The sequence below is a fragment of the Microscilla marina ATCC 23134 genome (assembly GCF_000169175.1).
GTDB classification, from domain to species: domain Bacteria; phylum Bacteroidota; class Bacteroidia; order Cytophagales; family Microscillaceae; genus Microscilla; species Microscilla marina.
This window is the reverse complement of record NZ_AAWS01000058.1, coordinates 1-57,212: the sequence shown is the minus strand read 5'-3', so window position 1 is coordinate 57,212 and position 57,212 is coordinate 1. Positions and strand designations below refer to the sequence as shown.

Annotated in this window: 43 protein-coding genes; 27 read left to right on the top strand and 16 right to left on the bottom strand. The window is 41.8% G+C overall.

Annotated features, from left to right (window positions below; translation table 11 throughout):
- Nucleotides 1-424: 424 nt before the first annotated feature.
- From M23134_RS32120 to M23134_RS32100, 6 genes are all read right to left on the bottom strand, one after another.
- Nucleotides 425-2,653, bottom strand: coding sequence for a DUF5916 domain-containing protein (locus M23134_RS32120; RefSeq protein WP_002703889.1), 2,229 nt, complete (start codon nt 2,651-2,653; stop codon nt 425-427).
- A gap of 783 nt (nt 2,654-3,436) precedes the next feature.
- Nucleotides 3,437-4,453, bottom strand: a complete 1,017-nt coding sequence (locus M23134_RS32115; RefSeq protein ID WP_002703881.1) for an MvdD family ATP-grasp ribosomal peptide maturase — start codon at nt 4,451-4,453, stop codon at nt 3,437-3,439.
- Nucleotides 4,450-5,442 carry an MvdC family ATP-grasp ribosomal peptide maturase gene (locus M23134_RS32110; RefSeq protein ID WP_002703880.1) on the bottom strand — a complete coding sequence of 331 codons (993 nt, stop codon included), beginning with the start codon at nt 5,440-5,442 and terminating at the stop codon, nt 4,450-4,452. Before M23134_RS32110 ends, M23134_RS32115 begins: the two co-directional genes overlap by 4 nt.
- Before the next feature lie 167 nt (nt 5,443-5,609).
- Nucleotides 5,610-5,816, bottom strand: coding sequence for a microviridin/marinostatin family tricyclic proteinase inhibitor (locus M23134_RS32105; protein WP_002703879.1), 207 nt, complete (start codon nt 5,814-5,816; stop codon nt 5,610-5,612).
- A gap of 383 nt (nt 5,817-6,199) precedes the next feature.
- Nucleotides 6,200-6,370, bottom strand: a complete 171-nt coding sequence (locus tag M23134_RS40185) for a microviridin/marinostatin family tricyclic proteinase inhibitor (protein WP_002703878.1) — start codon at nt 6,368-6,370, stop codon at nt 6,200-6,202.
- A 733-nt stretch (nt 6,371-7,103) separates the two neighbouring features.
- Entirely contained in the window at nt 7,104-9,083 is a 1,980-nt protein-coding gene (locus M23134_RS32100) for a WG repeat-containing protein (protein WP_002703877.1), read from the bottom strand.
- A 279-nt stretch (nt 9,084-9,362) separates the two neighbouring features.
- Between M23134_RS32100 and M23134_RS32095 the strand changes: the two genes are divergently transcribed.
- From M23134_RS32095 to M23134_RS32065, 6 genes are all read left to right on the top strand, one after another.
- On the top strand, nt 9,363-11,129 hold the full coding sequence (locus tag M23134_RS32095) for an ABC transporter ATP-binding protein (protein ID WP_002703876.1): 1,767 nt from the start codon (nt 9,363-9,365) through the stop codon (nt 11,127-11,129).
- Between the two features lie 251 nt (nt 11,130-11,380).
- The gene (locus M23134_RS32090) at nt 11,381-11,776 is read left to right on the top strand and encodes a DUF1987 domain-containing protein (protein ID WP_002703875.1); all 396 of its coding nucleotides are present in this window, start codon (nt 11,381-11,383) and stop codon (nt 11,774-11,776) included.
- Nucleotides 11,777-12,386: 610 nt separating this feature from the next.
- The gene (locus M23134_RS32080) at nt 12,387-12,782 is read left to right on the top strand and encodes a DUF1987 domain-containing protein (protein WP_002703873.1); all 396 of its coding nucleotides are present in this window, start codon (nt 12,387-12,389) and stop codon (nt 12,780-12,782) included.
- 376 nt (nt 12,783-13,158) lie between these two features.
- On the top strand, nt 13,159-16,059 hold the full coding sequence (locus tag M23134_RS32075) for a leucine-rich repeat domain-containing protein (RefSeq protein ID WP_002703871.1): 2,901 nt from the start codon (nt 13,159-13,161) through the stop codon (nt 16,057-16,059).
- A gap of 519 nt (nt 16,060-16,578) precedes the next feature.
- Nucleotides 16,579-17,349, top strand: coding sequence for a GIN domain-containing protein (locus M23134_RS32070; RefSeq protein WP_045114765.1), 771 nt, complete (start codon nt 16,579-16,581; stop codon nt 17,347-17,349).
- A complete protein-coding gene (locus M23134_RS32065; protein ID WP_002703869.1) occupies nt 17,346-18,449 on the top strand; it encodes an acyloxyacyl hydrolase in 1,104 nt (367 codons plus the stop codon). Before M23134_RS32070 ends, M23134_RS32065 begins: the two co-directional genes overlap by 4 nt.
- 1,827 nt (nt 18,450-20,276) lie before the next feature.
- Here M23134_RS32065 and M23134_RS32055 read toward each other — a convergent pair.
- From M23134_RS32055 to M23134_RS32040, 4 genes are all read right to left on the bottom strand, one after another.
- Nucleotides 20,277-22,595 (bottom strand): preprotein translocase subunit SecA, encoded by a 2,319-nt coding sequence (locus tag M23134_RS32055; RefSeq protein ID WP_002703868.1) that lies wholly within the window; start codon nt 22,593-22,595, stop codon nt 20,277-20,279.
- A 370-nt stretch (nt 22,596-22,965) separates the two neighbouring features.
- Nucleotides 22,966-23,349, bottom strand: a complete 384-nt coding sequence (locus M23134_RS32050; protein WP_157558755.1) for a hypothetical protein — start codon at nt 23,347-23,349, stop codon at nt 22,966-22,968.
- A 380-nt stretch (nt 23,350-23,729) separates the two neighbouring features.
- On the bottom strand, nt 23,730-25,679 hold the full coding sequence (locus tag M23134_RS32045) for an AAA domain-containing protein (RefSeq protein WP_002703866.1): 1,950 nt from the start codon (nt 25,677-25,679) through the stop codon (nt 23,730-23,732).
- Nucleotides 25,680-25,809: 130 nt separating this feature from the next.
- Entirely contained in the window at nt 25,810-27,051 is a 1,242-nt protein-coding gene (locus M23134_RS32040) for a sialidase family protein (protein ID WP_053337433.1), read from the bottom strand.
- Nucleotides 27,052-27,458: 407 nt separating this feature from the next.
- On the opposite strand from M23134_RS32040, the gene M23134_RS32035 reads away from it, so the two are divergent.
- The 5 genes from M23134_RS32035 to M23134_RS32015 all read left to right on the top strand — a co-directional run bounded on the left by M23134_RS32035 (nt 27,459) and on the right by M23134_RS32015 (nt 32,524).
- The gene (locus M23134_RS32035; RefSeq protein ID WP_002703860.1) at nt 27,459-28,010 is read left to right on the top strand and encodes a sigma-70 family RNA polymerase sigma factor; all 552 of its coding nucleotides are present in this window, start codon (nt 27,459-27,461) and stop codon (nt 28,008-28,010) included.
- Between the two features lie 248 nt (nt 28,011-28,258).
- Nucleotides 28,259-29,632 carry a toxin-antitoxin system YwqK family antitoxin gene (locus tag M23134_RS32030; protein WP_002703859.1) on the top strand — a complete coding sequence of 458 codons (1,374 nt, stop codon included), beginning with the start codon at nt 28,259-28,261 and terminating at the stop codon, nt 29,630-29,632.
- Nucleotides 29,633-29,992: 360 nt separating this feature from the next.
- Nucleotides 29,993-30,955, top strand: coding sequence for a phosphoribosylaminoimidazolesuccinocarboxamide synthase (locus M23134_RS32025; RefSeq protein WP_232296852.1), 963 nt, complete (start codon nt 29,993-29,995; stop codon nt 30,953-30,955).
- A 33-nt stretch (nt 30,956-30,988) separates the two neighbouring features.
- The gene (locus M23134_RS32020; protein WP_045114763.1) at nt 30,989-31,372 is read left to right on the top strand and encodes an STAS domain-containing protein; all 384 of its coding nucleotides are present in this window, start codon (nt 30,989-30,991) and stop codon (nt 31,370-31,372) included.
- A gap of 204 nt (nt 31,373-31,576) precedes the next feature.
- Nucleotides 31,577-32,524 carry a ribonuclease Z gene (locus M23134_RS32015; protein WP_002703853.1) on the top strand — a complete coding sequence of 316 codons (948 nt, stop codon included), beginning with the start codon at nt 31,577-31,579 and terminating at the stop codon, nt 32,522-32,524.
- Nucleotides 32,525-32,616: 92 nt separating this feature from the next.
- Here M23134_RS32015 and M23134_RS32010 read toward each other — a convergent pair whose 3' ends face one another.
- Nucleotides 32,617-33,840 (bottom strand): hypothetical protein, encoded by a 1,224-nt coding sequence (locus M23134_RS32010; RefSeq protein ID WP_157558754.1) that lies wholly within the window; start codon nt 33,838-33,840, stop codon nt 32,617-32,619.
- 395 nt (nt 33,841-34,235) lie between these two features.
- On the opposite strand from M23134_RS32010, the gene M23134_RS32005 reads away from it, so the two are divergent.
- From M23134_RS32005 to M23134_RS31990, 4 genes are all read left to right on the top strand, one after another.
- Nucleotides 34,236-36,050 (top strand): acyl-CoA dehydrogenase, encoded by a 1,815-nt coding sequence (locus M23134_RS32005; RefSeq protein ID WP_002703850.1) that lies wholly within the window; start codon nt 34,236-34,238, stop codon nt 36,048-36,050.
- A gap of 157 nt (nt 36,051-36,207) precedes the next feature.
- Entirely contained in the window at nt 36,208-37,077 is an 870-nt protein-coding gene (locus M23134_RS32000) for an RNA polymerase sigma factor (RefSeq protein WP_002703849.1), read from the top strand.
- A 165-nt stretch (nt 37,078-37,242) separates the two neighbouring features.
- Entirely contained in the window at nt 37,243-37,746 is a 504-nt protein-coding gene (locus M23134_RS31995; RefSeq protein ID WP_002703839.1) for an SRPBCC family protein, read from the top strand.
- Nucleotides 37,747-37,895: 149 nt separating this feature from the next.
- Nucleotides 37,896-38,627 carry an SOS response-associated peptidase gene (locus M23134_RS31990; protein ID WP_002703831.1) on the top strand — a complete coding sequence of 244 codons (732 nt, stop codon included), beginning with the start codon at nt 37,896-37,898 and terminating at the stop codon, nt 38,625-38,627.
- Here the strand turns inward: M23134_RS31990 and M23134_RS31985 are convergent.
- A complete protein-coding gene (locus M23134_RS31985) occupies nt 38,624-39,331 on the bottom strand; it encodes a metallophosphoesterase (protein WP_002703829.1) in 708 nt (235 codons plus the stop codon). The genes M23134_RS31990 and M23134_RS31985 overlap by 4 nt on opposite strands.
- A 364-nt stretch (nt 39,332-39,695) precedes the next feature.
- On the opposite strand from M23134_RS31985, the gene M23134_RS31975 reads away from it, so the two are divergent.
- Nucleotides 39,696-40,325 (top strand): rhomboid family intramembrane serine protease, encoded by a 630-nt coding sequence (locus M23134_RS31975; protein WP_002703825.1) that lies wholly within the window; start codon nt 39,696-39,698, stop codon nt 40,323-40,325.
- Between the two features lie 95 nt (nt 40,326-40,420).
- On the opposite strand, the gene ytxJ is transcribed toward M23134_RS31975, so the two are convergent.
- Entirely contained in the window at nt 40,421-40,816 is a 396-nt protein-coding gene (gene ytxJ, locus M23134_RS31970; RefSeq protein ID WP_002703822.1) for a bacillithiol system redox-active protein YtxJ, read from the bottom strand.
- 364 nt (nt 40,817-41,180) lie between these two features.
- On the opposite strand from ytxJ, the gene M23134_RS31965 reads away from it, so the two are divergent.
- Both M23134_RS31965 and M23134_RS31960 read left to right on the top strand, forming a co-directional pair.
- Nucleotides 41,181-41,930 carry an MBL fold metallo-hydrolase gene (locus M23134_RS31965; RefSeq protein WP_002703820.1) on the top strand — a complete coding sequence of 250 codons (750 nt, stop codon included), beginning with the start codon at nt 41,181-41,183 and terminating at the stop codon, nt 41,928-41,930.
- A 90-nt stretch (nt 41,931-42,020) separates the two neighbouring features.
- Nucleotides 42,021-42,596: a DinB family protein gene (locus M23134_RS31960; protein ID WP_002703819.1), complete on the top strand. Its 576-nt coding sequence runs from the start codon at nt 42,021-42,023 to the stop codon at nt 42,594-42,596.
- Between the two features lie 138 nt (nt 42,597-42,734).
- Here M23134_RS31960 and corA read toward each other — a convergent pair whose 3' ends face one another.
- Nucleotides 42,735-43,721: a magnesium/cobalt transporter CorA gene (gene corA / locus M23134_RS31955; RefSeq protein ID WP_002703818.1), complete on the bottom strand. Its 987-nt coding sequence runs from the start codon at nt 43,719-43,721 to the stop codon at nt 42,735-42,737.
- A gap of 274 nt (nt 43,722-43,995) precedes the next feature.
- On the opposite strand from corA, the gene M23134_RS31950 reads away from it, so the two are divergent.
- Entirely contained in the window at nt 43,996-44,757 is a 762-nt protein-coding gene (locus M23134_RS31950; RefSeq protein ID WP_002703816.1) for a CDK-activating kinase assembly factor MAT1, read from the top strand.
- A 166-nt stretch (nt 44,758-44,923) separates the two neighbouring features.
- Nucleotides 44,924-45,274 carry a hypothetical protein gene (locus M23134_RS31945; protein WP_045114761.1) on the top strand — a complete coding sequence of 117 codons (351 nt, stop codon included), beginning with the start codon at nt 44,924-44,926 and terminating at the stop codon, nt 45,272-45,274.
- A gap of 63 nt (nt 45,275-45,337) precedes the next feature.
- On the opposite strand, the gene M23134_RS31940 is transcribed toward M23134_RS31945, so the two are convergent.
- A complete protein-coding gene (locus M23134_RS31940; protein ID WP_157558753.1) occupies nt 45,338-46,024 on the bottom strand; it encodes a class I SAM-dependent methyltransferase in 687 nt (228 codons plus the stop codon).
- A gap of 195 nt (nt 46,025-46,219) precedes the next feature.
- Between M23134_RS31940 and M23134_RS31935 the strand changes: the two genes are divergently transcribed.
- Complete coding sequence (locus M23134_RS31935; RefSeq protein ID WP_157558752.1) at nt 46,220-47,269, top strand: leucine-rich repeat domain-containing protein; 1,050 nt, start codon at nt 46,220-46,222, stop codon at nt 47,267-47,269.
- Between the two features lie 230 nt (nt 47,270-47,499).
- Here M23134_RS31935 and M23134_RS31930 read toward each other — a convergent pair whose 3' ends face one another.
- Nucleotides 47,500-47,823 carry a DUF3276 family protein gene (locus tag M23134_RS31930; protein WP_002703808.1) on the bottom strand — a complete coding sequence of 108 codons (324 nt, stop codon included), beginning with the start codon at nt 47,821-47,823 and terminating at the stop codon, nt 47,500-47,502.
- Nucleotides 47,824-48,281: 458 nt separating this feature from the next.
- Between M23134_RS31930 and M23134_RS39250 the strand changes: the two genes are divergently transcribed.
- From M23134_RS39250 to M23134_RS31900, 6 genes are all read left to right on the top strand, one after another.
- Nucleotides 48,282-49,112, top strand: a complete 831-nt coding sequence (locus M23134_RS39250; RefSeq protein ID WP_082226751.1) for a septal ring lytic transglycosylase RlpA family protein — start codon at nt 48,282-48,284, stop codon at nt 49,110-49,112.
- Between the two features lie 163 nt (nt 49,113-49,275).
- The gene (locus tag M23134_RS31920) at nt 49,276-50,202 is read left to right on the top strand and encodes a DUF58 domain-containing protein (protein WP_002703804.1); all 927 of its coding nucleotides are present in this window, start codon (nt 49,276-49,278) and stop codon (nt 50,200-50,202) included.
- Between the two features lie 4 nt (nt 50,203-50,206).
- Complete coding sequence (locus M23134_RS31915) at nt 50,207-51,148, top strand: CPBP family intramembrane glutamic endopeptidase (protein ID WP_002703793.1); 942 nt, start codon at nt 50,207-50,209, stop codon at nt 51,146-51,148.
- 527 nt (nt 51,149-51,675) lie between these two features.
- On the top strand, nt 51,676-52,278 hold the full coding sequence (locus tag M23134_RS31910) for a penicillin-binding protein activator LpoB (RefSeq protein WP_002703786.1): 603 nt from the start codon (nt 51,676-51,678) through the stop codon (nt 52,276-52,278).
- Between the two features lie 71 nt (nt 52,279-52,349).
- Nucleotides 52,350-53,858, top strand: a complete 1,509-nt coding sequence (locus M23134_RS31905) for a COG3014 family protein (protein WP_232296851.1) — start codon at nt 52,350-52,352, stop codon at nt 53,856-53,858.
- Between the two features lie 647 nt (nt 53,859-54,505).
- The coding region (locus M23134_RS31900) for a hypothetical protein (protein WP_002703783.1) at nt 54,506-57,212 on the top strand (2,707 nt) is incomplete at its 3' end.

Genomic DNA, 57,212 nt, shown 5'->3' with positions numbered 1-57,212 from the left:
AACATTGCTGACTATGGACTATCGACTAAATTACGAACCGACCAAAGGGAGCATGGGCGCGATGCGACTACGGTCTACCGACTCCCAACTCCGGACTAAATTACGAATTGTTCAATTACGAACCGACCAAAGGGAGCGTTGCTTTAGCTAATGGGCGCGATGCAACTACGGTCTACCGACTCCTAACTATTCAACATATTTGTCATATATGCAAAATTGATAAAAACAATATTACTGACCATTGACTTTTAACTACTATTTTTATAAGTTACTGAAAATCAACGTAATAGAAAAGTGTAGTTACCTGTGAACCGAATCTACAGCAATTTGCTGTGATGAGCTCAACGCAGTTAAACAGGGTGTAACTTGCGACTTGTCGCTTGAAGCTTGCCCCCTGTCGGGGCTATCGGCTACCGACTCTTCACTAAAGATTCAACCAATAGCTCAGTTTAATGACCAGCGCCCGATTTTTCACCTTAAAAGCCTCGGCAAAATAGTTGTCGGTATATACAATAAACAAGTCGGACATGGGGCGGAAACGCCACTGAAAGCGACTGTTGATATTGAAATTGTCGGCTTGAGTATTGTACTGCAAAAAAGTTGTCCAAAACATCGTGTTAGAAAAAGAAATTTCTATAGTAGGGCTCACCAGGGTAAGGTTTGCTGTGCCATAACTACCAGGCAATTCTATATAGTTTTGGCTTACATTTACCCTAAAATTGCCCCAAGGCTGCGCCCTGAAATTAATCCCCCCTCCATAAGACAAACGGGTGCCATTATAAAAAGTGCCATATTGCACAAAAGTGCCCACCGAAAATGGCTGACGGCTGTCTGAGTTATATTCTGCCCTGCCCCAGTTATAGGCATAAAATGTGGCGGGTAAATATTCATCTCCACCAATCAGGTCGAGGTCAAAAGGCAATTGCACTTCGCTGTAGCGGGCGCTTAGGCTTAAGTTGCTGCTATTGGTAAAGTTGAGGTCATAGTTAAACCCCATGCTGCGTTCTTGAAACTGCCCCGTTACGTCGTTATTGTATAACACATGCCAATGGTTAAAGCGGTGGTTGTTGATGACTCCTCCCTTAGAAAAAACAGTATAACTGCCCCACACTGCCCAGCGGGTAAACCCAATATTTACAGTTCGGTCGTTTACTACATCGTAGTTTTGCAAACGAGGCGTAAAACCCAACTCGGCAATGAAGTTTTCCTGAAATTGTTCATAAGACACCCCTGCGTTGAACTTGCGGTTACGGTATTCGGCAAAGCCTCCATACGTAAGGCTTCGATCCAGGTGGTCGGGCGTAAAAGACTTAAAGCCCCTTAAGTTTCCGCGCAGGTCACCGTTATTAGACAAATACCTGAACTCCATTCCGGCTACCCGGTTAAAATCATTGGCAAGCATATTGGTACCATCAAACGCCTGTCGGTTTACCAAGATGGCGTTGATGCTGGAACGCCCCCAAATCTGCTGTTGTACAGTGGCCACAAACTGGTTTTGTCCCAACGAGTCGGCTTCGTTGTTGCCTTGGGTCTGAACGTCTAAAATGCCCACCCGCATAGATTTGGTAATATTGCCCGATAAGCGTGCGCCTGCCAAAATGGGCACAGGTTCGCCATTTTTGAGCCCTACTTTGCGCGAAAAAAACGGTTGCGCCCGTCCTGAACCAAAGTTGGCAAATAAGTCTCGGTTTTCTAAAAAGAAATTGCGCCTTTCGGGAAAAAACAGCGAAAAACGGCTCAAATTGGTTACTTGTTGGTCTACGTCTACCTGCGAAAAGTCAGGGTTAATGGTGAGGTCCAGGTTGAGGTTAGACGTAATGGCTATTTTGGCGTCCAGCCCGGCATTGCCTCTTCTTTCCAGCCCACTGGTTTCCTCAAAGTTTTCTGACAGTCCTCCTATCATATAAGGAATCAACACTACATTGCCTTTGACCTTTTTTGGGGGTGAGTCCCAACGCAAAGCCCCCGTGTAGCCCAAGTCGGTACCATCGTAAGGAATAGGCACGTGCGCCCAGGTAGAGTAAGCGTTGCGCTGCATGTCGTTTCTTATAAAGTTGATCCCCCACTTGTCAATGGTTTCGCTGTAGCGCAATGACTTAAAAGGAATGGCCATTTCTACCACCCAGCGATCGTGGTGTAGTTTTACCCTAGAGTACCACTTGGCGTCCCATTCCATAGAGTTTTGCCCACCCACGGTCAATCCCTCCATTTGGGCACCTCCGGCGTTTACCCCAAACAAAAAACCGTTGCTGTGCTGGTTCATAGGGTCCATTAATATAGCAAAGCCATCGCTGTTCCAATGTCCTGCGTCTCGCCTAAGCGTCTGAATCACTGGTTTTTTGTCAATAAAGCATACTGCACTGATATACAAAAAATGATCGTCGTATAATAATCGTACTTCGGTTTGGGCTTCAGCCTGCCCTTTGTCGGTAGGCCACTTTCGGAGAAAATTGCGGGCAGCATGGGTAGATTTCCAGGCTTCTTCGTTGATGTTGCCGTCGATTTTTATCTTGGCAGCAGTTCTTACAATGTTTACCTTATAGGTTTGTTGGTTTCGGGTAGGGTTGGGTTTGGCATAAGAGGTGAGAGAACAGGCAAAAAGCCAACAGACCAGCAGGCAAAGCCTCTGATAGTTTGATAGTTGTTTTTTCATGGGTATTGGTTTATGGTACCTTTATCGGGCGGTTATTATGATGATAAATAACGGGATAGCTGTTTAGACAAGACGTTAATGAGTTGTTAATAACCTGATTGGCAGACAGACAACCAGTTGTGCCCGATGAAAAACCACTTGAACAATGACTGGATACTTTGGTAGGTAAAATAGCTACTTTGGAGGATGTAAAAGGGGCATTGGTCGAGGATTACGAATCATTCAATTACGAATGGGCGCAAGGCTTATTAATTACGAATTGGTCAATTACGAACCGACCGGAGGGAGCTCTGCTTTAGCTAATTACGAATGGGCGCAAAGCGCTACTGACTAAATGACGAATGGGTTTGAAGTGACTATGGTCTACCAACTAAATGACGAATTTTCACTACGACCGACTGGAGAGCTCTGCGAAGCTAATTACGAATGGTCGCAAAGCGAGGCTAAAAACTATGGTCTACCAACTAAATGACGAATTTTTCAATTACGAACCGACTGGAAGGAGCTCTGCGAAGCTAATTACGAATGGTCGCAAAGCGAGGCTAAAAACTATGGTCTACCGACTACCGACTCTGGACTAAATTACGAATGGTCGCAAAGCGAGGCTAAAAACTATGGTCTACCGACTACCGACTCTGGACTAAATTACGAATGGCTTCGCCCAATTCGTAATTCGTAATTCTCAAATTCGTAATTCCTAATGGGACACATAAAAAAACGACAAACCACCAAGTGTTTTATCACTTGTGACTTGTCGCTTGTTGCCGATCGCCTATCGCAGGTTTAAGCCTCTGCCAACATTTGTATATTGTTAGTGCGGCGGGGAGCTTTGTCAAGCAGTACATTGGCCAATGCCTCCGAAATTTGCCTGTCAAACAATTTGTCTAACCAGAAAAACTCACCTGCGGGGTTCACCTCCAGAAAAACATAACGCTCATCGTGGGTAACAATCACGTCGGCAGCCCCATAGTTGAGCCCTAGCTCATCCATGAGCTTGAGTAGCTTGGCTTCTACCTCGGGTGGCAAGTTGTAAGGTTTCCAGGCGTTTTCCAACCCCACTCCGTCGCGTCTCCAGTCGGTTTTAGAAAGTTCAGACACACTGGAATCTACCGCTGCAGCAAACACCTGGTCGCCAACAATGGTAATACGAAGCTCGACCTTTTTGTCAACTTTTTCCTGAAAAGTCATTGGGCAAACATCCAACCCTTCCAGATCTTCGAGATGTTCCTCAGTAATTTCGTTGGTAAATACCACATTTTCGCGCCCTTCCTTGTCGTACACCGCAAACGAATGTTGCATTTTGGTAATCAAAGGAGCTTTTACACGGTGGTAAAACTCTTTGACCGCTTCGGCATCGTTGGTAAACAAAGTGCGGGGAATATCAAGCCCCAGTTCGGCGGCTATTTGTAGCTGTAGCTGTTTGTTTTCGGTATGTCTTACCTTGTGGTAAGGGTCCAGCGTAAATTTTTTCATACTGCCCAACATTCCGGCAAAAGTCTTTTTAGACTCTTCTACCGAAGCCATGTACAGCTGCTTGTTGATCTCTTGCGGAATCTCTTGTCCTATTCTAAGCCTGCGGTACCAAATCGCGTCAATGTCTTGGGCAAGGTCAAGGTCCATTTGTTCACCCTTGAGGCGCAAAGTTCTCTTGTTGCCCTCGTACCCAGCCGACATCATCAGTTGAGTAGGGTAAAGATCAGTGTCAAATCGGTAGGCTTTTCCTCCTTTAGCTTCTATAGCTTTGGTTACCAGTGCCACGCTCTCATTGTCGCCGCTCCAGCTAATAATTAATACATTCATGCGGTAGTAGTGTGTTGTTTAGTTTTTATCTGTTTATATAGTGTATGAGCAATTGCTTTAGAAATAGGCAAATCAAGGTCACGCTCCAGCATACCCCATTCGCCCAGTGGGTTTACCTCCAAAAATACATACTCATCATTGGGAGTATGAATAAGGTCTAAAGCCCCAAACGACAGGTGGAGTTCGTCCATAAAACTGACCAGTTTTGCCCGTACATCTGCTGGCAGGCTAAAGTGAGTCCACTCGGCTTCGTTAATTTCGCTACGGCGCCAATCGGTGCCTCCCTGGGCAGATTGGCTGGTATCAATGGCTCCGGTAAAAAACTCCCCTCCTACGTATACTACCCGTAACTCACAGGCTTTTTTGATTTCTTTCTGAAAAGTCATTGGACAATATTGCAGCGATTCAAACTCTTCTACATGCTCAGGGGTTACCTTGTAGGTGTTCATTTGCATAGCCGAACGCCCCATCCCATAATCAGTTTGGTCGTGCATTTTGGTAATAATGTCTTGCTTATTTTCATAAAAGCTCAACGCTTGTGCTGCCTCATTGGTAATCAGCGTGGCAGGCACCTGTAACCCGTGCTTTACGGCAAGTTTTAGTTGGTACAACTTATTAGACGCCCGCGAGATATGCTCTAATGGGTCTAACCACACCGCGTGGTCGAGCAACAAAAGCGAATTGCGTAAAACAGTTTGAGATTCGCCCAGGCAAATATTCCTAAAGTCACCTTGAATTTCTTTGTCCAGGCGAGGTTTCCATATTCGGCGCATCCACACCCCTTCTACCTCATCAGTGTCTATAGTGCCCTGGGGGGTTTCAATAAAAACCTTGGGAGTGCCTGCCTCTAGGTGAAAGTTCACTTTGATTTCTTCGGGATATAAATCAGTATTGATTCTGATGGGGTGGGTACCTATTGCTTCTAAAGCTTGCTGTACCCGGTCTATGGTAAAAAAATCACCACTGTGGGTCAATAACAATATCTTCATTCGGGGGGTTGCTTTATGAGAAAAACCGGATGGGTTAGGGAACAAAACAAATGTTGCACAAACTACTTGTCTAAAATATAAACAAGCAGTTTGTAAATAGCTAGACTTTTAGCTTTTAAGCCAACAGCTTAAAATCAAAAGCCTGTTATAATGAACAATGGCTGTGTCTACCATTCGTCACTGTCAGAAGGATACTTCATTGTAAAATCTTCGTCAGCGTCCGAAGGGTACTTCATAGTTTGTTCTATTTTGATCTTCTTCTTTTTGTCAGAAGCAGCAGCAGCACTTGCCCCTCCTTTGGTGTTGGTTAGTTTTTCGTCGGCAATTTGATTTTCTAAAAATTGAGCAAAAAATGGTTTTTTTACCTTTTTCATAAGATGAATAATGTTTTATAATAATTAAAAAATTAGGTACCTGATGTAGTAACTCGCCCAAAGCGAGCAGCTCCTACTCATTGCCACAAAGTTAAGCACTTTGTATAAAACAAATCGTCCTAATTTACCAACGGTAAGTTTTTAACCATCAACAGAGGAGATGAGTTTATAAAGGATTGGTTTTGCTATGAGCGTATGTTCAAGGGTGTATATTTTAAGCAACAAACATTCGCTTATGCTTTTGGGTTACCCCAAAAAACAGCTATTTTTTGCTCATTGTACCAACATCACACATACGCTCTTTTAGAGAGCACACAATTCAACAAAGCATTTTATTGAGTAATACACTATCGCTTGAGTGCTCTCTGATGATAGCTTACTCTCTAAAACTCATCATTGTCAGAAGGGTACTTCATAGTAACATACTCGTCACTGTCAGAAGGGTACTTTCTGGTCTGAATACAAGTTCCGCCTTTTGCGTTAGTCAAGCTTTCTTCTTTTACCTGGTTTTCTAAAAATTTGGCAAAAAATGGTTTTTTAACGTTCTTTTTCATGAGATTTATTATGTTGTAATTAGTTGAATAATAAGTACTTGTATGTGTGATATTAAAAGTCAAGGCATGCGCATGCTCGCTTTTTTATTATGTGTGCAATCTCTATGTTTTGAGATTATTCTCCAAAAATCTAAAGAATAATATTTGGTTTGCAGCTTTTTTTGATCTCAACTTATTTGAATAACAAGTAATTATATAATTTTTCAAAGAGTATCTCTTTAACTGTTACTCATTCAGCACTCCAGGAAAAGCTCTGACAAGAGTGCTTTTCCTGGAACGTTGTTCAAGGTGGTTTTTAAAAAACAGAGGACTTTTGCAAGTATTCAAAAAAAGCAAAACAATATTCTTTTCATGACCACAATGAATAATACAATCAACTGACTAATAACCATTTGACTTATTATGAACAACCATATAATTACTAACTGTCAGTTGGCTATACTAGAGAAAACCCGCCTATTAAAGTTAGTTTCCTGTGTAGGTTATTTTACCTTACTTGGGGTGCTGTAAATGGACTCTAAACTTGCTTTAAAAACATTTCTTTAAATTAAAAAATAGTACTAAATAAACATCAAAGCATCTAAAAAGCACTTTGTAGCAAGGTAGATATAAATTTGAAAAGAAAAGTAACTGCTGTAAAAGTCCTCAGGCAGTTTTTTTCATGAACAAACCCCTCCAAAGTAGCTCTACGCCACCCTGAAGGGGTTTATACACGTATCAATTGCCTCCATTTTTAATCACCTACTTTTGCCAGCCCCTCTCGAAACTTGCCAATACTGCCATATTTTGGAGCAACTACTATTTGGGTCTTTTTATTGATCAGTCCCCACCGCTTGCCTTTTTTTATTTGGGAAAGCCCTTCTCGAAACGGCTTGATCAAGTCTAGTTTAGTAGTCAGCATTGGCTTACCGTTGCGGTTATACACCATTACCTGTTTGTGTTGGTTGGCGTTGGTGGTAGTTACACAAAAGAACTCATCTTCTAAACTCTCCGAAAAGCCCCTGAACTTGTATTTGCCCCACGAAAACAACGCCTTGCCCTGCTCGTTTATTAAGGCAGTTTTACCTTCATTGTACAACACAAAAAAACCTTTTAAAAACCAATTGAGGTGTTGTAGTTTTGCTGTAAACAATAGCTGCCCCTGGGCATTGTACATACTTGTAGAGCCTTTGGTTTCTGCCTGCCAAAACACCTTCTCTTCGCTTTCATAAAAACGATATATACGCAAGTACTTTGTAGGAATCACCGTTTTGCCCTGCAAGTTCAACAACCCTTTTTTGTTGTTTTTTTCTATAGACAAAAGTAAGTTATTTCTTAATACTACCTTATCGGCTTGTATGGCAATGGGCAGCACTACTTTACCAGTAGAGTCAATCAAGCCCCACTTGCCTCCTTTTTTTACCACCGATAGTGAATAATTGAAGCGATTGGCTTTGTCATATATCAGAGGAATCACCACCTTGCCAGTAGTATCCATAAATCCGTATTTTTGATTTTTTTCTACCAATGCCAACCCTCTTTGAAAATACCCCAGGTAATCGTACTCCAGAGGAATGACCAATTGGCCTTTTGTGTTGATAAAGCCCCACTTGCCTTGTTTTTTTACCGACGCAAGCCCTTTATGAAAAACACTGACCTTATCATATACTATAGGCAGCATTACCTTTCCTGCTGTATCTACGATGCCCTTCTTGCCACCTTGTTTTACAATGAGCAAAGCCTTGCTGGCCAGCTGGATACTTTGGTACTTGAGCGGAAGCAACTGTTTGCCCTGCTGATTGACCAACTTCCACTGTTTGTCTTTTCTTACTATGATCAAATGCTTATTCAACACACTTACCCGGTCAGCCCCGATGGGTACCAATAACCCACCTTTTGTGGTAAACGCTCCCCACTTCACCCCTTGCTTTACCAAAATAAAATCGCTGTTGGCATAATAGTACAAGTATGTAAACTCTAGAGGAATAATTACTTTACTAGTACTATCTACCATTCCCCACTGACCGTTTTTCTTTACCTTGATATAGCCACGCTTGGCTGTACTCCTCACCTTGTCGAAAATGGGGTCGATCACCACTTTTCCCTGTTGGTTCACCAAGCCCCAGTAATCCCCCTTTTTTACCCTTGCTACTCCCTGGTAAAAGTCTGTGACCTTGTCAAACTCAATGGGTACGATCACTTTGCCATCTTGTCCAATGAGTCCCCACTTGTTGTTTATTTTTACCCGATAAAAACCCTCTTTGGCGTAGCTGTCTATATGGTCATATTTTGATTCAATCACAGTTTTACCTTCTTGATCAATAAACCCCCATTTGCCTTCCTCCTTTACCTTGGCACGCCCTCGCAAAAACCAGCCAACCTCTTCATACTGAAACTCAATCACTACTTTGCCTTTTTTATTAATAAACCCCCACTTGTCTTCTTTCTTTACTCTTGCCAATCCATTAGAAAAAGGGCGGGCATCTTCGTACCTAAACCTGATCACTACTTTGCCTTTTTTATTAATAAACCCCCACTTTTTTCTTTTTTGTACTGCTATGAGCCCCTCCGAACAATCGCGGGCATTGCTATATTTAAGAGAAATCACCACTTTGCCAGCGCGGTTGATAAACCCATACTTTTGGGAGGGCTGCTCTTTTTTGGGAACAGGTAGCTGTGCATGTGCCAATAGTTGCCCAAAGCAAAGCAGCAATAATAGATTAAGGTATTTCATAAAAGTGTTTCTTTTTTTATTTAGTGATCTGGAAAAAATAAGATGTGCCAATTTAAGAAAATATATTGTTCTCAGACGATTCAAAAAAAACGGTGCATAGCCAAAGCTATGAGGCTTTTTTTTTGAGAAGAATGAGGGCAATAGATACACTTTAATGGCTCAAATTATTTATGAAAGATCACTTAAAGTATAAAAACTGGTGTTTTTTACAGACATTGGATAATAGTGCACGCATGTCAAAAAGTGCCCGTTGCCAAATTAAATCATATTCACACAAAAATGCCAGTAAAAGAAAAAGCTACCTCGCAAAGAAAAAAACTCCACTGGAAAATTTACCACCGTTTGGTTGAGTTTGTCGCCCCTTATCGAGCCTATTTTTACCTGCTGCTTTTCCTGGCCATCATCACTGCTGTCTTTCGCCCTTCGCAGGCCATTTTAGTACAACTGGCTGTAGACAATTACATACTCAAAAATAACTACGCAGGTTTGGTGACCATATCGTGGTGGATGGTGGCTGTAGTGCTGGGGCAGGTATTGCTCACGTATGCTCATACCTATTTGGCTGCTTGGTTGGGGCAAACCGTAGTCAGAGACATTAGAATGCATGTATACCGACACCTACTAAGCCTGCGGCTGAGGTATTATGACCAAACCCCCATTGGCGAACTCATGACCCGCAATATTACCGATGTACAAACGCTATCGGGTATTCTTTCGGCGGGCATTGCGGCACTCATTGCCGACATTTTTTTTACCATTACTATTTTTACCATTATGCTTTACACTCATTGGCAACTTACCATGGTAAGCATCTCACTGTTGCCTTTGTTTATGTGGAGCTCGTTTGTGTTTAAAGAGAAAATGAAAGTAGTGGTGACTGAAGTACGAGACATTGTAGCCGAACTCAATGCTTTTGTTCAGGAACGAATAAGTGGCATGCGCATTATTCAACTGTTTGGCGCACAACAAAACGAACAGGCAAAGTTTCGGGAGGTAAGCCACCGTTTCAAAAAAATATACCTCAAATCAGTTTGGTACGAGTCGGTATACCTGCCCGTTACCGAAGCACTCACCGCAGGAGGTACTGGCTTGCTGGTATGGTATGGAGCACGTAGTGTATTAAAGAATGAAATATCGCTGGGAGTATTAATAGCTTTTATCATGTATATCCGCATGGTGTTTAGTCCGGTGCGTAACCTTGCCCAACGCCTCAATGTGTTACAAGCGGGTTTGGTAAGCCTGCACCATATTTTGGGAATGATAGATGTGCAAGAGCAAATTCCTGACAGGGGCACTTACACTCCCCCACAGGTACAAGGGCACATTAGGTTTGATAAGGTGTGGTTTGCCTATCACCAGGGAGAGCCTGTACTAAAAGACATATCGTTTGAAGTAAAAGCAGGTGAAACCCTCGCCCTGGTAGGTGTTACAGGAGCAGGCAAATCATCGGTGATTAATGCGTTGGGTAGGTTTTATGAAAAAAACCGGGGAACAATCACGCTTGACAACACCCCCATAGAGGCTTACAGCCTTGGCTTTTTGCGGTCACAAATAGGCATTGTGTTGCAAGATGTGTTTTTGTTTGCTCAATCGCTCAGAGACAATATTTTGTTGGGTGCTACCCACATCAGCGAACAAAAATTATGGGAAGCTATAGAGATGGTAGGCGCACAAACATTTATTTCCCGTTTTCCGGGAGGACTCAACTACAACGTGATGGAGCGTGGCGCTACGTTATCGGTAGGACAACGCCAAATGATTGCTTTTATAAGAGCCATGGTATACGACCCACAAATTATTGTATTGGATGAAGCAACCTCATCGGTAGATTCAGAAACTGAAAGGTTGATACAAAATGCCACCAAAAAACTGATGAAAGGACGTACTGCTATCATCATTGCTCATCGCCTGTCTACTATCCAAAAAGCAGACAAAATTATAGTATTGGACAAAGGCAGCATACAAGAACAAGGTACCCATGCCGAATTACTGGCATTGCAGGGGCACTATGCCCAACTGCATAAAATGCGACTACAAAGAAGGTGAATCAGGGTGTTTCGATGTTTACAGGAGGGGTAGCATGTATCAGAAAGGCTTCAATTTATATGTTTTATTTGAGTGTAGATGTTACAAGGTAATATTTTTTACAACTGTTGTCAGTAAATTATACTTTTTTTTGTTTCTTTTGCATAAAACAACCGGCTTCACTTACAAAATACTGTACTTATACCACAAGACATCATACTTATTTTGTATTTGGGTCAAACCTATTTATAAAAATAATATTATATACATTAATGAGAAATTTCTTTATTCCCGAAAATCAGGATACTCCACAAGTATCGTTTGACGTTGCGACTCAAGTTTTTGAAATCAAAGGAGAGTCTTTTGGTCTGTGCTCAATGGACTTCTATTTGCCTATTATCCAGTGGTTAGATGCCTACACCAAACAACACCAGGGCACTCTTACATTCAACTTTAAGCTATTGTACTACAATACAGGAAGCTCACAAAGGTTTTATGAGATGATGAAGCTACTGGAACGCTACCACCAGTCGGGGCGCGGGCAAGTAAAAATAAATTGGTATACCACCTCTGACGAAAGCAGTATCATAGAGGCAGGTGAAGACTTTCAGGCAAGTATCCAAATACCTTTCGAAATAGTATTGCAAGATGAGGTAACGGTCGCTTGATTTTTTATCTAGTCTTCTATTCATTTATAATAAATTAAAAGCCATTGGTTGATGAACCAATGGCTTTGCTTTTTTAGCTAGAGTACTCAATACCTGACAAAGTAAAGCTGTAGTTAGCCCAATGGCGTTATTCCCCTGATTTTACTCAAAAAACTTACGTAGCTATGAATATAGCCATCCTGTGGGATAAATTTTAAAGTGCGTCAAAGAACAAAATTCAGCTAAAATAACAGGGCATTCATCGAGAAGGTGAGGTACTCTTGATAAAAAAAAGCTCCTGCTTGGCTATTTTTTCATTACCCCCTCCTGTTGCTAAGAAGCCTACCCCATTGCCCCCGATCGTGTTTGTACCCAAGGCACATAAAAAAGGACAAAACAAAGAAAATGTAGTAAATCGTATAAAAAAGATGTTACAGTGTAATATTTCTTGCATTTGGTACTCGATAAATTATTATTTTTTTGATTTCCTTTGCAGAAAAAAAAACGTCTTGTTTCATCAACAAAGCACTGCCAGAAAAATAAGGTGCTGCTTGTTGTCAATGTATTTGCCTCGAAGTAAAAGGTAAATACATTTATTCTATAGACACATTATCAAAGTAAATAACATAAAGTGAGAAATTTTTTTATCGCCGAAAAGCATGACACCCCCCAGGTTTCTTTTGATGCCAACACCAAGGTTTTCGAAATTAGCGGAGAGTCATTTAGTGAATATTCAATGGATTTTTATTTACCCATTATTCAATGGATAGATGCCTACACCAAACAATACGAAGGTCCTATTACCTTTAATTTTAAGTTATTGTATTACAATACTGGCAGCTCGCAAAGGTTGCTAGAGATCATGCAAATGTTAGATCAATACCATAACTCTGGAAAAGGGCAAGTAAAAATAAACTGGTACAGTTTGCCCGAAGAATACCGTATGATAGAAGCAGGAGAAGACTATCAGGCTACGCTGAAAGTTCCTTTTGAAATCATAGAACAGGACTTCGAAGCAAGTACTTAGCAGTAGGGTTTAAGCGGCGGCATATTTAAATTGTGCCAAATAGCCAAGCCAATTACTTATCGTTTTTTGTAAGTAGTTGGCTTTTTTGTTTTTTCAGATAACCTGTACTCCTTTAGGCAACCAACAAATTAACCCTCAGGCAATAAAAAAATACTCCCACCCCTACCCAAGAATCAAATCTTTTTTATGAACTTGTTTAATTTTTGATTTCAGGCGAGGCGTGTAAGACGGAGTTTAGCAGCGCTAAATCAGGGCTAAATGAGTATTTACACAACGAAGCAGGTAATCAAAAAGCTAGTTTTGAATCATTTGGAGAAACCTTAAACAAGTTCTATATTCAATCTTCTGAAAACTATCAAACGACAAGCATACACGCATGAGTGATTTGGCAAAGCAACTGATTGACGAAAGTTTAGCAACTAAAAACCCTACCCTCGACCTGGGCAACTGTGGATTGGATGGCACCGAACCAGTGTTGAAACGCCTTGCTGAGTGTACTCATTTGGAGACGTTGATTTTGAGTAATGAGTGGGTGGATTTTGATGGTATCAATAATTTAAGTAGATCAAGTAATAATCAAGGGAAAACCAATGACTTAATACAACTCCCTCAAGCTTTACCCTCTAACTTACAAGCATTGGTTGCTGGAGGTTATGGTGACCTGTGGGGCATTGAAGATTTGCAGCCTTTGGTTGGTTTAACTCAATTGCAAACTTTAAACCTAAGCTCTAATCATATTAGTGATATTAAAGTATTGGCAAACTTTCCTACAATGGAAAAACTAAACCTTAGCCAAAACACCATTGCTGACCTCAGCCCTTTAGCAGGGCTAGAAAGCCTTAAAACATTAAACCTGAACTGGAATCAGACTTTAGATTTGGGTACTTTGCCAAGTCTACCCAATTTAACTACTTTATATCTCAATTCTTGTCAACTATCAGATATTCAAGCTTTAAAGCAGCATAAAAATTTGAGGAGCCTTTACTTACGCTCCAATCAATTAGCCGACCTTAGCCCTTTGACAAACCTAGAGACGCTGGCGTACTTACGCTTGGATGAGAATCATATAGAAGATTTTAGTCCCTTGGCAAGCCTTCAAACACTGGAGGCTTTATCTTTAAATAAAAACCGTATAAAAGACCTTGCACCCCTGGCAGGTTTAATCACATTAAGAAAACTTTACCTGAACGAAAATAAAATCATAAGCCTTAAGCCTTTGGCAAAGTTGCAAAAGTTGACAGTACTTACTTTAACAGATAATAAAATTCAAGACGTACAAGCCCTTCATTCTCTGCTTCAATTAGACACATTGGATTTGTCACAAAACCAAATAATGGATGTGAGTCCATTACAAAGCTTGGCTAGGCTCACTGGTTTAGGATTAGGGGTAAATCAAATTCAAGATATTTGCCCTTTGGCTGGCTTGATTGAGCTAAAAATACTGGTGTTGGCAAACAACCAAATCACCGAACTTCCAGTTCACTTTTTCGATAAATTACATCAGTTACTGGTACTTGAGCTTGAAAACAACCCCATTCAAAACGTCCCCCAAGAACTTTTTGAAACCTATAATATAGGTATCCAAAAACTCAAAGACTACCTACACTCTATTGCCCGCCAAGACGACCAAAGGGAGTTGAACGAAGCCAAGTTGATATTTGTGGGGGTAGGCGAAGTAGGCAAAACCGAACTTGCCGAGGCAATGAGTACTCCGGGCTATACGTTTGTGGGTGGGCGTGCTACTACCAAGGGTATTCAAATAAAGCAATGGAAACCAGAGGGCTGTACCCGGGAAGGCAAACCTATAGATTTTACGGCAAACATTTGGGACTTTGCCGGGCAAGAAATCAACTATGGTACTCACCAGTTCTTTTTGACCAAAAACTCGGTATATGTGTTTGTGTGGGAAACCCGCAAGGGCGAAGACAAATCGGAGTTTAATTATTGGCTCAACATTGTACGGTTGCTATCTGACAATGCCCCGGTGCTGGTGGTACAAAACAAGGTAGATGTGTACAAAGGACAGATCAACCAACAAAACTGGCAAAAGGCTTTTCCTAACATTGTCGATTTCCATGAAACGTCGTGTAAAACGGGCGAAGGCATGGATGCTTTGCGCGAAATGGCAACCAAAGAGCTGCTCAAGCTACCCAATACCCGCGAAATATGGAACAAAGACCGTTTTGCGGTGCGTCAAGCGCTGGAGACGATGACGGAGGATTATATTTCGCACCGACAATATTTGCGCATAAGCGAAAAACATGGGTTGAGCCGGGAGGCGGCGGGTTTTCTTGCTGAGCAATTGCACGATATTGGGGTCATTTTGCATTTTGGCGACGATCTTTCGCTCAAAAACACTGTGGTGCTCAAACCTGAGTGGGCAACCGAAGCCGCTTACCGCCTGCTAGACAGCCAGGTAGTAGCCGAGGGTAAGTTTCACGAGGCACAACTAGACGATATTTGGCAAGATGAACGCTTTGACGATAAACACGCGTTTCTATTACGGATTATGGAGCGTTTTGAACTTATTTTTAACCTCGACAATCAAGGCAACTATATAGTACCTGAGCTACTGCCCGCCCAGAAGCCACTCAACTTGCCCGATTATACCGTCTTGCAGGCAACTGCCCCCCGTTTACTGCGCTTTGAGTATCATTATAAGTTTATGCCCAAAGGCATTATGAGTCGGTTTATTTGCCGTATTCATCCCTACATTATCGAACACTTGTTTTGGCGCGATGGTGTGGTGCTACAGATAGAGCAAAGCAGTGCTATAGTCACCCTCAACGATGCCCTTGCCACCAAACAAATTGCCCTGGAGGTGTGGGGGGTAGATGCCGATAAATTGCTGTATACGATTCGCAGTCATTTCGAGCACATTCATAGCGAACTCAACCATCCACCACTCGACGAGAAGATTCCTTGTTATTGTGAGGAATGCCAACAACCTGACCAACCCGCGCATACTTTTAGAAAAAAATCGCTGGAAAAAAACCTCAAGGCGGGCATACCCAAACTGGTGTGCGACCACGACTCTGTAGTATCTATCAAACGCTTGCTGGAGGGCATTTTAGATGTCAACCGCCAGCACATCAAAGAGTTTCAACGATTGATTGACCAAGGTAACCTGGCGGGTTTCTTTGCCAAAATAGATGATTTGGGCATAGAAGATTATCAGGTAGCCGCTTTTCGCAAAAAGTTTATCAGCGACCACACGGAGCACAACTTCGACCAACAATTACAGGTCTGGGTCACCAACTTTTTTCGTACCCGATAGCTATGACAGTGATTAGTCGAGAGCTTCTACAGCCTAAAGCTATTAGCCCTTAGCTTTAGGCTGTCGCACCACCTCCTAGCGCAAGCCTCTAGGCTTGTGTCTGGCGTAGTAAGTTCAAGCATGCATGCTTGTTTTTTGCAAAAACATGGAAGCGAGACCCTTCCGCAATAATAGGCACAAGTTTATAAATCCCGATTTTTCTTCGAGGCGAAAGACGCTTGCACCATATAGGTTGGTAGCCAATGGTCAATAGGGTAATGTTATTTTTATTAATTTTGCATATATGATAAAGTTAGTGAATAGTCCGGAGTTGAGAGTCGGTAGTCGCTTTGCGCCCATTAGCTAAAGCAGCGCTCCCTACAGTCGGTTTACTCATTCGTAATTCGTAATTAAACAATTCGTAATTAACTTACGCAAAGCTCCGTTTGGAGAAAACTCCATTATATTGTATTATTAACGATAAGAACTCATCTGGAAAAGTTGTCAGGTATAATGTTTTATGTTTAAATCAAAGAAAGTATGTTTTACGCAAAACACCTATATCAATTCCTCTTGCTTTTATTGGTAGTCAGTGCCTGTGATACACGCTGTTTGAAACCGGCAGGAAAAACCATTACAACAACGCGCACGGTCGCCAATTTCGAACATATCAATATAGGTTTGCAATGCCATGTACACAGCATTTTGCAACAAGCCGACACACCTACGCCAAATAACAGCCAGGAATTGACCATTACCGCTAGTAAAAACATTATCCCCTATATACAAATTACCGATAAAGACAAGCTCTTAAACATCGGCACCGCCATTCCGCAATGTGATAGACTTACCAAAAGGAAGGCTTATCTGAAAATACCTTATTCGCAACTTCGAAGCATTAGTCACAGTGGTTATGACGTGCTTGAATCGAAGGATACTTTAAAATCGCAAAGGCTCGATATTAGTGCAAATTACCAAGGCGATTTGCGCCTATTAGTACATACTGACCAACTCCACGCAAAACTTACGCACATAGGGCATATCAACTTGGCAGGCATCACCCGTTATGCTTTTATTCATACAAGTAGTGATTGGTCGCCACCTGTTGGTTTCGGACACTTTAAGGGCAAACATTTACAAACCAAAACTTGTACGGTTTTGCATCAAGCAGAGGGCAATGTTGAGGTTTCGGTAAGCGATACCCTAAACGCTACAATCAATGGTGTGGGTAATATTATTTATTATGGAAGCCCAAAAGTTATCAATCAACAAGGTTCAGGAAGTGGCAAACTGATTAATGGAGAACTATGAAAAACAAGACACTGTATTTTATATGCCTGTTGTTCAGTCAGATGGCTAGCTTACAGGCACAAACAAACCGACAACTATTGAGTTTCGATACGTATTTGCACAAAGCCTCTGTCATTAGAGGCGGGCAACATTTGGGGCGAGGCAACCCTTATGCCTTTGAGTTTCGTGTGTTGCAACAAACCGACGGGCGCAAATGGTGGCACAAACCTTTCAATTATCCGCGTGTCGGGCTATCGTTCAATTACTTGGATTTCGACGACCCAATGCTTGGCAAAGCGTATAGTGTGCAACTAACCGCCGAAAAACGCCTCCTGACTTTTGGCAAAAACCGACGAAATCCGACATCTCCTCCCCGATTGACGCTTAACTTGATCGCCGGAATGGGGGCAGGTTATGTAACAAAACCTTTTGATAGGTTACATAACCCAAAAAATATTATGATAGGAAGCCATCTTAACACATCTTGGATCGGGCATTTATCATTGAGCTATGCCCTTACAAGGCAATTTCGTTTGCAAGCCCAAACAGGCATTATCCATTTTTCGAATGCTGCTTTTACTTTGCCCAACCAAGGGGTAAATCTTTCAAGTGTCAATATCGGGCTTAGTTATCAGCCGACCATCACCCTCAAACCCGATAGTGTAGCCTCCAGAGCTACTGCTCCTAAACGTTCAACTTACGGGCTACTGCGACTCTCGCTGGGTATCACAGAAAAATACCCTACTGGCGGAAAAAAATATGGCATTATGGCTTTGCACGCACACTTACTAAAAATGTGGGGGAAGGTGAGTTTTTGGCAGGTTGGTTTAGAAGGTTTCCACAATCCGCTATTGGTCGAACTTGCCCAAGCCGACGAACAACCCCACAATAAACGCTTTGCCCTTACTGCCGGAGTGGGTTGGATTGCCGGACGTTTGCTGGGCGACGTGGGCATTGGCTATTATTTTTACAAGCCACAACGCATGGACACTCGAATGTATGAACGTTATGGTATTCGATACTTTTTACACAAAAAAATGTTTATCGCTTTCCATGTAAAAAGTCAACGTGGAAGCGTTGATAATCTGGAGTTTGGCATTGGTGGAAGGTTTGGAAACTGAGAGAATAACATTCACCTTGTTAAATACTGTAAACCAGTATTTTATATTCAATTCATCTTAGTGTAACTGAGCTTTTGCAGTGGATATTTTTGGTTAAGTCAGAAAAAATACAGCGTTGTTTTATGAGTGCGTCAGCTGGACTCAGCCTTATTTTGTGGGCGTTAAGAAATTACCTTCGGTGAGCTCAGCACAGCGAAGCTGTAGCTATCGGTTTGAGGAATGGAGCCGTAAAAACAGATCACTGTTTGAGCCGCAGGCGAGTTTGAGCTGTTTAGCCGAAAAGGCAGAGCCCCGAATCAAGTTCGGGATTTTAAAACTTGGGCTTCGCCCTGCGGTTCGGCGGAATGAAACAAATTTTAGCAACCACAAAATACAGCTGCGGGGTTTAGCCGAAAAGGCAGAGCTCGCCCCCAAAAGGGCTTCGGTTTTGATTACTTTTTGACCTGGAGCAAATCCATGATCCCGAACTTGATTCGGGGAAGTAATGGCTCACAGATGCTCGAATCATTGCTTTTTATTAGCATATTTTGCTGAGTGGTATTTTTTCACAGAAAACAAATTTTTGACCTGCGAAAGGTCAGTTAGTATAAATAGTTTTTAAATTCATCAATAACTGATAAACAGCAAACAACTTTGACTAAAATCATTGCGGAGTATTGTATGATTGAAAGATCCTTTTAAAGCTTAGATTGACACTTATGTGCACTTGATTTGGGGCGCTGCCATCGGCTAATTTGAGACAAGCTTCTAAAACTTATAACCTACTCAAAATAAGCGTACTACAAATTTGTTAGCTACCTATATAATACCAAGTCTGATTGAAAACCCATACAAACTCACTTGTAGTGGTCTTAACACAGCCGACCAGGTTCTTCGCTATCGTTACACGCTCTCTTGGTCAGCTGCGCTTAAGACCAAGAGGAGGGGACAAGCTTGGTGAGGGCTTTTAGATGTAGACATACAATAGCCAACGATTTGGTATAACAGGGTGTACCTAGTGGAGGTTACGCTGACATCCCGCTTGCGGGGCAGGCTAAAACAGTCTTTCTCAAAAAACTGGGCTATCATAGCTACCTACGAATGCAGAAAAAAACGAGTTAATATAATCAATAGTCCATGGTATTTTTTAAAGCTTAGATTGATGCCTATGTGCACTTGATTTGGGGCGCTGCCATCGGCTAATTTGAGACAAGCTTCTAAAACTTATAACCTACTCAAAATAAGCGTACTACAAATTTGTTAGCTACCTATATCAATAGTCCATAGTATTTAGTCGGTAGTCCATAGCTGATTCGAGTAAATGTTCACCTTATTAAATACTGTAAACCGAACTTGTGAGCTCAACGAAGTTAATCAGTATTTTATATGAAGACTGTATACTCACTTTATTTTTAAAAGGGTTTCAGTTTTAGCCTACACCAACCAGTTAAATAGTTTTTAAATTCATCAATGACTGATTACCAGCAAACAACTTTCACCAAAAGTACTGCGGAGTATTGTATATAATACCAAGTCTGATTGAAAACCCATACAAACTCACTTGTAGTGGTCTTAAGGCTTTTGGCAAGACCAAGTTCTTCGCTATCGTTACCCGCTCTCTTGGTCAGCTGCGCTTAAAGAGGAGGGGACAAACTTGGTGAAGGCTTTTAGATGTAGACATACAATAGCGTACGGGTAATGGCAACGATTTGGTATAACAGGGTGTACCTAGTGGAGGCTACGCTGACATTCCGCTTACGGGGCACTGGTATCTAAGAACTTGCAGCTTGTCGCTCAAGGCTTGCCCCCTATGGGGGTTCTTAACTAAAAACCCTCCATAAAAAAAAGCTACTCTTGTTTCTTATTTCGCCACTTTCTCACCATTCCCATCACCAGCAAAGCCGGCAAACTAAAAAAGTCGACCTGAAGACCCAGGTTTCCGGCAATTGCCATTCCTATTTCGTTGCCTAGCGGGTTGTCGTTTACCACATAAGTCCAGGTAGAAGACGGCTTTTTGATATGCCACTCTTTTTCTTCCAACAAGTTTTTGCGGGCTTGTTCGGTAAGCGTATCCAAGGCGTGTTGCAATTGATCGAACGCCTGCCCCGCTTGTTGCCAAAACGAATGTAGGGGCATTTTGCCCGCCATTCTTGCCCAATAAATCCCCTCCTTGATTTGGGCAACATCGTTCAAATAATTAGACCATTGTCGGTCGTATTGGTTCAGCAAATACTCTTTCAACGCACCCGTAAAACTTGCCCCCTGTAACAGCAATTGGCGTTCTTGATGCAGTATTTGACGCTGTTTTTCTACAAAAGCCGAATATTCATACAGGGTTTTGCGCATATAATGCATTTGCCCCTCGATTACCCTTTGTGCCTGGGCAATACCTTTGACAATGCCTACTTGAGTGAGTGGAGCAGTTTGTTTGAGGTCACGGTATTTTTTAGGCAATAAGGTCCTCAAGTCATACTTTTGCATCAAATGATCTTCAAAACTTATCATAAAATGTGTGCTGCCTGGGTCGCCCTGACGCCCGGCGCGCCCTTTGAGTTGATCATCAATTCGCCGACTCTCGTGGCGGTTGGTACCTATCACGTGTAAGCCCCCTAAAGCACGCACTTGCCCTTGAGTCCCCTCATGTTTGCCCCCCAATACAATATCGGTGCCTCTGCCAGCCATATTAGTAGCTATAGTGATGGCACCCAGTGCTCCCGCATTGGCTACTACTTCAGCTTCGTGAGCATCTTGTTTGGCATTGAGCACCGTGCATCGAATACCTTCTTGTGCTAATAACCCCGCTATTTCTTCTGATTCGCTCACCGATAACGTCCCCACCAATACCGGACGTTGGGTTTGGTGCACTGTTTTTATTTCTGTCACCAAGGCATCAAGTTTAGCTGCTTTGTGGGCAAAAATTGAATCTGGATGATCGATTCTTTGTGAAGTAATATTAGGAGGAATCACTACGGTTTTTAAGCCATAAAAATCAGCAAATTCATCGGCAGAAAGTTGTGCTGTAGCCGTCATTCCGGCAAGGTGTGGGTATTGATGGATCAAATGTGGCAGGGTGATAGAGTTGAGCACTTGCCCCTCTATTTGTATAGGTACCCCCTCTTTGGCTTCTACTGCAGCCTGTAGTCCGTTTTGCCACTTACGATCTTCTACTATTCTCCCCGTAAACTCATCTATCAGCATTATTTGCTCCCCTTTCACTACATAGTCAAGGTCTTTGTGTAACAATGCTTTTGCCTGTAGAGCAAGGTTCAGGGCAGTCAATAAAGTTTTGTTTTGGGGGTCATACAAGTTGTTTACCTTGAAACGTTTTTCTGCTTTTTGGCTGCCCAAAGCCGACAAAAACACATTTCGTTCATATTCTCCTTTTTGATAGTCAACTTCAGGCTCTAGTTTTGCCACAAACCGCGCAATGGCAGACAAGTTATGGGGCTGTTGCCGGATATTACCCGCCAATACCAATGGGTTACGGGCTTCATCAATCAACAAAGCATCAGCCTCGTCGACAATGGCAAAATGAAAGGGGCGCAGTATAAGTTCATCGGGCGAATAAGCAATAAAAGAACGTAAATAATCAAAGCCTACCTCTTTTGCGGTGGCATAAGTCACGTCACAATTGTAGGCATTTTTCTTGTCCCTAGCCAACATATCTTGCTGGATATACCCTACCGAAAGCCCCAAAAATTCATACACAGGCGCCATCCACTCTGCATCGCGTTTTGCCAGGTAATCGTTGAAAGTAAGCACATGCACTCCTTTGCCGCTCAAAGCTTGCAAATAAGCAGGCAATACTGCCGCCAATGTTTTGCCTTCTCCGGTTTTCATTTCGGCAAGTTTGCCGTGGTACATCGCCAACCCTGCAAGTAACTGCACATCGTAAGGGCGCATACCTAACGTTCGGTGGCATACTTCACGACAAAGGGCAAAAGCTTCTGTCAAAATACTGTCTGGTGAAGCCTTGCCCGAAAGCTGTACCTTGAGCTGTAAGGCTTCGTGCTGCAATGCCTGGTCTGGCAGATGTTCAAACCTTGCCCCTAACCCATTGATTTCTTGCAAAATAGCCTCATAAGGTTTTAAGTCATACTCGATGGGTGAACCATTTGATTCGGCGATTTTTCTGGATATATTTTGATATACTTTCTGGAAGTTCATTGATATAATCGTCTGTATACCCCGCCATACAGTGCTTAGTAAGTATATTGTCAGGGTATAGATTTGATGCACCTGGTGCTTCAGGTCCTGGCACTCTAGCTTTTAAGTAGGTAAATGAACCCCGTTGAACTTGACCTAAAGGCCTGAAATTTTGATCAACTTTGTTCTTTAGTGATCTTCAAAAATGGCGCATCAACTGCCAAGATTCATCACTATGGTATACTTAATTTAGAGGACTAAAGTACTAAGGACTTTTATAAAATTTAGATGCAAAAAAATAGAAATAAAAAAGAAGTAGCGCTACATATTATATTGGAGGTAAATCGAGCATGTCGATCTGTACAATAATAAGTGAGTCGCTTTGGGGAAGTTATATCAATAAAATATGGTGGGTGTCAGTTGAGGCATACGCAATGCTTTGGCACAACCTGACTTGAGGTAATAAAGGTTTAATTACTAAAAAAGCTTGGCTGTTTTGCCGTTCGGCTATGTAAATGGTACGCTGATAGTGTTGGTGTAATGCCTGAAAGCAAGGAATAGGCAAGGGCAAATCAACGAGGTGAAATACAAAACCAAAAACATTGTGGGTAGTTTTGACAGTTGGGCTACCGTTGTTTTTTAGTGTTTCTTTATAGTTGCTTTGAAACTGCCCTTTATATCCACTGGCGTACACATCTGCCTCTACTGCAAGGAGTAAGCCCAGCAGAAAGAAAACAGATTGAAATTTTTTAGTATGTTCGAAAAACTTTACCAATGGATATAACTTGTTTTTTGCAAAGTTAAGTATTTTATACCAAAGATGGGGCTTTGGTGCCAATAAAAAATCCCGCATTTGCTCAAAGCAAACTACGGGAAATAAGTTAGATTGAGAGAACAACTGCCCATTTCATTTTATAGCCCTGTTTTAAGTGACGTGTTCGTCATGTCCGTTTTTAGCATGTTTAGCCTTACCCGGCTTTTAATTTCTATCTAAAATCCAAATGCCTATTTTGAACAAGTCCCTAAACAATCAACTCCACCACCTTTATCAATTCTTGTAAAAGTGTACAATGGGCAAGCATCGCTGCATATTTCAATCACAAAGCCTTTTTACTGATTGTCTTTTTACTGGTTGTCTTTTTAGGGTTCAAAAAACTACCCCATCCATTCCCAGGCAGAACGATAAGCTCCAATGCTGTCGATATAGTCGAGAAAATGTTGGTAAAAAGCATTTTGCCCAAGGGTACCACTATCGCCAATTACTACCAGTTTTTTACGGGCACGGGTCAGCGCCACATTCATCCGTCGGGTATCCTCCAAAAATCCAATCTTGCCCTTGTCGTTGCTACGCACCATAGAGATATACACCACGTCGCGCTCTTGCCCCTGAAAACCATCAATAGAATTAATATCAGTCCAAGGTGCCACCTCGGTCAAGTCAGGATGTTCAGCAAAGAGTTCTTTCAAGTGTTTGACCTGTGCCTGATAGGGCGAAATAATGCCCGCCGAAAACCAACCTTCTTTGAGCATGTCAGGCTCGGCCAACTGTAATTGAGTAGCAAGCTGTATCCAGTGTTTGAGCAATATACCCGCTTCGTCGGGGTTGTACTTACTACCGGTTTCTGCCATCGTTTTTTCCTCAAACCCACAGCCCGCAGTATCAATAAACTCTACTGGTTGATTGATCATCTCCCCCTGCAAGTCAGCATGGGCAAATAAGCGATGATTCACCACCGTATCGGCAGCCAATAGTTCGCCTTGGTAAAATTCCTTGTTCGAGAACTGCATAATGTGCTCGTGCATACGGTATTGGGTTTTGAGCATCACATCTACCGCCTGTTTTTTTATCACTTGCTCAAACAAAGTCTCGGTAAGCCCTCCTTTGGCTGCATCAAATGATTTGATGGTAGGAGGTAACTGACAATGGTCTCCGGCAAATACTACTCGCTCTGACTTAAGCAATGGAATCCAACAAGCGGGCTCCAGCGCTTGCCCAGCTTCGTCTATAAATACCGTAGAAAAACGTCGGTAACGAATAAATTTATTGACGCTGCCCACCAAAGTAGCCGTAACCACTTGGGTATTGTTAAGTAAACTGTCTACAATGTATTTTTCCAGGGCGTAAGCTTCGTGCTTTAGTTTCGACGCCTCCGCAAACATCAACTTGCGCTGTTCGCGTTCTTCTTTGCCAAAGTTGCGTTTATACTTTGCCGCCATTTTTTTATACTCGTCGGCATCACGGCGTATTTTTTTCAACAACTTATAGTCGGGGTGTTGGGCTATTTGCGACTCCAGGCTAAAAGGGATCAAATCTTCATTGACCCTTGCCGGGTTGCCCACCCTTATCACACTTACCCCTTTGGCAAGCAAGCGTTTGGTGAGCAAATCTACCGCCGTGTTGCTGGGGGCAGTTACCAACACTTGTTTTTCTTGTTGCAAGGTCAGTTTTACGGCAGCCACCATAGTGGTAGTTTTGCCAGTGCCCGGAGGTCCGTGAATGATGGCTACGTCTTGCGCCCGCAAGATATTTTGTACGGCTTCGTTTTGTGACTCGTTCAGCGTAGCTACCTCATAGTAGTCGGGCAACTCGCTTTTGTCCAAAAAACGGGCTTTCTTTTTACCAATCAATACATCGCGTAACTCTATCACCCTGGGGTCTTCACTGCTTACCACCTTGCGCACTGCAGCATCCATTTCTTTGTAAGTAACAGCGTCAAACAAGAGGTCTATACCCAGGGTACCATACTCCACCCATTCGGGCAATTCGTCTACTGAAAAAGCCACCCGCATGGCATCCCTTTTCACGTAAGTGATCACCCCCGAAATGCTCGATTTTTTGCCTTGTTTGCTACTGTTGTTAAACAACGACACCATATCGCCCACCTGAAAGCTGTGGTTTTGCCTAAGTTCGGTTACCCGTTCAAAACTGATGTAATAATTTTCACCAGTGCCTATTTCGGTGCTTTTTACGGTTACTGGGTACCAACTCACTCCCTTTTTTTTGCGTTCGCTTAGCGGAGTCAACACCATTTGGTTTTGGTACTGTCGCTGGTCTTCTTCTTTTTCTATGTTGAGTAATTCTAATAATTTGTCGAAATGTTGCATTTATGAAGTTTTTTAGTGCGTAGGGCTTATTTTATGCCTTGTGTCGCCAGCAGCTATGAGTTTTATAGCACACTGATTTTTATCGGCTTATCCTATCCTGTACCGTATTTTGATCTATTTTTGTGTTTAATTAAAAAGCGTAAGTGGCAGTTTTGAGCACCTTGCTTTTCTTGTTTGCCAAAGTCCAAGCCAATATGGCGTGCTTGCCTTGTACTACTATTTGCGGAAAACCACTAGAACGTGCACTACTGGTTTGACTCACGATGTATATTTTGCCTGCTTTACCCTGGGCACTTACTTTGCGTAGTTTTATAAAGGTTTTTGTATCGTTAGTTTCCAACCAAACCACCAAAGCGTCGCCATTGGGCAAAGCCGCACAAGCCACCCTGCCTATGGTGCTGCCTTCGTTTACCTGAGTAGGCAAACTAAAAGACTCGCCGCCATTGTCAGAAAAAGCCACTTGTACTTTGGCCTTGTTGTTTGCCTTGGTATACCAGGCTACGGCTACTTGGTTGCCATTTGCCGAAACGCTGGGACCATTTACCGGACAACCATTAATTACCCAACCATCAGGATGAATAATATGAGGGGAAGTCCATTGACCATTTTTATAGGTTTGGCAGGCAATGTCGCGCACCTCACCTTTTGAGCGACCTCTATACACCACCACATAGCCTTGTCTGGTTGGTGCAACCGAGGTTTGGCAACAATCGCACACCCAATCGTTGAGCAAAGCAGGCGCATGCTTGTTACCCTCGCCATCGAAAAAGGCTGCCCTCAGGGTCATTGCTTTTTTATTTGCCCCATGTTCATGGCTGTGCCCGTGCGATTTGCCTGTTTTTTTGGCTGTTTCGCGTCCATCGAGCCACACTGCCAAAAACCGCCCGTTTGAAGCAGGGGCAAGACTCACAAAACCGTGTTCGGTATGGGTTCCGTCCTGATGTGCTACCCAAGGCTTTTGCCAAGTTTTGCCCTTGTCGTGAGAGATACGCAACATTACGTCATAGGCATAAGTAGAAGAAGCGCTTTTTTGCAGGTAATTCACCGCCAACGAGTGTTTGCCAAAGGTAGTGACTGCTGGAAAATCTGCCCAGTTGACAAACCATTGTTGGGTTTCGGTAGCGGCTTGCCTGGGCACACTCCACTTTTCACCCTTGAGGCTACTTACCCACAAGCTGTGTTTTTGGTTGACATTTTTGGTTTGCCAGCTCAAATATACTTTGCCTTTGGGCGAAAGATGCAGCTTGGGAGTAAAGCTATTGGTTAGGGCAGGGTTGGGCAATGGTTTTATTTGAGCAATGCTCAGCGAATATATACTCCCCCACAAAACAAGAGTAAGCAAAGCTTGGCGAGTTACAATAGAGGCATTCATTTTTTTGTTTTTTTATGTGACTTTTTGGGCTACTCCCCGACTATGGGGCGAAAATTAAATGGTTTTACTCAAAAATTTGATATATATGACGACTTTAGATAATAATTTAGCAAAAAACGGGTGCACTTGTGAAAATTGTACTTGTGTTAATTGTAAATGTAGCAACTGCAAAACGGCGGACTGTAGCTGCGAAAAATGTAACTGTACCAGCTGTGCGGATAGTTGCTGTGGGTAAGTTTTTTGATTGAAAACACCGCCTTTGGCTATGAACTGTTTATACTCGATTGGCAGCTTTTTTTTACTTTTGTCAAAATTTATATTCGTAAATTTGAAAAAAAAGTAGCAAAGACCAGTCATATTACATAGCCAAGGGCTTACTATTCTTTATAAACCACTAAAGAAAGACGATGGAAAAAACAGCAAAAATATGGAGCGATTTCTCCGATCGTTTGTTGCATTTTATCAGCAGCAAAATTCCCAATACGGAAGATGCCCATGATATAAGACAAGAAGTTTTTGTAAAAATACACACCCAACTCGATAAGTTAAAAAACGACGCAAAACTGGAAGCCTGGGTATACCAAATTTCGAGGCATGTCATTGCCGACTATTACCGTAGACACTATAAGGCTACCCAAGACACCAACCCAGCACTGGAAGTAATGGCTGATACTTCGGAACAAAACCTGGCTTATCAGCAATATGCCTATTGTTGTTTAGAGCCTTTTATTCGCGAACTGCCCGAAAAATACCAGCAAGTGATTTTGCTTACCCACCAGGGACACAAACAAGCTGAGATTGCCCATCAGCTCAACACCTCGTTGTCTAATGTAAAAATGCGTTTTCAAAGGGCTAAAGATATGCTCAAAAAAGATTTTATTAGTTGTTGCGGTTATCATTTAGACGCTCACGGTAAGCTCACCGGAGAGCAAGACTGCCAACGGGAATGTAAGCATTGATACACGTACTGAGAACTTGCCACATAAAATTGTTTTATTCTTTCTTTTCGCGAAATTCATGCCTCCACAACTCAAAATATCGAGCACCTGTTCATTTTATCACAAAAACAATGTAATAGCAAATAAGCGTTGTTTTAGGCAACACTTTAAATCTATATCTTATCGCGGCTTTATTACGTTATAGCCTCAAGCAATAAAAAAATGTAGAAAAATAAAGTGTTAGAATTGTAAAAAATATCAGAGTAAACATGCAAATTAAAAAACATTATCTTTTGTTACTGCTTGCTGTCTGGGTGAGTGCCCCAGTAGTGGCTCAAAAAACCGAACCTGTAAAAACCTATTATGACTCATTGCGCCAGCAACTCAAAGAAGAATATACCTTGGTAGCCCGTGCCGACACCAAACTGATAGAGGGCGCCTATAAAAGCTACCACCAAAATGGACAACTGGCTTCTACGGGCGACTTTGAGGAAGGAAAGAAAAACGGCAGGTTTACTGGATACTATGCCAGTGGAAAAAAACAAATAGAGATTGGCTACACCGAGGGAAGCAAAGAAGGTAAATTTACCATTTTCCACCCCAACGGCGAAATGTCGCAGCGAGGGGTATACAAAAACGACTCGCTCACGGGCACTGTAGAGGTGTATGACAATCAAGGAAGAATACTCAAGAAAAGCGACTTTGTACGCGACATAGTACACGGCAAAGTATTTCTTTATTTCTTGTCGGGCAAAATCAAGCAAGAAAGTGATTTTGTACAAGGCAGGGCACACGGCGTTACCAAAACATTTTACCCCAGTGAAAAACTGCGCAAAGAAGAAGCCTATAAAAAAGGCAAACCGGACGGTTTTTATAAAACCTATTTTGAAAATGGTCAAGTACAGGTGTCAGGATTCAATGTAAACGGTAAAAAAGAGGGAGCATACATTCAATACGCCGCCGATGGAAAAATATTAACCAAGGCATTTTATGTAAAGGACCGACTAGACAAAGAGTTTATTCGAAACTACCGGAACGGCCAACTTCAACAGCGCTCTTATTACAAGTTAGGGTTCAAAGAAGGGAAAGAAGTACTGTTTTATAAAGATGGTACCAAAAAACGGGAAAGCGAGTATAAACGCAAAGAGCTTGACCAAAAACATACCCAATATTACCCTAATGGCAAGGTAAAAGCCAAAATAGCCTACCAAAAAGGAAAAAAGTATGGTACCTGGAAGCATTACCACCCCAACGGCAACATCAAAACAGAAGAGCCTTATATAGAGGGTAAGATGAATGGCATTAAAAAAACATACAACCAAGACGGCAAACTAATACGTGCCGAAACCTATAAAGTCATGCGCATGTATGGTGCTGTGCGCAACAAAAACCGAAGTGTAAAACAAGGGTTGACTAAAATATATGCACCCAATGGACAAGTACTGGAAGAAATATATTATCGACGTGACAATAAGTACGGAAGGTACAAGTCGTATTACCCCACGGGCAAAGTAAAAGCACAAGGAGCTTATTTTTATAACAACAAAAATGGCGCTTGGTATTTATACAATGTGCACGGCAAACGGGTAAAGATGATTCAGTACAAAGCAGGAGAGGTTGTATCAGAAAAAGAACTTAAGTAGTAAGGCATTACATTTACCAAAAGCGGGTTTTTCAGGAAGCCCGCTTTTGCTGCTTTAGACTTTGCCAAAACATTGGTTTGCCTAAGGCAGGGGGTATGATATGAACAAAGGCTTATTTTTTAATATAAAATCGGTAAACTTACCATATAAATATCAAAATAATGTACGAGCTAAACATTGGGTTTATGTTTTTTTTCCTTATTATGGGCTAGTAACTCACTGAAAAGCAAATAAATAAAAGAAAACTAGTGGACTCAAATTTAAAAAATGACCCAAACTATGTGTAAATACAATCTTTAAATTAGTGAAAACTTTTTTTCTTGATATTTTCATTATATTTGCCTTTCAACGAAAAATAATATGTCCCTACTTTTAGGTACAATGCAAAACAATACTATCAAAGAAACTAATTTTCATTTCGAAGGGCAACAAAACTTTTACCGGGGAAAGGTAAGAGATGTGTATATGTTTGATAAACATCTGGCTGTCATAGCCTCTGACCGTATCTCGGCGTTTGATGTGATATTGCCCGAAGCCATCCCTTACAAAGGGCAGGTGCTTAATCAAATATCTTGGTTTTTTATGCAACAAACCCAGGATATTGTGCCCAACTGGATCATCGACTGTCCCGATCCTAACGTGGCGTATGGTTATAAATGTACTCCCTACCCAGTAGAGATGGTAGTAAGGGGCTACCTTGCCGGAAGCGCCTGGAGAGCTTACAAAAAAGGAGTGCGTGAAATGAATGGATACAAGTTGCCAGAAGGTCTCAAAGAAAATGACCCACTGCCCCAACCCATCATAACTCCCTCTACTAAAGCCGCACAAGGCGAACATGACGAAGACATTAGTTCTGAAGATATTGTAAAAAAAGGGTTGGTTGATAAAAAAACTCTTGATAAATTGGAAGCGTATACTTTAGCTTTGTTTCAACGAGGCAGCGAAATCGCTCAAAAACAAGGGCTTATTCTTGCCGATACCAAGTATGAGTTTGGGCACTTTGAGGGTAAAATCTATCTGATAGACGAAATCCATACCCCCGACTCATCCCGTTATTTCAACATAGAGGGTTATCAGGAGCGCCAACAGCAAAACCAACCACAACCACAGCGTTCAAAAGAAATGGTACGCAAATGGTTGATGGAAAACGGATTTAATGGTCAGGAAGGACAAAAAATACCCGAAATGACTCCCGAATGGATCGCCGCAGTATCTTCTGAGTACATTGCACTTTATGAGCAATTGACAAATAATAAATTTGAAAAATCTGAAGACACCGATCGTTATGCAAATTTGCAACAGCGTATCAGTGCCGTAATATAAACTTGTATTTAAACAAAATAAACCAATATATTGATGAAGTATTCTCTCGACAAACAACCTAAATACACACTAATTCAGTTGCAAAACGAAAAGATGGATGCTACTTTGTCACCTGAGCTTAAAAGTACTTTTGTAACCCTCAATGCAGAAGGTGCCAAGAATTTTGTGATTGATTTGAGCAAAGTGAAATACGTAGACTCTTCTGGATTGGGTGCATTATTGATTGCAAACCGACTTTGCATGGATGCAAAAGGAACAATGGTGTTAACTGGTATTACCGACCACGTAATGAAGCTTATAAAAATCTCTCAACTTGACAAAGTATTGAAGATTTTGCCTACCAACGAAGAAGCCATTCAATTTATACACATGAATGAAGTGGAAAACGACGTTGCCAAAGACGGTGGAGAAGGTTAATACAATCATTGTTGGTTTAAATATAAGGAGTCTGTTTGTGTTTTGTACCTTGGTATAATGCCCAAACAGACTCTTTAATTCTTTTTAAGAACCAAACAAGCATAACAACCCGAACCATTACGCGCAAACAACACCAGCCATCAAAAATTTTTCAGTCAAGCCCTTATACCTATAAGGTGCATACTATTTTTGTAATACCATCACATGTTTCAAGTAACCATATTAGGTAGTGGTGCTGCCCTTCCTGTTATTGCTCCCGATTTCCGGCGTTATCCAACTTCTCAAATCGTTTCTTTGCCTCATACCCACTTGCTGATAGACTGTGGCGAAGGAACCCAGATGAGATTGCAGGAGCTAAAAATCAGGATTAACCGAATCAAGCATATATTTATCAGTCACTTGCACGGCGACCATTACCTGGGGTTGATAGGTTTGTTATCGTCAATGCACCTCAACAAACGCAATCAAGACTTGTATTTATACGGTCCTCCGGGGCTTGCCGAAATCATTAGCGTACAACTTAAGTACAGTCAAACCCGGTTCAACTATAAAATTCATTTCAAAGAGTTGAAGGTAGGCGAGTCGGAAGAGATCATGAGCGATGGCATGTTTACCATTCGCACTATTCCTTTGAGCCACCGCATACCTTGCAATGGTTTTTTGATTCAGGAAAACCCTAAGAAAAGAAAAATTATCAAAGAAAAAATTCCAGAAGAAATATGGGATTGGCAGTATGCCAAGACCTTACAAAAAGGTGACGACATTCTGGACCCAGAAGGCAAGGTATTGATCAGCGCCAAAGACGTGACAGTACAACCCAAAAGCCGGGCGTATGCTTATTGCAGTGATACGGCTTACCACGAACCCATCATAGAGCACATCAAAGGGGTAGACATGTTGTATCATGAAGCTACTTTTACCAGCGAAGAAATTGACCGGGCAACAGATACGTTTCACTCTACGGCTCGTCAGGCAGCTACTATAGCCACCAAAGCCGAAGTAGGCAAATTATTGATTGGGCATTTTTCGTCGCGTTACCGCAATTATTTAGACCCTTTGATCAAAGAAGCCCGCGAAGTGTTTAGTGAGTCTTACCTTGCGGTAGAAGGCAGTACTTTTGTGCTTGAAAAAGAATTGATGCCCGTGGAGTAATGATTATGGGCATTGCCCCAAACAACGAGCCTCCTTTGCTGGATTTAACATCAGTAAAGGAGGCTCGTTGTAAATATAGCAAACCAAACAAATTATTTGTTTACCTTGGCTGTAGGATGAATAGGCGCTCTGGTATTGCCCGCCATGCCATTGATCACCGTGCCCAGGTAACGCTTACCGTTTTTATAAATCAACCCAAATATAATCCCTCCATATTCTTGCTTTACCTTCTTCCACGACCTGCCATTGAAACATACCAGGTAAGAATGAGTGCGGGGGGGCTGTTGTGTAGCATCGTTATAAAGGGTTTCAAAACCTCCACCTGCGTAAAGCTTGCCTCGATTGCTAAAAAACGTATAAATTACATTTTGGTGGTTTCGATTGATTGTTGGCTCGATGATTTTGTGCACCACGACCCATTTTTTTTGTGGGTGCCACTTTACAATTTTAGTCAGGGGTGCTACCGAACCGGTAGGGGTTGCCAGGGTAGTATCTACGGCGGCATATAGCACGCTTTGGTACACAGTGAGGGCATTGATGCTGCCATGCGTTTTTCTGAGCGCTTCCCAATCAGGTTTACCCTTGTATTTTTTATACTTTTTGAGTGCTCGTTCCCGCCTGAAAGCAGTTCCCCAAAACATCCGCTGAAACCCAAACATATCTGCCCTATCAAAATGGGCATTGTATATCCTGGTGGCTTGCAATGAGTCGACAAAACGGGGCTTGCGATCAACCCCCAGTCGGTGTATTTGCTCAAGCCTGACAGCTGGGGTATACCCCGGCTGTATCCAGGCAAGCTCCTCTATTGACAACCCGCTTTGGCTTTGCCAAGCATCAAAATCAGCTGACTTGATCTGACGGATATAAATAAAATTGCTGTTTTTTTGTACCGCTTTACAAAACTTACCTTTACCACTCTTGAGCATCAAATACCCCACCGCACAATAACGCCCCTCGTGGTCGATAAACACTGGGTTGCGGTAAGGCAGGTAATCATTGCGGGGGCAGTCGCGCCGTTGCCAATATTTGTCGAGTACTTTGAGGTGTTGGTGCCTTTGGCGTTGTTGGGCGGGGCTGAGGTGGGCAATGGGGCGTTGCCGAAATATTTGCCCAAGCGTACGAATGTGAAAGGAGAGTAAATCTTGTTCATGTTTGAGAGGCTTTGCCTGTACCAAGCCCATTTTTTGGGCTGTAGCCCGATGTTTGTGCCATTCCTGATTTACTTCACAGAGTTGCTCGTATAAGTTACGGGGGGTGGCTTGTGCCAATAATACCACGCTGACCAACATCAGAGCAGATAGTGTTATTCGTTTCATATTGTTTTTGATATAGTAGTGTTGAGTGTATTAACGCCTCTTGGAGCAATAGGTTAAGGGACAGCCTCCACCAGATAAGCAAAAAAGTTAGCAGCGATGGGCTATTCACTACCCCCATATACTTTGTCATACAGGATTACACATCACAAATAATTTTGAAAGCTTTTCAAACCCTTTTGCATACTTTATTAGTATAAACCTCTATATCCCCTAATAATCTTATATTGTATGTAAGTTTTAGCCCCAAAAAAAATGTTATGCACGCATAATACTTTTAGTATTTTGTGTATATTTGCTTAAAGTTTGACCGCTGGTCATATTTTAGAATTAATTCATCACGTGTATATAAGTTAAATAACCATAAAAAAATACTGTTACAAAAACACAGAAGTACTATGGCAAAAAAATATATAAGCATAGAAAATCTAAAATTCTTATTAAATGAAGTTTTTAATATAGAAGAAGTTTTAGAGTCTCCTTACTATGCTGAAACAGATACTGAAGCTGTAAACATGATCTTGGATGCAGCTGTTGACATTTCAGACCGTCACCTCTTTCCTTTCTACACAGAAATAGATCGCGCTGATCATACTTTTGAAGATGGCAAAGTAACCATCCACCCTGAAATAATAAAATATATAAAAGCAATGGGAGAAGCTGGCTTTATTGGAGGCAGTTTTTCTTTTGAGCATGGTGGGCAGCAACTTCCACAAATGGTAACAGCTGCTTCGGGTGCTATTATGAGTGCTGCCAACAATGGGGTAGTAATGTTTACTGGTTTGACAGCTGGTTCGGCTCACTTGATTGCCTCTTTTGGGTCAAAAGAATTGAAAGAAAAATATACTGGCAAAATGTTGAGCAGCGAATGGCAGGGAACGATGGCATTGACCGAGCCTCAGGCAGGTAGCTCATTGTCTGACATTGTAAGTTCGGCTACTCCTACCGATCAGGGACACTACAAACTCAAAGGACAAAAGATATTTATCTCTTCGGGTGACTATGAAGGTACAGAAAACGTGGTACACTTGATGTTGGCACGTATTGACGGGGCACCATTGGGTACTAAAGGTATTTCTTTGTTTGTGGTACCTAAGCTTCGCGAAGACGAGAATGGCAACTTGATAGACAACGACGTAACTACAGCCGGGGTTTACCATAAAATGGGACAAAAAAGTACGCCAGCTGTTCACTACATTGCCGGTGACAACGACAACTGTCACGGATGGTTGGTAGGCGAGCCTAACAAAGGCTTGAGCTACATGTTCCAAATGATGAACGAAGCCCGTTTGGGGGTTGGTTTGATGGGAGCAGCCATTGCTTCAGCCGCTTATTATGCTTCTTTGGAATATGCCAACGAGCGCCCACAAGGACGTAAAATCAGCGAGCAAAGCGCTAAAGATAAGCCTCAGACTTTTATCATCAACCACGCCGACGTAAAGCGTATGTTGTTGTTCCAGAAGTCGGTAGTAGAAGGCGGACTTTCGTTGATTTTTGAGTGTTCGCGTTATGCCGACCTTGAAATGACTACAGAAGACGAAACAGCCAGAAAACGTTACAAAGGTTTGCTTGACTTGCTTACTCCAGTGGCCAAAACATTCCCGGCGGAGTACGGCATCAAGTCGGTAAGCGAAGGTATGCAGTGTTTGGGTGGATTTGGTTACACAACCGACTTCCCGCTTGAGCAACACTACCGCGACATCCGTATTACTTCTATTTATGAAGGTACAACTGGCATTCAATCACTTGACTTATTAGCCCGTAAAATTATGGGTACTGGAGGCAAGTCATTGATGTTGTTGGCCGAAGAAGTAAAGAAAGTAACTGACGAAGCTAGCACTTACGATGATTTGAAAAAATACGTCACTGCTTTGCAGGAAAAACTTCAGGACTTGCAGAAAGTAACCCAACAGTTGGGCGGAATGGCCATGCAAGGCAAAATGGAGCTTGCTTTGGCTGACGCTACCCTTTATATGGAGTTTTTCAGCCTAATTGTAATTAGTTGGCAGTGGCTTAAACAAGCTACCGTGGCTAAAAAAGCAATGGTTACTGGAAATCCCGAAGGCGAAAAGCTTAAATTTTACGAAAGTAAAATACATACTATGCGTTATTTCTTCTCTTATGAGTTGCCAAAAACTTTGGGCTTAATGACTCGTTTGATGGACAAAGACGACACCTTGACTGTAGAAGTTGAGAAAGAATTGATTGTGTAAATATTTTAATCCATAATTAATATATCTGAAAAAGTAAAGCTCATTTAGGGCTTTACTTTTTTTATGGGGTATATTTAAAAAGTGACATTTTGTAACACCTGCCTGAGCATTGTATCTAATCAAAAAAACAATTGGTTATTCCTTAATATATTATACAATGAACAATCCATTATCAGACAAATACTCAGAAGAACAAAACCGGACTTTGGTAGAAAAATCGTTGAATGGTGACCGTAAAGCCATAGAAGAGCTTATTCACTTGCATCAACCATTTATATACAATGTTGCCTGGAAAATGGTGCATGACCCCAATGATGCACTGGACCTTACCCAGGAAACTTTGCTGAAGGTAATCACGAAGTTGTCACAATTTAATTTTAAAAGTGCTTTTCGTACTTGGTTGTACCGCATTGTGGTCAATGAATTTTTGCAAACCAAAAGAAGAAAAGGGGCGCAACGTTTTAGTTCGTTCGAAGACTATGGAGCAAAGTTGGACTCAATCCCCAACCCTGACCTAAACGAGGAAGAATACATTACTTTTCAAGAGCTTTCGCGTGAGATGCAGGTCAAGTGTATGTCAGGCATGCTGATGTGCCTCACCAGAGAGCAACGGCTCATCTATATTATTGGCGACACATTTGGAGCAAATCATCGGATAGGGGCAGAAATTTTTGACCTTACGCCCCCTAACTTTCGGGTAAAGCTGCACCGGGCACGCAAAGAGCTCTACAATTTTATGAATAATAAATGTGGTCTGGTCAATCAAGACAACCCATGTCGTTGCCCTAAAAAAACCAAGGCTTTAAAAAAAATGGGGTTACTGGATGAGAACAATTTACAGTTTAACATTTCTTATAAAAACAAAATAGCGTTGTATGTAGCACCTCGCTACGAAGAAACAGCCCAGCGTTTTGAAGAAAAATACACTGAGCTGTACCGTGAACACCCTACCAAAGAAGATTTTAGTGCCGAAACCATTGTGTCAGAAATATTGAACGACGATAATTTATTAAAGTATTTCAAGTAATCTTATCGCACTCAAATCCCTGACTATCAATCATCTAACAAATATTAATTTTCTTTTTACTTTATTTATTGGTGAGTTTTGTAACACCTGCCCAATTGTTACATCCAATGGTAGAACATCACTTATAAGTTCAATCATTTTAATACTCACTAAACTTTTTGCACCATGGAATTTTACAGAGAAACCGTTATCAATGCTTCTATCAGTGATGCCTGGGAAATATTAGGTAACCAATATACGACCGCTTACAAGTGGGCAAGTGGATTGAAATATTCAGAAGGACAAGGCAACCCGGTATTTGAGGGGGCTAGCTGTAGCAACCGAGCTTGTGATACGACTAGTTTGGGAGCAATTCAAGAGGAAATCAGGGTTTTTGATCCTCAAAATTATGTTTTAAGCTACGAAGTGATAGAAGGCTTTCCGTTTTTTGTGAAACTGGGGCAAAACACCTGGAAACTTACCAAAGAAGGGAATCAGACGAGGGTCTCTATGAAGCTGGAAATGCAAACCAAGGGTTGGGTAGGCAAACTCATGTCGCCTATGATGCGAATGCAAATGGGAGGGATTTTGACCAACGCTATTGAAGATTTTAGGCATTATGTAGAAACGGGCAAGCCCAGCCCCCGCAAAGCCAAAGAGATAGCCAAATATGCAAAAAAAGCGGCTTAGACTCTCCTGTTTTGAAAGGAGGTCGATTCGTTTTTTTAATGAGTCACTACAGGCTTAAAAAAGTAAAGCTCATTTAGGGCTTTACTTTTTTTTATGCTCCAAAAAACCGCATTTTTGTAGTTGACTTGTACCTTTTAGACCATACCCTTATGTGCGGAAGATTTGGAATGATCAACAATATAGATGATTTGGCGCAACAACTGCAGGTATTTCCTCCTGAACAAAGCAATTTTGCCCCTAATTATAATACATCGCCGGGCGACTACTCACCAGTAATTACCAATCAAAAACCTGATGTGTTACAGTTTTTTCAGTTTGGGCTTACCCCACATTGGGCAAAAAAACGCATGTATTTGTTTAATGCCCGCGCTGAGGGTGACCACAATAAAACCAACGACCCAGGCTATACCGGAGCATTAGGCATTGGCAACAAACCTGCCTTCAAAAAGGCCATTCGGTCGCAACGTTGTCTTATTCCTGCCAATTTTTTTGTAGAAGGACCTACCCAAGAAAAACTCAACAAACCCTATGTGGTATACCTGACTGACCGCAACAAGCAAGCATTTTGTTTTGCCGGAGTGTGGGACTCGTGGGTAGACCAAGACAAAAACTTACTCGTCAATTCTTTTGCTATCATTACTACCATACCCAATGCTTTGCTACAGCAAATTCCTCATCATCGCTCTCCGGTAATATTACCTAAAGCTGCTGAAAAACAGTGGTTGAGCAATGCTGCTCTTGATGAAATATTGCCCTTGCTTAAGCCCTACAACGCCCACCACATGCAGGCTTACCCGATAGATGCCGGAATCAAAAACCCTCAACTCAATGGAAGAGCTTTGGTAAAGAAAATCAATGATACGGTACTGAGAATTGACTAAGCAAAAAACAGCAACTCGTTCATGGCAACCAATACCATACGGGTGTGTTGATGCTGGTAACGCTTGCTTGCATGAAAATGTCCATAAAACCAATGGGTCAATGGGTTAGAAGATTGGCGGGCAAGCTGTTGATACATTTGAGCAAGTAGAGTACGTTCTTCGTGCAGGTCTTGGATCAGGTGAGGGTCTTGTGCAGCAAATGTATGTACCAAGTCGCTGAACTCAAAAGGTGGAGCAAAGTTGGGGGCACTATGGGTAACTACCACGTCGATACCGTGCAAGGCGGTAATGGCTGCCTCATTATACACAAACTTTTCGGCTTGCCAATAACCTTCGCCCTCGTTGTGTGTGTGGCGGTCTATCGAGAGCGCCCCTCCTACCAACAAAAATCGTTGTTGATTGAGCTCAAGCACACTATAGTCTGCCACAAATGTAATGTGAGACTGGTCTAAAGCACGTGGGACTGGTCCTTGAAAATAAGCTGGATTGTCGTGGTTACCCCTGATTACATACATAAAAGTATTGCGTTGTTTGAGCATTGCATTGAGTTCACCCACAGCTTTAAGCTCCTCTAAAAATGACGCATACCCTACGCCAAAGTCTCCTACCTGAATAATGACGGAGTCTTGAACGTTTTGTTGAACAATGCGTTGCTGTGCCAACTGAAAGTTACCATGTAGATCGCCTAAGAAGTAAATAGACATAAAAATTGAGGGTTTAACATTGCAAAAAAGGGTTTTCAACTGTCCCATAGGTATAGGTACATTCATTTTTAAGAAGGTCACTTAAAGAGACAAGAAATAAACAAGAATATGCCCAGGTGCTCTACCAGAAAAGTGTTGCAAGACAACTTATGGTAGTTTTCAAGAAAAAATACTGAAGGTTTTGACCCAAAAATTTAAAACTACGTAAAAAGTATATATTTTTGAATGAAAAGCCGGGTTCAAAAACAACTTCTCTGGCAACCAAACTGTTAAACAAGTGATCAGCCAGGGTAACCTCACTTAACATTTGGCTTGAACCTTGACGTTTTTAACTCTCTGACTTTAAACAAATATAACCTACTACATGAAACTCAAAATTCAATATAACTCTCCGGTAGTACTCACTTATACTTTAATTTGTGTGGCAGTCACATTTTTTGACTGGATGATATATGGCGACTTTGCCAAAAGCGCCAATTTTCCCAATACAGTTACGGGGCAATTCTTCACACTCTACCCTAACAAAATGAGTTTTGACAGTGTGCTCTCTTATTTCAGGGTTTTTTCGCACTCTATGGGGCACGGAGGCTGGAACCATTTGCTGGGCAACTTCTCATTTATTTTGTTGATAGGGCCTATTCTCGAAGAACGCTACAAATCGGGTCCTTTGCTCGTAATGATTCTGCTCACAGCCACCATTACCGGAATATTACAAACCATCTTTTTCCGTAGCGGACTGTTGGGCGCCAGTGGGGTAGTTTTTATGATGATTTTGCTGGTTTCTTTTACCAACTTTAAGTCAGGCAGCATCCCTTTGACATTTATCCTGATTGCTATCTTATACTTGGGCAAAGAGCTTTTCAATGCCGTGAACCCTTCGCCGGGTACTCAAAACATTTCACAGTTTGCCCATATCATTGGAGGTTTGTGTGGTGGTTTGTTTGGGTATGTGATTAATCAAAAAAACATGTTGAAAGACAAACCCGAAACCTGATGATAAACCTTCCTTAGGCTCAAAAAAAACGCGTGGGCTGTTTCTATCAAGGAAACATCCACGCGCTTCAAGTTCTTTTTTACCATAAAGGCGTACTACTCAGCTTGCGCCAATTGTTTTAGATCGCCGTAGTTGATCGCCCTGTGTGAAGTATGATAAATACATTTTCCATTCTCAATCACCAAAACTTGAGGCGATTGGTGCATCACTCCAAATGTTTGCGCTACTTGGTTAGATACTCCTCTATACCGAATCAAGTCAAGGTAATAGGGCGTCAAACCTTCCATTTCGTCGGTTACCCAGGCACTTTCTAAGTCATAGAGTACATTGGCACTGATGCCACAATGAGTACTGTGCTTGAAAATAAGTACCCTGCCCTGTCTCGATGCCTCTTTTATCTTTTCTATAGTCGCCTCATCGGTCAAAACTGACCAATTGACTCCAGTAGCTTTAGAAGTTTTTTTCTTGTCTTTTTTAAATAGATTGAACATTGTGTGTTTTTTGCGTTAATGCCTTTATACTGTAGTAACAATGGCGGAGGTAAGATGATTCCATTCGTTTGGGTGTTTTGGGTAAAAATAAGGGGTTGTGAAAAACACAAGCTCTTGGTATTGGTCTACCCACTTGTTCTGTTTACATTGGTCGTGCGTTGCTAAGCTCAATCACTTGGGGCTATTTTTGGGCTTGCCTTCATTAGGGCAACTGTAAAGCTACCCTCCCCCGTTTTCGGAAAAAGTACACACATGCACAATGTTTTATAACAATAAATTATGTTAAGTAATTATTTGCCTTAGAAACAAAAACACTACACAAACAGACAAGGTTAACCAAATACTACTTTAAACTTTACAAAAAATGAAAAAATTATACCCCTTCTTATTTTTCTTCTTGGGTTGGGCAACTCTGGGGCAAGCACAAAGCGACCAAATCAAAGCCAAAAAAGGCAACATCACTGTTCACCCGGTGTTACACGCGGCAATGGTGCTGCAATGGAACGGTAAAACCATTTATGTAGACCCCTACGGTGGGGCAGCACGCTACAAGGCTTACCCTGCCCCCAACCTGGTGTTGATTACTGACATTCATGGCGACCACCTGCACAAAAAAACGTTGGATGCACTCGACTTAAGCAAGGCTACCCTGGTGGTGCCTAAAGCGGTAAAGGCAAAAATGGGTGAGCTCAAAGCGCAACAAGTGGCTACCCTGGCAAATGGCAAAAAAATGAAGACAATGGGTATTAAAATTAAGGCAATACCGATGTATAACTTGCCTGAAACCGCCAAAACCCGCCACCCTAAAGGACGAGGCAATGGCTATGTACTTACCATGGGGGGCAAACGCCTGTACATTTCAGGTGATACCGAAGATATTAAAGAAATGCGGGCACTCAAAGGCATAGATGTGGCTTTTGTATGCATGAACCTCCCCTATACTATGACTGTAGACAGTGCCGCAAGCGCAGTGCTCGATTTTAAACCTGACATTGTATATCCTTTTCACTTTAGGGGCAAAGGAGGCTTTAGTGATGTCAACAAGTTCAAGCAAATAGTAAACAAAGGCAACCCCAACATAGAGGTGCGTCTACGAGACTGGTACAAAAAATAAAGTATTACGGGAGGTTCTTGATCTACATCAAGTGAGATATGAAGGGCTTCACTTACTTTTGTATCATTCAACAAACAAAACTTTATACTTATGAAAATAAACTGCGCACAATTGCTTGCCCAGGTAAAAAAAGACAGCCAGGAAATGATACAGGTTGCTCAAGACAGTTTTGGCACGCTCAACGAAGATACATTGTATTGGAAACCTGCCCCCAATAAATGGAGTGTAGGCGAGTGTCTTGAACATTTGAACATTACTTTTAGAAGTTATATGCCCAAAATCACTACGGGTATCGATAAAGGCATTGCCAAGAGCTGGGCACCCACCACCGATTTTCAACCGGGTTGGATAGGAAAAAAGTTTACCAACTCGTTTCGGCTAGACGAGTCGGGGCAACCCAAGCGCCGGGTAAAAACTTTTAAAAGCCTTGACTCAAGCAAACTCCCTGAACGCAACCCTAAAGTACGTGAGGAATTTATAATCCATGTAAAAAACTTCATTGAACAAACCGACCGGGCAGCTCAGGTTAATTTGCAAAAAGTAAGGGTAACCTCGGTTATTGGCGCGGTTTTACGGTTCAAGCTGGGCGATGCATTGCAGTTTATCACAGTACATAACCAACGCCACCTCATGCAAGCCCAAAAGGTATTGGAGGCAAGGGGGTAGTTGGAAGCCCCGACAGGGGCAAGTCCTTAGATGCCGATGCATATCGGTGCTTTAAGCAACAAGTCGCAAGTCCTTAGATGCTGTGAGGACTCCAGACTAATCACTTGTACCTTGCCGCTTAAAGCTTGAGGCTATAGACTAAACCCACTTACGCTTTCTCATATAAAAATACATACCCAAACCACAGCTCAACATCACCACAATGGCTACTGGATAAGCCCAAGGGTAGTTCAGTTCGGGCATGTGCTTAAAGTTCATCCCATAAAACCCCGCAATAAAACTCATGGGGATAAAAATGGTGGTAATCAAAGTCAGGGTTTTCATAATCTTGTTCATGTTTTGGCTCAACCCCGAAATATATAAATCCATAAAATGAGCCAGTATGTCTTTAAAGTTTTGGTAGGTATGCTCCATCTCCAGCACTTGTTCGTGCAAATGCCTGAAAAAAACCAGGTTCTTTTTATCAACCAACAACAAGTCATCTTGCTTGAGGCGGTTTGCCAAATCCTTTACCGGAAACAGTATTTTTCTGAATTTACTCAACTCTTTTTTAAAGAAAACAATTTCTTTGACCGATTCTTCGTCTACATCAAGAATAAGGCTCTCTTCCATCTCTTCCAGGTCTTCTCTAAACTCCTCCAGTACTTGTTCATTGTGGTTGAGCACGGCTTGCATCAACAAGTACAATAAATAGTCAGCGCCTTTTTTTCTTACCCTGCCCAAGCCTTGAACAATACGGTCGATGATAGGCTGAAAAACTGTAGATGGCTGTCGGTGAAAGCTGAGTAAATAGTTTTTGCCAAAAACCAGGCTAATGTTATGAGGTTGGAAACGCTTCAATTCAACATCGTAGGCAAACATAGGCAATATCACCAAGGTATAATTCTCAAAAAATTCCAGCTTAGGCATAATTTCTATATCGTGAATATCTTCGTGGGTAAGACTATGCAAACCAAAGTGCTCTGATACAGGACGAAGTTGTTCTATTGCGTCCAGTCCAACAATATCTACCCAGTTCACTTGACCTTCGATCAACTGAGAGGCTACCAGGCTTGCTTCTAAAGCTGGGGTATACTTTTGGTTTTGCTGATTGTAGCTAATAAGTTGTATATGTGGATCATTCATTGTTGCTTGTCTTTAAAGTTCATCAGAGGGCAAAATAACGTTGAGTTAATTGCAGGTATTCTTAATACTCACCGTACTAAGGAATGGTGTCAAAATAAAAGGCTCGAAAGGTAATTAATTTCGCGTTGGCTTTGTTTACCCAAGTCCGTAATTTATTCATTTTTCACGAAAAATCGTTTCCAAAAGGGGCTGGTACTATTACGGCTTATTTGTTAGCAAAATTCACCAATAATCGGTAGATTAGAATCACAACCAAACCTAGGTGAATTAGTTTATGAAACATATAGGCAAAATATTGAGTGCGGCAATCATTGTGGGCGTTGTAGCACTGGTTATTTACAGCTTGCTGCATTGGCTGTCTACTCCTCCGGGCAGCTTTATTGACTGGGCTATAGGCATTGGGGCGGCTATGTGGTTGGTAGTGATTGTAACTGTACCCTGGAACCTGCACTTTGAGGCAAAAACAGTGCTTCAGGAAGCACGCCGATCTAAAGAGCGTAACATTGAAGTAGACGATCAAGAGCTAAGCTATGCGCGCAAAGTAGAGCGCCGTTCGCTATGGCTTGCCATTGGCTTGCACCTGGTGTCGGCTATAGCCTTGTATGCTTTGTCCTATTTTAAAATAAGTATTGTAGGATATTTTGGCGCTGGAGCTACTTTACTTTTCACCTTGCTACGCCCCGCCATTCGAGCATATGAATACATCTCTGAACGGCTGTCGAGCTTGCGGCACGAGGTATCTTATCCACGCGAAGACGTGTATACCCTTCGAAACGATGTAGACGTACTCAAAGTAAACTTTCAGCAATTTAAGGAGGACAACGAGCAGTATCAAAAAAGCCAAAACCAGCAATTAACCCAAATTTCTGCGCTTTTGGAAGCACTGGAACAAGCGCTAAAAGTGCTCAATACCGACAACGAACAGGCGCACAAGCGTTTGTCTGAAGAAACGCGCCACGCTGTAGCTCAGCTCAACGAGGATGGTAAGTTTATAGACAATATTGTAGAGATTATACGATTTATCAAGAAAGTTTAAAACCAGTCATATTCGATATTGCCCTACAATACAGACTCGTAAAGCCAAAGCGTAGTTTGAGGCAGTAAAACCGACTCTTGGCGAACTTGCCCAAAAATCAGATGAGCAAACTACTTACCTTTGCAAGGTAACATTTATCTATACACTCACACCTTTAACAAATATTATGAAAAAATTTATCTGTATCCTCGCGTGTGTTGCCCTTTGCTTTTGTGGTACTCAGTCTTACGCTCAAATGACCAAAGCTGATACTCAAACTATTCTAAGTAAAGTAAACTTGTCGGGCATCAAGCACCTCACCATTATGAAAGCATACGGCAATGCCAAAGCTTCTCAAAACTTCTTTTCTATCAAGCCAAGCAGTGCCAAGTTTACCTATTTATCATCATCGCTACAAATTACAGGCAACGATTCCCGTGGCAATGGTACCGAGTATACGCTCACCATTCCTTATGCCAATATCAGGTGTATCTTGTATAACAAAACCTGGATTTTACAAATTCACATGAAACAGTAGCCTATAAAAATAAAGGGGAATTCTACAGTTGTAGTACTCCCCTTGCTTGGTTTTGTATTAGTCCTATTTTTGCACGGTAACTACCGTAAAATCACGTTCATTCAGTCCTTCTATTTTGCTATTTATCTGCTCATATTGATCTACCACATTCACCACACGAAACCTTTCTTTTTCAAGTAACTCTGTCACTGTATCAGTATCGTACAATGCAAACTCATACTTGGTAAAAGGCAGACTTTCCATAGAGCTTTTTTGCGCAAATGCAATGCTCAAGCTTCCCTGAGGCTTTAACACCCGATAAAGCTCTCGCACCAATTGGGCAGGCTGCTGCCAAAAATAAATGGTATTTACCGTAATAATTTTATCGAAAGTAGCCACATCATACGGAATGTTCGTTCCATCGTACAACGAAAACTTAGCCTTTTGAACCTCTACAAACTCCTTATTGAGCTTTTGTGCCTGCTCATACATCGTCTCTGACACGTCTAACCCATGATAAGTTACTCCTTGTGCCTTAGCTAATATTTGCTCCAAATGAGCCGCATTGCCATGCCCTAATTCTAACACTACCTGATTGGAGAGTATTTGAGCAGCTTCTAACGCCTTCTGTGTCATGCTAATATTGGTTTGGTGCATTTTATTGCCCACTTCAATTCCACTGGTTCCGCTTGGGCAACTCAACTGGTTGGCTAAGCTTGCTAAATCTTTTTGGGTAAATTCTTTCATCATCCCTTTATTTTTGTTGGTCATGGTAATTTTATTACCCTTGCAACCCTGCTTGTTAGGTTTTAGTTCCAGGTGTTTTAACAAAATTTTAGTGATACTATGTTTTCGTTCTCATACATGCCAATATCTCTACAGCGCCCAAGAAGTTGCAACAATTGTTGCCAAAGCTTCAAATATTTCAATTAATTTAAGGCTCAGATTTGTTATAATATGATGGATATGCAGGAAAATGAGCAGAAACTCGTAAAACTATTGCAAGATGATGACAAGCAAAATGTGGCGCTTGCTTTTCAGATATGTGTGGGGCTTAAAGGACAATATAGCCAACAAGTACAACAAGCCTTGCACCAACACCCAATGTTGTGCATCAGACATGGCATAGAGCAAGCCCATACTCAAAGTATTACTCGCCTAAGTGTATACCCCAACAATGTGGCATACTATGTCAAAGACAGTCGCCTCAAGGTCATTGACTACCAACCAGTAGCAAGCTATCCTCATCAAGAGGGGCTTCCGCCCGAAATATGGCAAATGACTCAATTAACCGCGCTTGACCTCAGTCACAACGACTTACAGGTATTGCCCGAAGAAATACTACAGCTCAAAAACTTACGTTTGCTCTGTCTCAGGAGCAACCCTAACTTAGACTTGAAAGATGCCTTTAGAAAAATGAAAAAAATGCAGTCATTGCGTAGCCTGGAGCTCTCACACATCAACTATAAAAATCTACCTATAGAAATACAACAACTCAGGCACATCAAGCAACTTGGCATTAACTTTAGTCATTTTATGGATGAAAAAGACACGCTCAAAAAAATAAGTCACCTTGCCAAACTCGAAAGTTTATACCTCCACTCCTGCTCGTTGTTCGATTTGCCCAAAGAGATTACCCTGCTTAAAAGTCTCCATACCTTGTCGCTCGAAAACAATGAGCTTGACGAGTTTCCGGTAGAGCTCACCCAACTGCCCCAGCTAAAGAGGCTATCGCTCCGAGACAATCAACTCACCGAATTGCCTGATCGTATTGGGACACTCAAAAATCTGGAGGTGTTGTGTGTAGAAAACAATGCACTTGGGTACATTTCGGGGCAAGTAGGGCAACTCACCCAATTGAAGGAAATTTATTTGGCGGGAAATCAACTCACAGAGCTTCCGCCAGAGATAGATCAACTTGAGCAGTTGCAGGTAATAGATATCAATATAAACCCAGTGGCAAAGCAAAGATCAGATTTGGCGCATAAACACAAGGGCACAAAAAAACTCCTGTAATTTTGGCAATTACGGGAGTTTTTTCTGTTAAGTGATCTGGAAAAAATAAGATGTGCCAATTTAAGAAAATATATTGTTCTCAGACGATTCAAAAAAAACGGTGCATAGCCAAAGCTATGAGGCTTTTTTTTTGAGAAGAATGAGGGCAATAGATACACTTTAATGGCTCAAATTATTTATGAAAGATCACTAAAGACTAAATGGATACTTACATTGGTATAGTAAATATGTTAGTCCCAACTCAACTTTTCTTCGTCGCTTGAATTGTCATCAAACTGCGAAAAATCAACGTCAGGTAGAAGATCAGTTTTCACATACTCGACTGATTCCTTCAACGCCTCAACAAATTTGTTGAAATCTTCTTTGTATAGAAAAATTTTGTGCTTTTCATAGGTATAACTACCATTGTCACGATACCTTCTTTTGCTCTCTGTAATGGTAAGGTAGTAATCGTTGGAACGAGTAGATTTGACATCAAAGAAATAAGTCCTTTTCCCCGCTCTTACTCTTTTTGAATAAATTTCGTCTCTTTCTTTTTCTTTCTTATCTTCCACTTTGTCTAAATTTTAAAGTTGAATGTTAAGTAAAGTTATAATATTATTCTTTCTAACAAAAACGTTTTGAATAATAAATTAACATTTTATATTGATGATTCAAATAAATATAGAGTTATCATATTAAAATATTTTTGCCCAAGTAACAAAAGTGACGAGCAAAAAATATTTTTTCGTTTTAGAGATCATTTCCTTCTCAGCAATCTATTTAAAACATTTCACCTATTTTTATCAAATATGTTTTCTATTTTTGTAAGGGATAAGTCAATCATTCATTTTGTACTACCTAGGGCTTAGCCGGGAGCTAATTGGTTCTACTACAGTAGGTTATATAGGTTAAAGATTTATTAGGCAAAATTTGTGACTGACTTTGAGTATATTTACCCTCACAAAGTTCTAAAAACTCAAAAAGCACTGATCACTTTTCAAACTCGTTTTGAAGAGAATAATTAAAAACTATGTATAATCAAACAAACAAAAGATGGCATAGCCGCTATGATGCAACTGCGATAAAAAATACCTTATGCTTCGTTTTTGTATCGATGTATGTTTTTGGTGGTTTCTCAAAATTATACGCTCAGAAAAACTTTATCCAACGGGGCATTGCTTCTTATTATACCGACCGCTTCGATGGCCGAAAAACAGCCAGCGGCGAAATATTTGACAACCGTGAACTAGTGGGCTCTCACAAAAAACTGCCTTTCAATACAATGGTCAAAGTAACCAACCTTGCCAATAAAAGATCGGTGGTTGTACGCATCAACGACCGGGGACCTTATGCCCATGGGCGCATCATAGATGTATCCAAGTCTGCCGCCAACCTGATTGGTTTATACGCTACTGGTACCGCCAAAGTGCTCATACAGGCTGTGGGTAGAGACGGTGTAGTGACCAAAGAAACCCCTAAAAAAATAACCCCTATCCCAGCAAAGAAAATTACGACCATTGTCAATACCAACTCAAAAACCACCAGGGCTTCGGTCGAAAAAGATTTTAAAATTGGCAAAACTTACGATGCGGTTGGATTTGAAAAAACCCCCCACGGTTATGGAGTACAAGTGGCTTACTTTACCACTTTGGCAAGTGCCAAAAAACAATGCAGCGAGGTAACAGGTGCCACCAACATACAAGAGGTATTTATACAAGTGGGGTGGGACAATAAAAAACAGCGCAAGATTTATCGCGTAATGGTAGGCTCATTTGCCAACAAAAGTGCGTCTTCGCTTACCCAAAGACAGCTCAGGCGAGGTGGGTTTAAGGGCTTTTTGGCGCGTCACCACCTAAAATAACCATATTACTTTTTTAATTGAGTATTGGAAAATGCCCTAAATACCATCAGCCTTTAGGGGTTTTGTAGTCATTGCCTGTCTACAACATTACTGGTTTTCAGGTTTAAAAACTGAACATTAACTGTTGATTTTCTATCTTTAAAAAACAAACCATCACACATATATGTCAAAACAGCAAGTGATTACTGGCAACAACCTGGGCAGTATCAAAGAATTTGGTAACATAGAGTTTTTGGCTCGCCAAATGGTAGAAGGTTTTATTACTGGTTTGCACCGATCGCCTTTTCACGGCTTTTCGGTAGAGTTTGCCGAGCACCGCCTGTACAATTCGGGCGAAAGCACCCGCCATATAGACTGGAAGGTATTTGCCAAAACCGATCGTTTGTATACCAAGCGCTACGAAGAAGAAACCAACTTACGCTGTCAGTTGCTGATTGATGTATCGCCTTCGATGTATTACCCTGCCGAAAACAATGGAAAAATCACTTTTAGCATTATGGCAGCAGCAGCAGTGGCTTATATGCTACAAAAACAACGCGACGCGGTGAGCTTGGGTACTTTTTCGGACGACATAGAGGAGCATACCCAAACCAAGTCTACCCCTTCGCATATTCACAAGATATTTACTCTGCTAGAGAATTTGTTGCACCGCGAAAAAACCGAAACCAAAACCTCGGTAGCGGATGTATTGCACAAGATTGCCGATAAAATAGGGCGCCGTGCCCTGGTCATCATTTTTAGCGATATGTTTGACAACTCTGAACAGGCAGATCAACTCTTTTCGGCACTGCAGCACCTCAAACACAACCGCCACGAGGTAGTGCTGTTTCATGTAACTGATAAAAAAACCGAACAAGAATTTGACTTTGACGACCGCCCACACGAGTTTATCGACCTCGAAACCGGGCAAAAAGTAAAGCTGCAACCTTCACAGATCAAAGATCACTATAAAAAACACGTGGCAACCTTCAAGCACGACTTAAAGCTCAAGTGTGGTCAGTACAAAATTGATTTTATCGAGGCAGACATTGCCGAGGGATTCGAGCAAATCCTACAAACATATTTGGTGAAAAGAAGCAAGATGAGATAAGGGCTTGAAGACGATTTTTAAATACCTGCGCACCCACTACCAAAACCATTTTCAGTGGAAGCTTTACCTGTACTTTGCGTTATTGATGGTAGGCTGTTTTTATGTAAACTATACATTCAATTTTGAAACTAAATACATCAATCCACCAGGGCGTTCGCATTGGTTGCGAATGCTGTCTTATGCCTTGTTTTATGGGGCGGCTTATTTTGCCATTGCCGTGCCTCAGGCATTGCTGAGCAAAACCAACTACTTGCGTCAGCGCGAATTTTGGCTGCGGAGTTTGTTCTTTTTGGGCATACTCAGCATTATGGCGGGTTTTTGGTTTTACCGCGACTGGATCAAGGCTTGGGTACAAGACTACAACTCACGCCGCTTTTTGTTTTCTTTGGGTAGCAACCTCAAAAGCCTGTGGACCATTTTTATTCCGCTTATTTTGTTCAAAAGGTGGAAAGACAAACAAGATAATTCGCTCTATGGGCTTACTACCAAAGGTTTTGTAGCGAAGCCCTACTTGTTGATGCTTGCTTTTATGTTGCCTTTATTGATTTGGGCGTCGTTTCAATCAGGTTTTTTGAGTGCATATCCAGCGTTTAAGCCCTGGAAACGCCCTCCGGTTTTTGGGCTGACGAGTTGGCAAATGTTTGGGATTTTTGAGCTTACTTATAGCTGGGATTTTATCAATACTGAGCTTATTTTTAGAGGGGCGCTTATTATAGGTATGGCACGGGTAATGAAGGAACACAGTATTTTGCCTATGGTAGCTGTGTATGCTTTGTTGCACTTCGAAAAACCTATGGCTGAGGCAATTGGTTCTATATTTGGCGGCTACATTCTGGGCGTCATTGCCCTGTATTCGCGCAGTATTTTTGGGGGCATTATCATTCACCTGGGGGTGGCTTTATTGATGGATGCGCTGGCGATTGGGCAGTATTTTATGATTCAATAGTCGATAGCGTTCAGTCAATAGCTTCTACCGCCTCAAGTCCTTAGATGCCGATGCATATCGGTGCTTTTAGCGACAAGTCCTTAGATACCGATACATATCGGTGCTTCAAGTTTGAGGCTGCTCTACAAGCAACTTACCGATTTTATAGGACGTTGATTTTTAGCGGTTTATAAAATCGGTAGATGGAAGTCGATAGCTGTTTCCTGACGAATCTAAAAAGTTTCCGAAATAATAAGTTGATTACTAAATGTGTGTAAAAACTGCCAATTTCTAACTAATAAATAAGTCATTAAAAATGAGTGTATTATGAATTTATTAGCTACCTATAGAACAGGGTGTACCTAACACCTAGTCCCTTCAGTAAACCAAAGCTATTGGAATACTGACTACCAACTACTCTTGGTATAAAAAATATTTTAATTAGTATAAATGCGTCAACTTATTGGGTGACAACGTAGTTAACCAAGTAAGTTTTGTAACGACAAAAGTCTTTTTAAAAACATAAATTCCTAAATTTTAGAGTAACCATGACAATACGCCATTTTATAACTTCTGCATCTTTTGTATTTGTTTTTGCCTTTGTTTTTTTAGCAAGTTGTACCACCAGCCAACGAGTAACCCGCATAGACCCCAACAAAACTACCGACTTAAGCGGGCGCTGGAACGATACCGACTCGCGTTTGGTGGCCGAAGCTATGTCGAGCGATGCATTGGCTGCGGCCTGGCTCACTCAATTTGCTACCAGCAAAAACAAAAAACCTGTAGTGATTGTAGGCATGATCAAGAATAAAAGCCACGAACACATCCAATCCGAAACTTTTATCAAAGACATGGAGCGTCAATTTATCAAGTCGGGCGCTATCAGAATCGTACAAAACAGTGCTTTTAGAGAAAAAATAAGAGAAGAACGCGCTGACCAACAAGAGTTTGCCTCACCGTCTACTCAAAAGAAATGGGGAAAAGAATTAGGCGCCGATTTTATGGTGTTTGGCAACATCAACTCTATTGTTGATCAGGAAGGTCGTAGGAAGGTAGTGTACTATCAGATAAACCTGGAACTTGCCAACATTGAAACCAACGAACTGGTGTGGATTGGCGAAAAGAAAATCAAAAAATATATCACAAATTAGCGATAAGCTATTAGTGACAAGCAACAAGTTGATGAGTAATGACAATAGGGTTATTACTCATTTTTTATACCATGCAACTCTACACTCGTGAGTTGCATCTTGTGAATATACGCCAAGCATATAACCAATACTCAAACACCACCATGAAACTCTTGCAAATATACTGTCAATCGATCAAGCCTTTACTGTGGCTGGTAGTGGTAAGCCTGGGCTTAAGTTCGTGCATGTCTTATTACCAAACCCGGTATGCCTTCCACAAAAACTTTGAAAATGGCAATTTGCCTGCTGCCGAACAAGCCCTGTTAAAAGACAAAAAAGGTCCTCGCCGAAACACCAAATTGTTGTACTACCTCAACCTGGGCACGGTTAACTCTATTATGGGAAACTATGCCCGAAGCAATGAATATTTTGAACAAGCCCACCGCATTGGCGAAAACTACCGGGTAAATTACCTCAAAGAAGCGGCTTCTTTTTTGGTAAACCCGATGGTGACCGAATACAAAGGAGAAGATTTTGAACTCTTGATGATTCATTATTACAAAGCACTTAATTTTTTGAAAATGGGCGACAAAGAAGCCGCTTTGGTAGAGTGCAAACGAATGAATATAAAATTGAATGCCTTGGGTACCAAATACAAAAATATAGAAGGCAAATATCATAAAGATGCTTTTGTGCACAATCTAATGGGCATCATCTATGAGGCAAACCACGACTACAACAATGCTTTTATTGCTTACCGCAATGCGGTAAATATATACCAGGGTACTTATAAGAAAATGTTTGGGTTGGGGGTGCCTGATCAGCTCAAAAAAGACATTATACGGGCAGCCCACCTTACTGGGTTTAAAGAAGAAAAAGCACGTTATGAAGAAATGTTTGGGCAAAGATACCAGCCTTTACCCAAGGGTGGTGGCGACCTGGTGTTTTTTTGGCACAATGGCCTAGGCCCTATCAAAGCAGAGTGGTCGATCAACTTCAATATTTTGCGGGGCGAAGGAGGAAATGTTACTTTTAAGAATGATCAATATGGATGGAGCTTTCCTTTTTTTGTAGACAATGACCGCTACCAAAACAGTGGGCTAGAGCAAATGGAGTTTATCAGGGTTACTTTTCCCAAATATATTCTAAGATCTCCCCTGTATCAGGGAGCCACCTTACACTGGAACAATCAAACCTTTTCGCTTGAGCAAGCCGAAAATGTGAGTAAACTTGCCTTGAAAAGCCTGGAACAGCGCATGCTATACGAGGTGGGCAAATCGTTGCTAAGGTTGGCGCTCAAAAAAGGAAGTGAGTATGCCTTGCGTCATCAAGATAAAAACGCGGGTGCTGCTATCTTGAGTGCCTTCAATGCGGTGACCGAAAAAGCAGATACCCGCGCCTGGCAATCGGTGCCCCATAGTATTTATTATACCCGAATACACTTGCCCGAAGGTAAACAATCGATAAAGTTTACGCCTCAATCGAGTAGCCAAAGCAAGGCATATAATTTTAGTTTTGACATCAAACGGGGACAAACCTATTTTCATACTTTCCACTCGCTCGACACGCAACCAGGTGGTATGGCTTCGGGGGTGAGGTAGTTTTGTTTGGTGGTTTGATGGTTCGCAAACTGTTTTTTTCTGTCGTTCCGAGTCCTAATTAACTGCATTGAGCTCACTACGGTCGGTTTCTTGACTCCAAGAAACATAAATCGAGATGACAATGCGAAACACGGATTATGTGTCATTTTGGACGCAGGTGAAAAATCTGTTGGTATTTTTACTCCCTGGATACGCTTACTACCCTAGTACACTTGCTCTTAAATAGGTAAATAGAGTATTTAAGTGTGTTTTGTTTTCTGATGAATTTTAAAAATTGAGCATAGCCAAAGCTACGTGATATTTTTGAAGTGAAATCAGGGGGCAAAAAACACAAAATAGACTTTACAAATTTAGGAGCTGGTGTACTAGCTCTTTTAAGTCTTCCTTTAGTAGACTTGAACGTTTGTATAAGTACAAATATTGAGACTTGTTTTCGCAGCAAAAATAGTTCACAACCTAAAGGAAAGCCAATCTTGTAAAAATCTCAGCTTTTTTAAGTCTACTGTTGGCTTACGTAGACAATTCAACTTAACACGCGCTTTATTTTGCAAAAATAAAACTATGCATCTTTAATGGTATTATTTCTTGAAAACACAAAATAAACCCTAACTTGAAGGCATCTTCAATTTTACCAACCCCTGGCAAACATGGATAAAACTAAAGATGTTGCAAGAAACACTCCTACGTCAAAAAGCAATGTTGACCCACCCAAGGTGTTTGCCTCGCAAGTAAGCAGGCTTGCCTCAGCTGATGGCAGCAAACCCAGGCTGCTTTCTACCCCCAACTATCAATTCCCCACCAATGAAGAGGGACGGGCGGTATTGACCCGCAGAGGGGAAAAGCCTATGCCATTGCTGCTCAAACGGCGTGAAGACCCCTTTGGCGCGCTTTCATCTAAGGTTTTGGTAAGAAGAACGCCCACCAAGCCTCACCATAAGACCATTTCCCTAATTAAAGCGCATACTGTAGACGAGTTTGCTTTGATACTGCTCAATTACTTAAAAAACACCCCTCAGGCTTTATCATTTGCTCAACTCAAAGCAATTGTGTTGAGTTTCAAGCAAGAATTTGGGCAGTTTTTGGGGGTGGGCGAAGAGGGAAGCGCAAAAGTTGGAAGCAAAGAGGAAGGTGTTTGGGACTTTTTGGCACACCTGGAGAAACAACGCAATAATTATGGGGCTCATCGTTTTGACAACCGCAAAACCAATCAATTGCTGCATGGTATTTTACAAGCTTTACAGCTACTGACTTCTCAGAAGTTGGTACAACAAGACCCTGAGCTAAAGTTGGGTGCCAATCGCTTGATAGCGTACATTGTGCACTATCAAAACCGGGAAGGGGATCCGTTTGTGGCAGCCCAAAACATCATTGATTTGATTGTGGCTGGAAAGATAGCCCAGGTAAACCAACCGAGTTTGGTAAAAACACTGGGGGATATTCGGCATGCCATGAAGCAATACCTTGAAGGCAACTTAAAGGTACCTTTGCTGCGGATGCTGGACAAGCAAACCCAGAATAGCGGGGGGACAAACACCGCCCCAGACCATCGGCAAACCAATGCTTTTATGCACAAGCTCAAAAGAGGGCTTGCCACTATACAGGGGGCTTATAAAGGCAAACAACCTTTTGTAGCTCAACTGACGACTGAGGTGTTGGGTTTGATCAATCGGTATGAACACCGTGACCTAACACCGAAGAAAGAAATAAAAATAGAAAAAGAGGAGAGAATCGTTGATCCGGTAACCACCCAATATGCCTCCGAGACCAACTACGCGATGTATCAGGTCATTGGCGAGTTGATTGACAACCCAAAGTACCGGAAGATTTTTGAGCTACCCACCAAACTCCAGGATAAACGCCTTAAGGTGATCATAGAGGAGATAAGAAAAAAGCACAACTATCAGTCTATTTTAGATGTAAATGGCAAGGTAAACTTTGACTATGATGCCCGACAAGAAGTTTTGCGAAGGTTTAGCGAATGGACTTTGCGTAAAAAAGGCAAATCGCTGGAAAAGCAATTATTTAAATCGCGGGAAGACGCTTTTAATGCTGCCAAAGCAGAGGCAAAAACTATATTGACCAAAACTGATAAGGTAGTGTGGCAAGCCAATGATCAACTGATGGCGCTTTATCACCAAGGGGTCGTAGGTTTGATCCAGCGAAGAATGTTGAGTCTGGAAAAGCTATTGGGCAAAACCAATTGGAAACAATTGTTTAAAGAAGCAGGTTTGTATGCTTTGCTTGATAAAATAAACTTTCAGGAGGGAGTCATTTATGGCGCCCGAAACGAACACTACCAACCTATATATGACTATGTGAATGGTCATAGGATTGACTTGCCCCAGGGGGCCACCGGGGGTCAAAGCAACGGCAGTGTTCCCACTAAAGTTTTTAAAACCAAGCTCAAAGACATGGTCACTGACTATTATTTGCGCTATAGATATACCAAACAAAGGCTCAAAAAGTCAACCGAGGCGCTCTATGCCGTTCAGTACAAAAACAGTAAAATTAGCCTACGCTACGGCGAAAGGCACGACGAAAGTGCAGAAAGAGGCTTGGTGAAATATGATAAACAGCTGTTATCAGACGCAAAAAAGGCTTTTAGGGCGGTAGCAAGAACTTATTTTCTGAACGAAGACTTTGCCAGCAGCGAACGCACTGGTTTTGCGAATTCGTTGATAGAGGGGCTCGCCGAAAGTACTTTTTGGACAAACTATAGCACCAATACTGATTTTGCGCAGTCGATGGCGCAAAACATGCAATATGAGGGCTTGGCACTGACCAAAAAACAGCTAAGCCGTGCTAAGCAAAGCCTTACTGAACAAATAGGCACAGGCATTGGCACGAGTATTCCGGTGATGCTTGAGATTATGGCTACTACTCTGATCACCGAGGGGGTAGGTACTTTGCCCGCCATTGCCAGGGCAGGCAATGCTTTGGTAAAAACCCTTCGTTTGGGTGAACGCACTACCCGCGTACTTAGGGCAGCATTGGTCAATAGCATTGCTTTTAAACTGGCGGGGCAAAGCGAATACTCGGGGCTGGGCGAGGGTATTATTCAGGGTTTGGTAGGGGGCAGGCTGCCATTGCTCAAGCTGCTCAACAAGCCAGCCCATAAAATAGTGATCAATAGTTTTATCAACAACATAGCCATTCGTTATGGGGCACACGTAGCCACCGAAACCACTCAGGAGTATGCAGGTGACCTGATGGACAACCTCATGAAAGACGGCACTTTTGCCAGTGCCCTGCGCAAAACATTTGGTGCCAACCTGGACCAGGCAGGAGAAAAGCTGGTGGTAACCGCTGCCATCTGTGCTTTTTTTGGCAGCGCGGGATCTGTCAAGGGTTTTG

Bases quoted from the DNA above. Each gene is read 5' to 3' on its own strand.
- M23134_RS32120 (WP_002703889.1), bottom strand. From the start codon at position 2,653: ATGAAAAAACAACTATCAAACTATCAGAGGCTTTGCCTGCTGGTCTGT.
- M23134_RS32115 (WP_002703881.1), bottom strand. From the start codon at position 4,453: ATGAATGTATTAATTATTAGCTGGAGCGGCGACAATGAGAGCGTGGCA.
- M23134_RS32110 (WP_002703880.1), bottom strand. From the start codon at position 5,442: ATGAAGATATTGTTATTGACCCACAGTGGTGATTTTTTTACCATAGAC.
- M23134_RS32105 (WP_002703879.1), bottom strand. From the start codon at position 5,816: ATGAAAAAGGTAAAAAAACCATTTTTTGCTCAATTTTTAGAAAATCAA.
- M23134_RS40185 (WP_002703878.1), bottom strand. From the start codon at position 6,370: ATGAAAAAGAACGTTAAAAAACCATTTTTTGCCAAATTTTTAGAAAAC.
- M23134_RS32100 (WP_002703877.1), bottom strand. From the start codon at position 9,083: ATGAAATACCTTAATCTATTATTGCTGCTTTGCTTTGGGCAACTATTG.
- M23134_RS32095 (WP_002703876.1), top strand. From the start codon at position 9,363: ATGCCAGTAAAAGAAAAAGCTACCTCGCAAAGAAAAAAACTCCACTGG.
- M23134_RS32090 (WP_002703875.1), top strand. From the start codon at position 11,381: ATGAGAAATTTCTTTATTCCCGAAAATCAGGATACTCCACAAGTATCG.
- M23134_RS32075 (WP_002703871.1), top strand. From the start codon at position 13,159: ATGAGTGATTTGGCAAAGCAACTGATTGACGAAAGTTTAGCAACTAAA.
- M23134_RS32070 (WP_045114765.1), top strand. From the start codon at position 16,579: ATGTTTTACGCAAAACACCTATATCAATTCCTCTTGCTTTTATTGGTA.
- M23134_RS32065 (WP_002703869.1), top strand. From the start codon at position 17,346: ATGAAAAACAAGACACTGTATTTTATATGCCTGTTGTTCAGTCAGATG.
- M23134_RS32055 (WP_002703868.1), bottom strand. From the start codon at position 22,595: ATGAACTTCCAGAAAGTATATCAAAATATATCCAGAAAAATCGCCGAA.
- M23134_RS32045 (WP_002703866.1), bottom strand. From the start codon at position 25,679: ATGCAACATTTCGACAAATTATTAGAATTACTCAACATAGAAAAAGAA.
- M23134_RS32040 (WP_053337433.1), bottom strand. From the start codon at position 27,051: ATGAATGCCTCTATTGTAACTCGCCAAGCTTTGCTTACTCTTGTTTTG.
- M23134_RS32035 (WP_002703860.1), top strand. From the start codon at position 27,459: ATGGAAAAAACAGCAAAAATATGGAGCGATTTCTCCGATCGTTTGTTG.
- M23134_RS32030 (WP_002703859.1), top strand. From the start codon at position 28,259: ATGCAAATTAAAAAACATTATCTTTTGTTACTGCTTGCTGTCTGGGTG.
- M23134_RS32025 (WP_232296852.1), top strand. From the start codon at position 29,993: ATGTCCCTACTTTTAGGTACAATGCAAAACAATACTATCAAAGAAACT.
- M23134_RS32020 (WP_045114763.1), top strand. From the start codon at position 30,989: ATGAAGTATTCTCTCGACAAACAACCTAAATACACACTAATTCAGTTG.
- M23134_RS32015 (WP_002703853.1), top strand. From the start codon at position 31,577: ATGTTTCAAGTAACCATATTAGGTAGTGGTGCTGCCCTTCCTGTTATT.
- M23134_RS32010 (WP_157558754.1), bottom strand. From the start codon at position 33,840: ATGAAACGAATAACACTATCTGCTCTGATGTTGGTCAGCGTGGTATTA.
- M23134_RS32005 (WP_002703850.1), top strand. From the start codon at position 34,236: ATGGCAAAAAAATATATAAGCATAGAAAATCTAAAATTCTTATTAAAT.
- M23134_RS32000 (WP_002703849.1), top strand. From the start codon at position 36,208: ATGAACAATCCATTATCAGACAAATACTCAGAAGAACAAAACCGGACT.
- M23134_RS31995 (WP_002703839.1), top strand. From the start codon at position 37,243: ATGGAATTTTACAGAGAAACCGTTATCAATGCTTCTATCAGTGATGCC.
- M23134_RS31990 (WP_002703831.1), top strand. From the start codon at position 37,896: ATGTGCGGAAGATTTGGAATGATCAACAATATAGATGATTTGGCGCAA.
- M23134_RS31985 (WP_002703829.1), bottom strand. From the start codon at position 39,331: ATGTCTATTTACTTCTTAGGCGATCTACATGGTAACTTTCAGTTGGCA.
- M23134_RS31975 (WP_002703825.1), top strand. From the start codon at position 39,696: ATGAAACTCAAAATTCAATATAACTCTCCGGTAGTACTCACTTATACT.
- ytxJ (WP_002703822.1), bottom strand. From the start codon at position 40,816: ATGTTCAATCTATTTAAAAAAGACAAGAAAAAAACTTCTAAAGCTACT.
- M23134_RS31965 (WP_002703820.1), top strand. From the start codon at position 41,181: ATGAAAAAATTATACCCCTTCTTATTTTTCTTCTTGGGTTGGGCAACT.
- M23134_RS31960 (WP_002703819.1), top strand. From the start codon at position 42,021: ATGAAAATAAACTGCGCACAATTGCTTGCCCAGGTAAAAAAAGACAGC.
- corA (WP_002703818.1), bottom strand. From the start codon at position 43,721: ATGAATGATCCACATATACAACTTATTAGCTACAATCAGCAAAACCAA.
- M23134_RS31950 (WP_002703816.1), top strand. From the start codon at position 43,996: ATGAAACATATAGGCAAAATATTGAGTGCGGCAATCATTGTGGGCGTT.
- M23134_RS31945 (WP_045114761.1), top strand. From the start codon at position 44,924: ATGAAAAAATTTATCTGTATCCTCGCGTGTGTTGCCCTTTGCTTTTGT.
- M23134_RS31940 (WP_157558753.1), bottom strand. From the start codon at position 46,024: ATGACCAACAAAAATAAAGGGATGATGAAAGAATTTACCCAAAAAGAT.
- M23134_RS31935 (WP_157558752.1), top strand. From the start codon at position 46,220: ATGCAGGAAAATGAGCAGAAACTCGTAAAACTATTGCAAGATGATGAC.
- M23134_RS39250 (WP_082226751.1), top strand. From the start codon at position 48,282: ATGTATAATCAAACAAACAAAAGATGGCATAGCCGCTATGATGCAACT.
- M23134_RS31920 (WP_002703804.1), top strand. From the start codon at position 49,276: ATGTCAAAACAGCAAGTGATTACTGGCAACAACCTGGGCAGTATCAAA.
- M23134_RS31910 (WP_002703786.1), top strand. From the start codon at position 51,676: ATGACAATACGCCATTTTATAACTTCTGCATCTTTTGTATTTGTTTTT.
- M23134_RS31905 (WP_232296851.1), top strand. From the start codon at position 52,350: ATGCAACTCTACACTCGTGAGTTGCATCTTGTGAATATACGCCAAGCA.